Raw genomic sequence first — 46069 nt, 5'->3', positions numbered from 1 at the left:
GTAGATGCCGCCGGATTCCGCCATGTTGGTGGCCAGTTTCAACCGTTGGCGCTCGCCACCGGAGAGTGTGGTCAGTGGCTGGCCCAGGGTGATGTAGCCCAGTCCCACGTCATCCAGGCGCACCAGGATCTTGTGGGCTGCGGGAATCCGGGCCTCCTCCGATCCCTCCACGGAACCTGAGAAGAACTCCCGGGCCTGTGCCACGGACATGCCCAGGACCTCACTGACGTTCTTGGTCCCCAGCGTGTACTCCAACACGGCCGGCTGGAATCTCTTGCCTTCGCAGTCCTCACATTCGGTGGCCACACCGGCCATCATGGCCAGGTCCGTGTAGATCACCCCGGCGCCCTTGCAGGTGGGACATGCCCCTTCAGAGTTGGCGCTGAACAGGGCGGGCTTGACCCCGTTGGCTTTGGCGAAGGCCTTGCGGATGGGCTCCAGCAGACCCGTGTACGTGGCCGGGTTGGACCGCCGGGATCCCTTGATGGCGGTCTGGTCAATGGCGATCACCTGGGTGTCACCCGCGGCGTCGTTCAAGAATCCGTGGATCAGCGAACTCTTGCCGGATCCTGCAACACCGGTGACCACGGTGAGCACACCCAGGGGAACGTCCACGTCCACGCCGCGCAGGTTGTGCCGGTCAGCGCCCCGGATCTCAACCGCCCCCGTGGAAGTGCGCACCGATTCCTTCAACTGCACCCGGTCCCCCAGGTGCCGCCCGGTCAGGGTGTCGCTGGAGCGCAGCCCCTCCACGGAGCCTTCATACATCAGCTCACCACCGGCGGTTCCGGCCCGCGGCCCCAGGTCCACCACGTGATCGGCAATCAGGATGGTCTCCGGTTTGTGCTCCACCACCAGCACCGTGTTGCCCTTGTCCCGCAGCTGCAGCAGCAACTCGTTCATCCGCTGGATGTCATGCGGGTGCAGCCCCACGGTGGGCTCGTCGAACACGTAGGTCACATCCGTCAAGGGGGAGCCCAGATGCCGAATCATCTTGGTCCGCTGCGCCTCACCCCCGGACAACGACGACGACGACCGTTCCAACGCCAAGTACCCCAACCCGATCTGCACGAATGAATCCAACAGCTCGGTCAAGGAGGTCAGCAGCGGAGCCACGGAGGTGTCCCGGATGCCGCGGACCCATTCAGCCAGGTCACTGATCTGCATGGCACAGGCATCCGCAATGGAGATGCCGTTGATGGTGGAGGAACGCGCGGCCTGGTTCAGGCGGGTGCCCTGGCAGTCCGGGCAGGCCGTGAACGTGATGGCCCGGTCCACGAACGCGCGGATGTGGGACTGCAGGGACTCCCGCTCCTTGGAGAGCATGGACTTCTGGATCCGCGGGATCACGCCCTCATAGGTCAGGTTGATGCCTTCCACCTTGATCTTGGTGGGTTCCCGGTAGAGCAGGTCGTGGAACTCCTGGTCGGTGAACTGCCCAATGGGCTTGCCCATGTCGAAGTAGCCGGAGCCACCGTAGATCCGCCCGTACCAGCCGTCCATCGAATAGCCGGGGACAATCAGGCCGCCGTCGTTCAACGATTTTTGGGCGTCGTAAATTGCGGTGAAGTCGAAGTCGGAGACTCGCCCCAGGCCCTCACAGGTGGGGCACATGCCACCCGTGATGCTGAACTCCCGGCGCTCCTTGACCTCTTTTCCGCCCTTGGTCACGGTCACGGCACCCTTGCCGCTGACGGTGGCCACGTTGAAGGAAAAGGCCTTGGCGGAGCCGATGTGCGGGGTGCCCAGCCGGGAGAAGAGGATGCGCAACATGGCATTGGCATCCGTCACGGTGCCCACGGTGGAGCGGACGTTGGCGCCCATACGCTCCTGATCCACAATGATCGCCGTGGTCAGCCCCTCCAGGAGGTCCACGTCCGGGCGGGCCAGGGTGGGCATGAAGCCTTGGACAAAGCTGCTGTAGGTCTCGTTGATCAACCGCTGGGACTCCGCGGCAATGGTGCCGAACACCAGGGAGCTCTTGCCTGAGCCAGAAACTCCGGTGAACACGGTCAGGCGGCGCTTGGGGATGGCGACGTCAATACCTTTGAGGTTGTTCTCCCGAGCTCCCTTGACCCGGATGTACTCGTGGCTGTCCGCGGAGCCGGCCGAGGCGGCCGTGGTCTGCGTGTTCACAGTGGGGCTCAATCAAGTCTCCGTTCGTCACAACCGGGGCCCGCGGTGGTTCGTCACCTTGCTGACACAGATCGTCCCTAAGCTTCCGGCTCACACACTGTAGTTGGCGCCGGACGTTTTCATGACCGGTCAATCACACATCAGGAGGCACGGTGAGCACCTCGAGCGGCAGCACCGCGGGCCCGCAGCCCACATCCCCCGCCGGCCACGACCCCGCCGAGCACGACCGCGGTTTCAAAAAGGTCCTGGGCGGACTGGACGCCATTGTCCTGGGCTTTGGAGCCATGATCGGCTTTGGCTGGGTGATCCTCACCGGGGGTTGGATCAACGACGCCGGAACGTGGGGTGCCGTTCTGGCCATGCTGGCCGGTGGCGGGATCATGGCCGTGGTGGGCCTGGTCTATGGGGAGCTGGTGGCCTCCATGCCGGCAGCCGGTGGTGAGCACAACTACCTGATGCGTGGCATGGGTGCCCGGTGGGCCTTTGTGGGTTCCTGGGCCATCACGGTCGGCTACATCACCATCGTGGCCTTCGAGGCCGTGGCCGTCCCGCGCACCGTGGGCTACATCCTGCCCGGGGCCCTGGACCAGGTGAAGCTGTGGTCCGTGGCAGGTTCAGACGTCTATCTGGTCTGGGCCCTGGTGGGCACCGCGTGTGCGGTGATCATCACGGGCATCAACATCCTGGGCGTCAAACAAGCCTCCGTGGTGCAGACCTTTGTGGTGCTGTTCCTGCTGATCATCGGGGCCATGATGGTGGTGGGGGCCTTCACCGGTGGTTCAGCTTCCAACATGGAACCCGCATTCACGGGAGGGCTCGGCGGATTTTTCCTGGTGCTGGTGGTGGTGCCGTTCCTGTTCGTGGGCTTTGACGTGATCCCGCAGGTCTCCGAGGAAATGAACATTCCTGCCAAGAAGCTGGGCGGGACGATCGTGATCTCGGTGATGATGGCAGCTGCCTGGTACGTGATTGTTGTGCTGGCCACCTCGGCCTCTCTTCCGGCGGACCAACTGGTCGTGGCAGACATTGCCGTGGCTGATGCCATCGGTGCAGTGTTCCACTCCCAGGTTTTCGCCAACCTGCTGCTGGCAGGTGGTCTGGCCGGAATCCTGACCTCCTGGAACTCCTTGCTCATGGGTGCCAGCCGACTTCTGTGGGCACTCGGTGCCTCCCGCATGATCCCCACGTGGTTCGCCCGCATCCACCCCCGATTCGGAACCCCGGTGAACGCTTTGTTGTTCGTGGGCGTGATCTCTGCGGTGGCCCCGTTCTTCGGCGCGCAAATGCTGGGCTGGCTGGTGGATTCCGGGTCACCGTCGATTGTGATCGCCTACCTGATGGTCTCCATCGTGTTCGTGATTCTGCGCCGCCGCGAACCTGAGATGCCGCGTCCGTTCCGGATCGGTGGACGTGGACCCGGGGGGTTGGTGATCGGTGCACTGTCCATCGTTTTGACTGCCGCGTTGCTGTCCCTCTACATCCCCGGGATGCCGGCCTCCTTGACCCTGCCGCCATACATCGTGTTCGCCCTGTGGTGGGTGTTGGGAGCCGTCTTCCTGTTCCGCATCCCGCGCGGCATCGGCCCCGGCCCGGATGCGGAAGAACGGTTGGTTGCCGCCAAACAGCGCTGACCCGCACCCCACCCACGCCGAGCGGCGACTTGTGCCGCCCATGAGCGCTCATGGGCGGCCCAACTCACTGCTGGACGGAGGTCAGCGGAACAAGTCGCGGCCCAGCGGCACGGAGTACTCCCGCGCCGTGCACTGAAGGCCAACTCCTCGGACCGTGAGGCCTGGTGCCGAGGCGGGCCGGGATGCCTACTATGAGCTGAACGTGCCGGGCATCACCGTGCCCGCCCATCCCCCAGGCTGCCGATGGAGACAGCCATGCAAAGGAGCCCCACATGGCTGAACACGCTGTTCTGGCAACCGGCAAGTCGTCCGTGACCGCCGAGCGCATTCAGGAGGTCCTGGATCGCACGCCCAAGGGTTTGCTGATCAACGGCCAGTGGAGGGAGGCATCGGACGGTGGGTCGTTCGACGTCGAAAATCCCGCCACCGGCGAGGTGCTGGCAACCCTGGCCTCCGCCACCCCGGAGGACGCTCAGGCTGCCATGGACGCTGCCGCGCAGGCGCAGGCCGACTGGGCCCGTACGGCCCCGCGCGAGCGCGCGGAAATCCTGCGCAGGGCCTTCGACCTGGTCCAGGAACGCCGGGATGATCTGGCGCTGCTGATGACGCTGGAGATGGGCAAGCCCCTGGCCGAGGCCAACGGCGAGGTCACCTACGGCGGCGAGTTCCTGCGGTGGTTCTCCGAGGAGGCCGTGCGGCATTACGGGCGCAATGCCTCCACCCCGGAGGGCAATCTGCAGATGGTGGTCCGGCACAAGCCTGTGGGGCCGTGCTATCTGATCACGCCGTGGAACTTCCCGCTGGCCATGGCCACCCGCAAGGTGGCCCCTGCTGTGGCGGCCGGTTGCACCATGGTGCTCAAATCCGCCAAGTTGACCCCGCTGACCTCCCAGTACTTTGCGCAGATCATGCTGGATGCGGGTCTGCCGGACGGGGTGCTCAACGTAGTGGCATCCACGTCCGCATCAGCGGTCTCCAAGCCGATCATGTCCGATCCGCGCCTGCGCAAGATCTCCTTCACGGGCTCCACCCCGGTGGGCAAACAACTGATGAAGGACGCTGCGGACAGCGTGCTGCGCACCTCCATGGAGCTGGGTGGCAACGGGCCGCTGCTGGTGTTCCAGGATGCGGACCTGGACAAGGCCGTGGCCGGCGCCGTGGCCGCCAAGATGCGCAACATGGGTGAGGCCTGCACCGCAGCCAACCGGATCCTGGTGGAGGAATCCGTGGCGGAGGAGTTCACCTCACGGTTGGCGCAGAAGCTGTCCGAGCTGGCAGTGGGGGATGGCACCCTGGAGGACTCCACAGTGGGTCCCCTGGTGGACGCCAACGCCTTGGAATCCGTGACGGCCTTTGTGGACGACGCCGTGGCCAAGGGCGCCCGCGTGGTCACCGGTGGCCATCGGGTGGGTGAGAAGGGTTACTTCTACGCCCCCACCGTGCTGGCTGATGTCCCGGAAGATGCCCGGGTTTCCTGCGAGGAGATCTTTGGCCCCGTGGCACCGGTGATCACCTTCACGGACGAGGACGACGCCGTGCGGATCGCCAACACCACCGAGCACGGCCTGGCCTCCTACGTGTTCACGGAGGACTACAAGCGTGCCTACCGGGTGGCGGACCGGATCGAATTCGGTTTGCTGGGTCTGAACCTGGGCGTGATCTCCAATGCGGCAGCACCGTTCGGCGGCGTCAAGCAGTCCGGCATCGGCCGGGAGGGTGGCTCCGAAGGCATCGAGGAATACAGCATCGTGCAGTACATCGGCGTGGAGAACCACTGGGGCTGACAGCCGCACCCGTTTGTCAGGGAAATGACCGATTCCGCTCACGGAATTTGGCCATTTCCCTGTCAAACGCGAGTGGATCCACCCGTGAGACCATGATCACAACATCGCAGCTTCATCCCAGGAAGGACCCCCAATGACTGAGATCCAGTACCGGCTCCCGCAGAAGCGTGAGATCGTCACCGACTTCCCGGGGCCCAAATCCCAGAAGTTGGCTGAGCGCCGGTCATCAGTCATCGCAGCCGGAGTGGTCTCCTCCGTTCCGGTGTACGCAGCGGATGTGGACGGCGGCGTCGTCGTGGACGTGGACGGCAACTCCCTGATCGACTTCGGTTCCGGAATTGCGGTGACCACCGTGGGAGGCTCCGCACCCAAGGTGGTGGAAAACGTCCAGCAGGCCGTGGAGCGCTTCACCCACACGTGCTTCATGGTGACCCCCTATGAGGGTTATTTGGAGCTGGCCGAGCGCCTTGCTGAGATCACACCCGGGGACCACGCCAAGAAGGTGGCGCTGTTCAACTCGGGGGCTGAAGCCGTGGAGAACGCGGTCAAGATCGCGCGTGTGGCAACGGGCCGGGACGCCATTGTGGTGTTTGACCACGCCTATCACGGGCGCACCAACGTGACCATGGCCATGACGGCCAAAAACATGCCGTACAAGAACGGCTTTGGCCCGTTCGCCCCGGAGATCTACCGGGTTCCCGTCTCCTATCCGTTCCGCGACCCGCAGGGCATGGACGGCACTGAGGCCGCCCAGCGCGCTCTGGAGATGGTGGACAAGCAGGTGGGGGCTGAGAACGTGGCGGCCGTGGTGATTGAACCGATCCTGGGTGAGGGCGGGTTCATTGTCCCGGCGGACGGTTTCCTGCCGACTCTGGCGGATTGGTGCCAGTCCAACGGCGCTCTTTTCGTGGCGGACGAGGTCCAGTCCGGCGTGGCCCGCACCGGCGAGTGGTTTGCCGTGGATCACGACGGTGTGGTGCCGGATTTGATGACCATTGCCAAGGGTGTGGCCGGTGGCATGCCGCTGTCCGCCGTGGTGGGACGGGCCGAGCTGCTGGACGCCGTGCACGGCGGTGGCCTGGGCGGCACTTACGGCGGCAACCCAGTGGCGTGCGCTGCCGCCATCGGCGCCCTGGACACCATTGAGGACTGGGATCTGAAGTCCCGGGCCAAGCACATTGAAGCCGTCATCCACGCATCCCTTGACTCCCTGGTGGAGAGTACGGACGTGGTGGGTGAAATCCGCGGGCGCGGGGCCATGATCGCCCTGGAATTCGTGAAGCCCGGCGGGAAGCAACCCCATCCGGAACTGGCCAAGGCCGTGGCCACCGAATGTCTCCAACAGGGTCTGATCATCCTGACCTGCGGCACGTACGGGAACATCGTCCGACTTCTGCCGCCGCTGACCATCACGGACGATCTTCTGTGTGAGGGCTTGGAGGTCTTCTCAGATGCAATCGTCAAACACGAACAATCACATTGATCTCACCGATGCCGTAGCCCTGCGTGACGCCCTGCGCCACGGTCACGTTTCTGCCGTGGAGGTCATGGAGGCGGTGCGGCAGCGGGCGGTCGCCGTCGAAAACCCCGACGCGGGGCCTCCCCTGGGTGCCTTTGTGCACGTTGCTGCGGCGGAGGACCTGGCCGAGCAGGCCCGGAAAGCAGACGGTCGTGATGATTGGGATCGCGGGCGTTGGCATGCCCTGCCCATGGCGTTGAAGGACCTCCAAGAGGTCAAGGGGCTGCCCACCACCCAGGGCTCGCGCGTCCTGGCCCCTGACGGCCCCGATTCTGCACCGGTTGCGGAGGCGGACGACGACGCCGCCGCCCTCCACCGCGCCCACGGCGCCCTGATGTTCGCCAAGACTCAGGTCCCGGAGTTCGGACTCAACTGCTACTCCGAGAACCTGGTGGGTCCACCGTCCCGCAACCCGTACGACCTCGAATGCGGTTCCGGTGGCTCCTCGGGTGGTCAGGCCGCTGCTGTTGCCGCAGGCGCGTTGCCGGTGGCGGTGGGTTCCGACGGCGGCGGGTCCATCCGTATTCCCGCTGCCGCATGCGGGCTGGTCGGATTGAAGCCTTCCCGCGGTGCGGTGCCGTGTGGCGATGCCATGAGTGACCATGCCCAGCTGACGGTGCAGGGTCCGATCGCACGGACCCCGGCAGAAGCCGCCATGGTGCTGGACGGCCTGACGGCACACGCCCCTGTGCTGCCCGGTGAGAACTGGCTGTACCGGCCGGTGGGTGCACCGCATGCCGTGCGAATGCGGGATCCGTGGCGCAATGCAGGCCTTGACGACGTGCGCGATCCCCTTCCCGGGGAGTTCCGCACCGCGGTTGAGGGCACCTCACCGGCGCTGAATGCCGTTCTGCGGGTACCGGCCGGTCGGTTCCCGTGGGGGCAACGGCCACTGCGCGTGGGTGTGTCCACGGCATCGGCCTTTGAGTCGGCTTTCCCCACGACGGTCTCCCCTGAAGCTCATTCCGCCCTGACTGCGGGCATTGACGCCTTGCACGAGGCAGGGCACAAGGTGGAGGAGGCGGATCTGCGCTTTGACCCCCGCTACCCGGAGGCGTTCTTTGCCCTGTGGACCACGTCCCTGGGGCTGGCTCCGCTGACCGCCGAGCAGGAGGACCGACTCACGGGCTTGGCCAAGCACTACCGTCGTGCCGCGCTGAACCGTCCCGCCACGGAACTGGCGTTGGCCATCCGTACCCTGCGTGAGATCGAGAAGGCCACGCTGCGCGCCTGGGATTCGTACGACGTCATCCTGACCCCCGCGTTGGCCCAGACCCCACGGCCCTTGGGTTGGTGGTGGGAGGACCATGACCCCACCGATCCGGCCTCCGCCGAGCAGGATTACCAACGGCAGTGTCAGTACACGCCCTTCACATCACTGATCAACGTGATCGGGCTGCCGGCGGTTGTTCTGCCCACCACGTGGGAGCGCTCCGAATTCAGCGATTCCCGTGTGCCCATGGGGGTTCAGCTCATCGGCCGCCCCGGCGGTGACATCGGGCTGCTGGCGCTGGCTGAGCAGATGCGGTCTCGGTTGACGCTCTAGCCTGGGACCAGTCCGTCAGCCTGTGGCGAAGAGGTGACCTGCGGGGCGTCGTCGTCGTGGTTGCACGCCACCCCCGTGTGTCACGATCGGCACAGAGGGTCGGGCACCGGCCCGCCACTGACTCAAGGAGTGAATCCGTGATTTTCATTGTTGTGAAGTTCCCCGTGAAGCCCGAATACGTGGACCAGTGGCCTGAGTTGGTGCGCGAGTTCACGGACGCCACACGCGCCGAGCCCGGCAACAAGTGGTTCGACTGGTCCCGCTCCTTGGAGGACCCCTACGAATTCGTCCTGGTGGAGGCCTTTGACGACGACGCCGCCGGCGACCACGTCAACTCCCCGCACTTTGAGAAGATGACGCGCGATTTCCCGCAGTACCTGCGTGCCACCCCCAACATCATTTCCCGTCAGATGGAGGGCGATGACTGGGACGAGATGGGCGAACTGCAGGTGGGCTGAGCCATGGGCTCAGCCCGGACGGTGGGCCAGGACCTCCGGAGCCTGGCCCACCCGCCGGGCAAAATCAGGACATCCCGCACGCCGTAGTGCCTCGTCAAGTGGCAGAGAGTTGACTTTCCGACCCCAGTATTGGGCCTGACGGTCGACAACAGCCAAGAACGCAGATGGCGCAGAGTTGGCCACCAGCGTGAAGAATGCATCCGGATGGATGACTTCATAAGGTTCGTCGCCAGTAGCGATGTCTTCAGGGTCATTGGATGTCAGGATGAAGTCAGCGCGCCCAGAGTGAGCTACAGCGTGGAGGTGATAGTCACCCTGATCCGCGCCAGTGAAGCTCAATCCCGCTGGGAAGTCTTCAAGAATTTCATCCACGTTCTCACGGATCAGCTTCACCCGGTTGGCAGTTACAGCGCCTGCAACCAGGGGTCGCTTGTTCCGGTAGGAGGAGATGGCTTCACTGATGGCGTCCTCAGTGGTGAAAGCCATGTACATACCGCCGGTGTGGTTGCGCAGGAGAAATACCCAGTCGGTCAGGGTTCGACTGAAGAATGTGTTGGCATCCACCAAGACCCGTTGGGTCACCGTTTGATCCTCACGGTGACCCAACGGGCAAGACTGTCAGTCAGTGAAGTCTTCGCCGAACTCATCATCGAAGGCACGCAGCTCATTGAAGGCAGTACGCTGCCGGGCAGCAATCTCAGCCTTCTTGGCCAACACAACCTCACGCCGAAATCGAGTGTGGCTACCCACTCTGTAGGAGTCGATCTCCCCGTCGCGTACCCACTTCATCAATGTGGGACGGGAAACGCTCAGGAGGTCGGCCGCAACAGTGCTCGTGAGCTCTTCAGGCAGTTGCCCCATGCTGACGGAACCCTGCTGGATCAACGCACGAACCGCGTCCCCCAGGAGAGTTTCCAGCTTGGTCGGCAGTTCACGCTCGGTTCCGTCCGGGAAACGCAGAACCAGCACGGCATCCTTGACGTCAGGCAGCGCAATGGTCTCTTGCGCTTCACGCATGGTCTGGTCATCCACTTGAATCCGGGCGGCAGGAAGCAACTCGGTGCTCATATCCACTCCATTCATACCGGCGATGCAACATCACCGTGAACGTCACGGTAACGTAGTTGCACTTATAAGTGCAACCCATAGTGTGGGTGGGCTGACCCATGATCATCCACCGGTTGAACCGATAGTTTGGTGCCCATGACCCACAAAGTTCTGATCGACTGTGACCCCGGAGTGGACGATGCCCTGGCGCTGATGCTGGCCCACGGCAGCCCGGAGCTCGATGTCCTGGCAGTGACCACGTGTGGCGGCAATCAGACCTTGGAGAAGGTCACCCGTAACGCGTTGAGCCTTCCCGATGAGTTGGGGAAGGACTGGATCCCTGTGGCCGCCGGTGCGCAACGCCCCCTGGTGCGCGAACCGTTGACTGCCGGACACGTGCACGGTGACACCGGCCTGGGCCTGGTGGAGCTGCCGGACCCCCAACATGCCCTGGATGAACGTCACGCCGTGGAGGTCATCGCCCAGACCGTGCTGACCCATGCCCCGGGGGAGGTCACCATCATCGCCACCGGGCCGCTGACCAACCTGGCTCTGGCCATCCGGCAGTACCCGGAGATTGTTGAGCGCGTCCATGAGGTGGTGTTGATGGGCGGCGGCGTGACCACCGGCAACCTGACACCGGTGGCAGAGTTCAACATTGCCGTGGACCCGGAGGCTGCCCGGGCGGTGTTCACCGCGGGCTGGCCGGTGACCATGGTGGGCCTGGACACCACCCATCAGGCGTTGGCCACCCCGGAGGTTGAGGCTCAGTTCGCAGCCTTGGGCACCCGACTGGGCCAGATCGCGGTGGAGCTGATCCGTAGCTACCGGGACGCCTACAAGCACAACCAGGCCTTCGAGAACCCGCCGTGCCACGACCCCGTGGCTGTGGCCCGCGTGATCGCACCCGAGTTGGTCTCAGTTCGGCGGGCCCCGGTGGACGTGGAGCTCCGCGGCGAACTGACCACGGGACAGACCGTCGTGGACCTGCGCGGCTCGGCCCCCGAGGACTGCGCGACGGCGGTGGCCACCGGGCTCGACCACGGCGGGTTCTGGGCTCTGGTGGTGGACGCGGTCCGCAACCTGGGTGCACCCACACCTCACGGAAAGCAGGCCTGACATGCAGATCCACACCGGTTCCGTGTGCGTGGTGGGTTCCTTGAACGCGGACCTGGTGGTCCGCACGCAGCGTCATCCCCGGCCCGGCGAAACCCTGACCGGCGGACCCTTGGCCATTGCACCCGGAGGAAAGTCCGCCAACCAGGCCGTTGCAGCGGCACGGCTGGGTGCAGATGTTCGTCTGGTGGGGGCCGTTGGCGACGACGCCCACGGTCACCTTCTGCTGGAATCCCTTACCCAGGACGGCGTTGCCACCGACCACATTCGGCAGTTGCCGGAAACTCCCACGGGGACCGCCGTGATCACGGTTTCCGCGGACGGTGAGAACACCATTGTGATCTCACCGGGTGCCAACGGTGAACTGCGTCCGGAGGACATCCCCACCTCCGCCCTGGCCGACGCCGGAGCCCTTGGCCTGACCTTTGAGATCCCCGGGGACACGGTGATCGCCGCCGCCCAACGGGCGCACGCACTCGGTGTTCCTGTCTTCTTGAACCCGTCGCCCTTCCGGATTCCGGAGCCGGACCTGTTGGCGGCCACCGATGTCCTGGTGGTCAACGAACACGAACGCCTCCAGGTCTTGGAGGCTTTTGACACCTCGGCGGGCGCGTCGTGGGAGGACCGTGGCTCCGCCCTGCGGGCGGTCACGGGAGTGCCGTCCCTGGTGGTGACGCTGGGCGCGCGCGGCGCCGTCGTCGTCGAATCGGCAGCGGGAAACGGTGGCGCCACGGACGACGCCACCCCCACGGTCACGGAAGTACCCGGCGTGGAAGTGCATGCGGTGGACACCACCGGATGCGGAGATGCCGTGCTGGGTGCCCTGCTGGCGACGACCTCCGGCGGAATGCCCCTGGTGGAGGCCACAGAGGTGGCCATGACGGTGGCAGCCCACGCCGCAACCGCGCCCGGTGCCCAACCGTCATATCCCACGACGTCGGAGCTTGGCCTCGACTCGTCATCGCGATGAGGACTCCGTAACGCACCACCGCACCTTGGGGGACAACTGGGCGTTCCAGAGCTCGGGAGTGACCCCCTGACTTAGGATGTGTGAAACCGGCAGCCGACGTGACCGTCCTGAAGTCTCCGGGATTCCGACAGGATCTACCGCACAAGGAATTCAATGAACCTCGAATCACAATTCTCCGGGCATTGGAACATCGATCCCGCACACAGCCGGATCGGCTTTTCAACTCGTCACGCCATGGTCACGAAGGTCCGAGGGGCGTTCAACGACGTTCAGGGCTTCGCGGAGATCGACCCGCATGACCTGACCAGGTCAACCGTCGAGGTCAAATTGCGAGTCGAGAGCATCGACACCCGGGATGCCAACAGGGACGCCCACCTCAAGTCGGAGGACTTTTTCCACGCGGAGGACCATCCCTACATCACCTTCGCGTCATCGGCGATCGACGAGGTGGACGAAGGGCAGTTCATCGTCTCCGGGGATCTCACGATTCGCGACATCACCCGGCCCATCACCATCCCGTTGGAACTCACGGGCATCGACACCGACCCTTTCGGGCAAACGAGAGCCGGCCTCGAGGGCAGTCGCCGCATCGACCGCAAGGACTGGGGCGTGCAATGGAACACTCCACTGGATTCCGGTGGTGTCCTGGTCAGTGACAAAGTCACCCTCGAGTTCGAGTTGTCCTTGATCAAGGACCAAGAGGCACCCGCGGAGACCGGCAACCAAACCTCCTGACCACGGCAGCGGTCCCCCATGCAACACGGGGCGTAATCACATGAGGGACAGTGACTCCCCACCCGCTGCGGTCCTACGCTTGGATCATGGCTAATCGCGCGGGCACTGTGGCCCTTCCCGAAGACCTTGTCGACATCGTCGAACTCCTGGAGGCCTACACCTCACGGGAACCGGATCTGAGCAATCCGGACCAGCGTGTGGCGTTCGGAACCTCGGGGCACCGCGGGTCGTCTCTCAAGACGTCCTTCAACGACGCCCACATCGCCGCGATCACCCAGGCGATCGTCGAGTACCGCGCGTCCCAGGGCACCACCGGCCCGTTGTTCATGGGCAAGGACACGCACGCACTGTCCGACGTCGCGCAGGACACGGCGTTGCAGGTCCTGGCGGCCCACGGCGTTGACGTGCTGCTGGATTCCCGCGACGGTTACACGCCCACCCCGGCGCTGTCCCACGCGATCCTGAAGTACAACGCGGGACGGGATACCGACCTGGCGGACGGCATCGTGATCACGCCATCCCACAACCCGCCGGCGGACGGCGGTTTCAAGTACAACCCGACCCACGGTGGCCCCGCTGATTCGGATGCCACAGGGTGGATCGCTGACCGCGCCAATGAGCTGCTGGAGGCCGGCAACACCCAGGTCAAGCGCGTTTCCCTGGAGGAGGCCCGCGCAGCTGAAACCACCGGCACGTTCGACTTCCTGGACTCCTACGTCTCCGAGTTGCCGGAGATCATTGACCTGGATGCCATCCGCGAGTCCAACCTGCACATCGGTGCCGACCCCATGGGATCTGCCTCCGTGGAGTACTGGAAGGAAATCGCCTCCAGGTACGAGCTCAACATGGAGATCGTCAACCCGGAGATCGACCCCCAATGGGCCTTCATGACGCTGGACTGGGATGAAAAGATCCGCATGGACTGCTCCTCCCCCAACGCCATGGCCTCCTTGATCGGCAACCGCGACAAATACGACATCGCCACCGGCAACGACGCCGACACCGACCGCCACGGCATTGTGACCCCTGATGCCGGGTTGATGAACCCCAACCACTACCTTGCAGTGGCCATCGACTACCTCTACTCCCACCGCGACGGGTGGAGCCAGGATGCCGGGATCGGCAAGACCTTGGTGTCCTCGTCCATCATCGACCGGGTTGCCGAGTCCTTGGGACGCAAGCTGGTGGAGGTCCCTGTGGGCTTCAAGTACTTCGTTCCCGGTCTGCTGGAAGGTTCGATCGGTTTTGGTGGCGAGGAGTCCGCAGGTGCTTCCTTCCTGCGCCGTGACGGCTCCGTGTGGTCCACGGACAAGGACGGCATCATCCTTGCCCTGTTGGCTGCAGAGATCACAGCGGTCACGGGCAAGACGCCGTCGCAGCGTTACGCCGAGTTGACTGAGAAGTTTGGCGCCCCCGTGTACCAGCGCATTGACGCACCGGCCAACCGGGAGCAGAAGGCTGCATTGAAGAAGCTCTCCCCGGAGCAGGTCACGGCTGAAACCCTGGCTGGGGACCCCATCACCGCCAAGCTCACGGAGGCACCGGGCAACGGTGAGGCCATCGGCGGGTTGAAGGTCACCACGGACAACGCCTGGTTCGCCGCCCGGCCCTCTGGGACTGAGGACGTCTACAAGATCTATGCCGAGTCGTTCATTGGGGAAGATCACTTGAAGCGCGTCCAGGAGGAAGCCAAGGCCTTGGTGGACTCGGTCATTTCCTGACCCTTACTTCCCCCCTCCCCCCTGCCCCGCCGAGTAGACCTTTTGATCGCCCCTGAGCGCTGAGCAGCGATCAAACGGCCTACTCGGCGGTGAAAGGGAGCTTGTAGCTAACTAAACAGCTTCTGGAGAGGTAGTGATAGCAGTTGCTATCATGAGGCCATGGATGAGGGTTCTCTTCGTGAGGCAGTCGAAGCCGCTGATGAACAAGTCCGCAGCGGCCGCCAGCTGCTGACCGAATCCGTACGTGCAGCCCACAGGTCTGGCATGTCTCAACGCCAAATCGCGGCCGTCAGCAATCGAAGCCAACCTGAGATCGCACGCCTGCTTCGGTTCCGCGGGACGTCTTTCAAAGCCAAGCTGCTACGCAGTCACCGGGCGGAACTCCTTGCTCTGTTACGGGAGTACGGACTGACCAACGTTCGCGTCTTCGGGTCCTTGGCCACCGGCACGGAAACCGGTGACTCTGACATTGACCTCTTGGTCACCCCGAGTCGCCCCATGGGCCTCCTGGAGCAGGCCCGGGCAGAGGTGGCGGCCGCGGACCTCCTGGGCGTGACCGTGGACCTGGCCATGGATGATTCCATCCGTGATGACCTGCAAGAACGCATCGACGCAGAAGCCATCCAACTGTGAGTCGCACAGTCCGGGAACTCATCACAGAAGCTCTCACGCACTTGGACAAGGTCCAGACCTACGCCCTGTCAGATCTAGACCAAGACCTCGTCATCGACGCCATAGCGTTGCGCATCGCGTCGTGCATCGATTCACCGCCCCGAGCCAGTATCCGGCGAGCAGGCCTTTTGATCGCCCCTGAGTGCTGAGGGGCGATCAAAAGGCCTACTCGGCGGGGGAACTCGGGATCACGTCACCTGCGAGAGGATTCCCGCTCACGATGGGAAGTCATGGCCCCATCGAGAGCCCATACAGCGCCGTAGAGCACGCCGGCGATCGGCCAGATCAACCAGGAGATTCCCCAGGCGTCCCAGATGAAGCTCCAAGCCAGGAGGATGACCACCACCACGGGCCAGTACACGGCCGTGATCACTCGGATGACGGGGTTGCTGGGTTCGTCGTCGTCGTCGATTTCCGGATCCGCCAACAAAGTTTCTGCAACGCCCTCCGTCCAGTTGGTCAGCGTCGCAATCACCAGACCAATGGCCACCATGCACAAGGTGAGGATCACCCCGAACAACACCAGCGAGCCGTTGTCTTCACCCAACAGACTGAACAGCAAAACGGGCACCGGGGACAAAACCCACAAGCCGACCGAGATCATCCGAGCCCGGATCACCCCTGCGCGATTGTCGTCCCAGAGTTCGTGAGCGACGGCGTCGCTACGGGACGTGCGGGTGAACTCGCCGGATTCGATGTCGTAGAACTCCTCCAGCATGGCGCCACGCCGGACCTGAAGCAGCAATCCCATGGTCACGATCACCAGCAGTGTCACCACCCCAGCGGCAAGCGCCCCGTTGGGCAGACCGTCCGCGCCGGAACGGTCGAACACCGCGATCAGCCCCAGGAGAGGTACCGGGCTGAGCACGAACAGGGCCGTGGAGACGGCCCTGATCAAGGCGGAGCCGCGGACCGCCTCTGCGTAACGGCGGGCGCGTTCGGGCTGAAGGGTGGGAAACGTGCTGTGCGAACGAGTGTTGGGTACCGCACCGAGTTCAGCATCGATGCCGAGTGCCGGCGCCACTTCATCCAGGGAGCCGAATTCGGCAATGACCTGCCCGACTGCCTCCGGCTCCGGAACCCCTTGGCCAAGGAGGTCGTTGAACTTGTCTTCCATCATGTCCCGCAGCTCCAGACGAGCCCGCTGCATGTTGGTGGAGTTGGGGTACGGGGCGAACAGAGTGTCCAGAGGTACGCCTAAGTGCGATTTTGAACACACGGGGATTGCCTAATTCCCACCCAGGGTTGCCATCACGAACCAGCAAGCACCTCCGTCAGCAGAAACCAAACAGATCAGTTCGTGTGAAGAAATGTGACGCAACGGGAAGATCCACGGCTGTGCGTTGTTACGTTCAGCAGACCGAAGACATCAGCGGTCCGCTGCCCACCAACGAAAGGCAGCTGGAATCCCGACCACCAACTTTCAGGAGGACCACCATGTCCCTGTTCCTTGTTGAACTCGCCCCCTCCAACACGGAGAAGTCGGCTGTGACCGAGCTGCTGGAAACCGTTTCCCAGGCCCTGTCCGCCACCGGTGCCGAGCTGATCGAATCCCAGGTCACCGCAGGTCATGAGCGCGTTTTCGTGATCCTGGAGGCCACCTCCCAAGACGGCATCTTCAACTCCGTCAAGGACGCTGTGGGAGAGATCGACGTCGACGGCCCGCACGAGGTCCGCCTGGTGGGTGCCGAGCTGGAGGACATCAAGAACCTCAAGAAGTCGGCCGAGTACCTGGTGGAGTGGGACATCCCCGCAGAGATCACCATGGACCAGTACCTGACCCGCAAGAAGGCCAACGCCCCCAAGTACGCGGAGGTCCCCGAGGTCCAGTTCCTACGCACCTACGTGCGTGAGGACACCGCCAAGTGCCTGTGCTTCTACGACGCCCCGGATGAGGACGCCGTGGTGCGCGCCCGCGAGGCCGTCTCCACCCCGATTGACCGGATGCACAAGCTGGACGCCTGAGCCGCAAGCCCACCGTCTGCCCCGTTCTGCGGGACAGCACACGTCAATGATCGGACGCCCCGCCTCATCACTGAGCGGGGCGTCTGACGTGGATCCGAACGTCAGGAGATTTCATGAGCACCGACTCCCTTTTCGCCGTCGCACCCTTGGTGGACTACCCGCAGCGCGAGCAGGTGATTACTGCCGCCGCGGCCAATGCCAAGGCCGTTGACGTCAACGATGAATCCCCGTTTGCCGTCCTGCGTTCCCTGGGCCAGGAGGGGTTGTTGACCCTTGGCCTGGACGGTTCCTTGGCACAGCAGGCGGCTGTGGTCCACGATCTCGCCACCGAATGCACCGCCACCGCGTTCTCCCTGTGGGCCCACCGATCCAGCGTCGAGTACCTTCACGCCACCGGCCACGATCTGCCGCAGGGCATGGTGGACGGATCACAGCCCGGCTCCACGGCCATGGCCCCGGCCTTCAAGGCCTCCGCCGGGATCGGAGAGATCCCGGTGACCCTCACCCGCGCAGGTGACGGTTGGGTTCTCAACGGCGTGATCCCGTGGGCCTCCAACCTCTACCCGGAAGGTTGGGTGGTGCTCCCCGCTGTGCGCACCAACGACGACGGCGTTACCCAGCCCGTCATTGTGCTCACCCGCACGGCTGCGGAGGGAATCTCCGTTCGGCCGCTGCAGGACCTGATGGCGCTGGACTCCACGGCATCGGGAATCCTGAAGTTCCAGGACTCTCCCGTGGCTGATGACGCTGTGCTGACTGATGACGTCCCCACGTTCCTGGCAACTGTGCGTGGCCCGTTCCTGTTGCTGCAGGCCGCCTTCTGCGTGGGCCTGTCCGGTGCTGCCCTGGAGTCTGCGGATGCCGCCCTGACCGGGGTCTCAGAGGTTTTCCGGCCCGAGCGTGACGCCGTGATGGCCGAATACCAACGTGTGCGCTCCACTCTGTTGACCTATGTGGGGACCCCGCGCGACCTGCCGTTCAAGGATGTTCTCCAGCTGCGGTTGGACGCGGCCGTCCTGACCGGTGAGGCAACGCGCCTGGAGTCCAAGGTGGTGGGCGGCAAGGGCTATGCCTTGCGCTCGGCCACGGCACGGCGCGCCCGTGAGGCTGCGTTCCTGCCCGTCCAGTCCCCCACCGAATCTCATCTGCGTCACGTCCTGGCTCAGCTGGCCAGCCAGGAAACAGGCGCATGAGCACCCACACGGAACCCACCCGTTCAGGCGGTACTGCCTCCGCGGCCCTGCGGGTCACGGAGGTCTCGAAGACCTACCCGGGCTCATCCACCCCGGCGCTGGACAACGTCTCCATGACCTTGCGCGCCGGCGAGCTGTTGGCCGTGTTGGGCCCGTCGGGGTCGGGCAAGTCCACGCTGCTGCGCGCCATCGCAGGCCTGGAGTCCCTGGACTCAGGCTCCGTGGAAGCACAACCGGCCCACGACCGAGTCGCCGTCGTTTTCCAGTCCCCCGGGCTGTTCCCGTGGCTGAGCGTGCGGGAGAACGTGGCCCTGGGCGGACGGTACAAGCGCAACCGGGACCGGTTCGATCACGACGCCGTGGAGGACCTCCTGGGCGTTCTGGGGCTTGCGGGCCTGGCGGATGTTCCGGTCACGGAGCTCTCCGGCGGTCAGGCGCAGCGCGTTGCAGTGGGGCGGGCCCTGGCGGTGCGCCCCGACGTCGTGCTGTTGGACGAGCCCTTCTCCGCCCTGGATCCGGCCACCCGCGAGGACCTGCAGGTCTGGTTGCGCAACGTGGCCCGTGAGCTGAATCTGACCATCTTCCTGGTGACCCACGATGTTGCCGAGGCGGTGGCCCTGGGCGACCGGATCGGGTTCTTTGGCGGGCCGCAAGGCTTCAGCCGGGAATGGGTTCCAGCTCGTGACGGCACCACGGTGGAGGAAATCGTGGCCTACTACCGCGGTGGCGGGGACGTTCCGGGGAGTTGGGTCATTTGAGCGGGGTCCCACACAATCGCAGTGGCGCACCCCTGAACCGTCGTCAGTTGCTGACCGCTGGAGCCACCGCGGCCGGTCTGGGTGGCCTGGCCTGGGGCGCCGGAGCCGTGTATGCAGGCAACCGGCAATCGGCCAGGGACACCACCGATGCCGATGCCCCCGTGCGCATCGGATATTTGCCCATCACGGATGCCACCCCGCTCCTGGTGGGGCACGGCAACGGGTACTACGCAGATGCCGGGGTCACGGTGGCCAAACCCACCATGTTCCGCAGCTGGTCATCCCTGTCAGAGGCCTTTGTGTCCGGGCAGGTGGAGGCCATTCACATGCTGATGCCCATGGCCCTCTACATGCGCTACGGATTGCAAGCGGATGTGCGGATCACGGCCTGGAACCACACCAACGGTTCCGCCCTGACCACCGGCCCGGAGATCACCTCCATCCAAGATTTGGCCGGGCGTTCCGTGGCGATCCCCGCGTGGTGGTCCGTGCACAACGTGGTGATCCAGAAGATGTTGCGCGCCGGTGGCCTGACCCCGGTCATGCGGGAGGCACCCTCCCGCGAGCGCAACACGGTGACCCTGCTGCCCATGGCCCCGGCAGACATGCTGCCTGCGTTGAACAACGGGGTGATCGGGGGCTACACCGTGGCGGATCCGTTCAATGCGGCGGCGGAAGCTCGGGAGGTGGGGCACATCCACCGATTCACGGGCGATGTGTGGGAGAACCACGTGTGCTGCGTGACCATGATGCGCGGTGAACTGCTGCGCAACCGCCCCACCGTGGCCTCCGGGTTCATGGACGGGCTGGTCCGGGCACAGGCCTGGTCCCGGGAGAACCGGCCGGAGGCTGCCGCCCTGTTAGCCGCCAACTACCTGCCCCAGCCGCCCAAGGTGATCCAGAAGGCCCTGACCCGCTCCCAGGAGCAGCACGCGGACACCATTGCCCACCCGGACTGGCACGGTGAGCGGATCGATTTCCGCCCCTGGCCGTATGAATCCACCACCGAACTTCTGGTCCGCTCCATGAAGGAGACCGTGGTGGATGCCCCCACGGACTTCCTCTCCGGCCTGGACCCGGCCCAAGCCCACCGGGAGCTGGTGGATGACTCCCTGGTGAAGGACAGCATTGATCGGCTGGGTGGCATGGAGATCTTTGGCATGACCAGCACGCAACGCTCGGAGGAGTTCTCCGCATGAACACCGCAGATTCTGGATCCCGAACATGGATCACACCTGCCGGCTCGGGTTCACATCACGAATCCGAGCACTCACCATCCACGGACCTGGATGCCGCCGGCGGCTCACGTCAGCACCGCCCGGGTTCCCGCCGGGGCCACCGCCGCCAACCGTTGGCCCCGCGGCTGATCTGGGGTGCGTTCGGGCTGCTGGTCACCGTGGCCGTGTGGTGGATCTTCACCCACGCCGCTGGTGGCGCCAACTCCATGCTGGCCGCCTTCCAACCGGAACGGCTGCCTGCTGCACTGGGGTCCCTGTGGGAACGCGGGGTGATCCTTCAGGACGCCTCCACCTCCCTGTGGCGCCTGTTGTGCGGGCTGGCTCTTGCCGTGGTGATCGGCGTCCCGCTGGGTCTGATGATCGGTTTCTCCAAGCCCTTCAAGTGGGCCTCCACTCCCCCGGTGCAGTTCCTGCGCATGGTCTCCCCGCTGTCCTGGGCACCCGTTGCGGTGGCCTTGTTCGGCGTGGGGCACGCGCCGGTGATCTTCCTGGTGGCAGCCGCCGCGGTGTGGCCCATCACCATGAACACCGCCGCCGGCGTGGCAGCGCTTGACCCTCTGCACATGCGCGTGGCCCGGACCCTGGGGGCCACCCCGTGGGAGCAGGTCCGCACCGTGGTGCTGCCCAGCATCCGCCCGTACGTGATGACCGGCGTGCGCCTTGCCCTGGGCATCGCGTGGGTGGTGATCGTCCCGGCCGAAATGTTGGGCGTGTCCTCCGGTCTGGGTTACGAAATCCTCAATGCCCGCGACCGCCTGGCCTACGACGAGATGCTGGTGGTCATCATCGTGATCGGGCTGATCGGCATCGCGCTGGACGCCCTGGCGCAATGGTTGCTGCGCGACCGTCGTCGTTGATCCCTGCCGAACCCTCACCGCACTCGCCCATCACGCCCTGATGAGCGAGTGACGTGAGGGTTCGGTGCGCGCACACGGCTGGGACTACGCTGTCTCTGGTCCGCCAACGCACCGCCGGGCCGCTCACCCTCGTCCTCCAGGAGCAGCCCCATGCCCACCTCCACGGCCTCACCCGCCCCCGGTTCACCGCATCAGCAACCCCCTACGACGCCGCAGCGCCAGTCCTCGCTGGCCCGTCGCCTGGGTCTGGGGTGGTCTTTGCACGGTGACGGCCACAACGTGTCCCAGGGTTCCGTTGTGCGTCCGGATGAACGGCTGAGCTGGCCCCGGACCATCGGAATCGGTGCCCAGCACGTGGTGGCCATGTTCGGTGCCACGTTCCTGGTGCCGCTGATCACGGGCTTCCCTCCGTCCACCACGCTGTTCTTCTCCGGGATCGGCACCATCCTGTTCCTGGTGATCACGGCCGGGCGGGTGCCGTCCTACCTGGGCTCGTCCTTTGCCTTCATCGCCCCGATCGCTGCCGCCATGGGCCAGTACGGACCCGGCGGTGCGCTCGGCGGGATCGTGATGGCCGGCGCCGCATTGTTCCTGATCGGCCTGCTGGTGCAGTTCGTGGGAACCGGCTGGCTGCAGGCGCTCATGCCGCCGCTGGTCACGGGCACCATCGTGGCGTTGATCGGCTTCAACCTGGCACCGGCGGCCAAGGACAACTTCATGCTGGCCCCGGTCACCGCCCTGATCACCCTGGCCACCATCATCCTGGTCTCCGTGCTCTTCCGCGGGATCCTGGGACGACTGTCCATCCTGGTGGGTGTGGTGGTCGGCTACCTGACGGCCGTGGTGCGCGGCGAGGTGGACTTTGCCCCCATCCGCGCAGCCTGGGAGTCCGACGGTCTGGTGGGGCTGCCGCAGTTCCACGCACCCGAGTTCCATCTGTCCCTGATCGGATTGTTCGTGCCGGTGATCCTGGTGCTGGTGGCGGAGAACATCGGGCATGTGAAGTCCGTGGCCCTGATGACTGGCGATGACCTGGACCCCGTCATGGGCCGCGCCATCATGGCCGATGGCCTTGCCACCGTGCTGGCCGGCTCCGGCGGTGGATCGGGCACCACCACATACGCGGAGAACATCGGCGTCATGGCCGCCACCAAGGTCTACTCCACGGCCGCATACTGGGTGGCCGCCGTGGTGGCCCTGCTGCTGTCCTTCATGCCCGTGTTCGGTGCTGCCGTGGCCTCCGTGCCCGCCGGTGTGCTGGGCGGTGCCGCCACGGTGCTCTACGGCATGATCGGGATGTTGGGCATCCGCATCTGGGTGCAGAACCGCGTGGACTTCTCCAACCCGGTCAACCTGACCACCGCCGCCATTGCCATGATCATCGGCATTGCGGATTACACCTGGGACGCGTTCGGCATCCAGTTTGCGGGCATCGCGTTGGGGACTGCTGCCACGTTGGTCATCTTCCACGGCATGCGCGGTCTGGCGCTGTGGCGCGGCACGGCCGGTGGAGTCGACCCCATCACCCCGGACTACACCCCGGTTCCCAAGGAGCACACCGGCCCCATGGGTTGAGCTTCCGCAGTTTGTCCCGACTGAGCAGCGACTTCCGCCGCTGGTCCAGCCCCCATCCGACGCCCGGCCCCAGCCGAACAGCGACTTCTGCCGGTCATCGGCTCCCCCTCCCTGCCGAGAAGTGTTTTGTGCTGCCCATCAACTCTGATGGGCAGCACAATTCGCTTCTCGGCAGGGTGCAGCGGAGGAACTCACTTCTCGGCGAAAGGGGCCGGAGGACGTCGACTCTCAGGGGCGGGTTCGCAGTGAACGTGATGTCTTCAGCACCGAACGGATGTGATCAACATCCACCTCAGCCGCGGTGGCCGGCTGCCAAGCGGGGTCGTCTTCCTTGTCGATCAGAGTGCACCGCACGCCTTCGTTGAAGTCCGGGGCCGCGATGGTGTCTGCGCCCAACGCCAGCTCACGTTCCAGGCACTCTGTGACCGATTCTGAGGCTGCTCCCACATCCAACAGTTCCCAGGTCCGCACCAGGGACGACGGCGAAGCCCCCGCGAGGTCCTCCCCCGCTGCCGCCATGACTTCTTCCAAGGTGTCTGCCCCGTAGACCGCTTCGATCTGGTCCCAGCGTTCGGGAAGCGTGGCGTGGGCGACGTCGTCGTCGTTGGTGGCCGCGAACTGCGCCACCGCAGCCTCCACGCCGTCGGTGATGGCAGCCGCCCGGAAGGCTTCCAAGCGGTCGGAGGGCACCAGGTGGTCGGCCAGGCCGATGGCCACGGCGTCGGCACCGGTGATCCGCTGACCTCCCAGGCCCATCCACCGGCCCACCGCCAGGGAGGGGCCCCTACCGAGCAAGCTGACGCGCGGCAGGAACCAGGAGGCGCCGATGTCCGGGAAGAAGCCGATGGCGCATTCCGGCATGGCCATCACGGTGTTCTCCGTGACCACACGGTGGCTGCCGTGCACCGAAAGTCCCATGCCACCGCCCATGGTGTAGCCCTCCATCAGGGCGATGTACGGCTTGGGGTAGGTGGCAATCAGGTTGTTGAGCGTGTATTCATCCGTGAAAGCGGCCATGCCGGCCTCAACGTTGCCGTCCACCACGGCTTGACGGATCTGGCGGATGTCGCCACCTGCGCAGAACGCCCGGGGGGCACTGGCGTGAATCAGCACCTGCTCCACCTGAGGATCATCAGACCAGCCCCACAGGGTCTCCAGCAGGTCCCGGTACATCTGGGCGGTCAGGGCGTTCAGGGCCTTGGGCCGATCCAGAGTGATGACCCCGGTGCCGTTGCGGACCTCCGTGCGGACGTACTGTTCAGGATCTGCGGCAACTGTGCTCTGCGTCATGGTTCCAAGCCTGTCACACGCCGTGGAGGTTGGGGTATGCCTCAGCAGGGAGATTCGCTCATGGGGTCCTTCTGGCCGTGGGAACCCGACGGCCATAGGCCACCCACCACGTCCAGGGCCACATCCGCCCGGTCCGTAACCAGGCCGTCGTACCCCATCTCCATCAGGGACTGCATGTCCTTGGGGCTGTTGACGGTCCACACGTGGACGTCCTTGCCATGACGGTGCGCGGCATTCAGAAAACGCTGCGTGGCCAGGCGGGTCCGCCCCAATCGGCGCCCGATCTTGGGGATTTTTTTGACCTTGGGCAGGATCCACCCCAGGTACATGGGCATCTGGATGGAGTCGAACGGCGGAACCCATTGCGCCAACACACGGTGCACCACAGGCCAGGCAGCCGGAACGGTGTTGAAGACCACCATGGTCGCCACAAAACCCGTTGTTCCCGCTGATGTGCTCAGTGGCCGGACCCCTCGATCGCTCAGCGCCTTCAGGGTGCGCCCACGACGAGCATCCGAGAAGGAGGCAATGCGGACCCGGCCTGCCGCATCCATCTCCGCCAGCAGATCTGCCAGCGCCGTCACGGAAGCCTCGTCCTTGACGTCTATGTTCACCTGCATGGTGGGCAGTGCCTCCAGGACCTCGCGCAGCGTGGGCACGGGGCTCTCTCCAGCCACACGGAGGTCAGCCAGGTCCTTGTGTCGGACGTCGTTGACCTGCCCAGCACCTTGGGTGACACGGTCCAACGTGGTGTCATGAAAGGCCAGCACCACACCGTCACAGGTGGTGTTGACATCGGTTTCGATCCACACGCACCCAAGGTCGTGGGCGGCTTGGAAAGCAGGCATGGTGTTCTCCGCGCCGTTGGGCGCGAATCCACGGTGGGCCAGCACCTTGTGGGTGTTGGTGACCGATCGCCTGGATCCGGGTTCAGCAGTCATGGGGTGAGCTTAATGCCCCGGGTTACCCATGCGTAACTTAAGCCTCTTGATGACGCATGCTCAACGGGGTTCGGGTGCTCTTCACCGCGCTTGGCGCAGCTGCTCACGCCGGGCCAGGAACTGCTCGATCACCTGGGCCACACCGTCCTCCTCGAAGGCAGGTGCCGTACGCTCCACAGCTTCGACGACGGCGGGAGCACCCGAGGCCAACGCGAATCCATAACCGGCCCAGGTCAACATCTCCAGGTCATTGGTCATGTCACCAAAGGCCATGACTTGATGGCTCTCCACACCGAGTTCCGCGCAGACCGACTTCAACGTCTCCGCCTTGCTCAGACCCAAACGGGACATCTCAGCCAAGGGTGAGCTGGGCACCGAGTGGGTCACGGACATGTGCGGTGCCGCATGCTCTCTGACCTGCTGAACGAACTGGGCGGGATCATGGTCATCACGCTTGGCCAGGAACTTGACCACGGCATCATCCGGGCGCAGCAGGGATTCAAAAGGCCCCACGGTGACTTTGTCCGAACCCGTGCGATCCGTGGGAATCCACCCGGGTTCTGCCACCACACCGCGCAGGGTTTCAGCACTGAAGTAGACCCCGGGAATCGCCTCCCGCAGTTGCCCGGCCACCCGCAGGGCAATGTGACCGTCAAAGGTGTTGGCTGCCAAAACTTTGTCTGCGGCCAGGTCATAGACCATGGCCCCGTTGGCGCAGATCACGGTGCCCACGGAGCTGACCAACGGACTGACCTGCTCACTGAGCGGATGCAGCCACCGGGAGGGCCGGCCCGTGACAAAAACCACCGGAACCCCCGCCTCCTCCAACGCGGTGAGCGCACGGAGGGAGCGGGGGCGGAACCGGAAGTCCTCCCCTATCAACGTCCCGTCAAGATCGCTGGCCACCAGGCAAACGTCTTGAACCAACCGTTGGGGGTCGGCACCCAGGAGATTGCTCAGTCCTCAGTCTCCTCATGCGTACCGGTCAACATGGCGCGTCCAATGCCGTGGAAGAACAGGTTGAAGTTCACCACCGCAGGGCTTGCGCCCTCCACATCCAAGTGGTCCGTGTCCACTGCGGTCACGCAGAAGATGTAGCGGTGGGCACCATGACCTGGCGGGGGTGCCGCACCCTCGAAGGCATCCGAACCGCCGTCGGTCCGGTGGGTGGTGGCCCCTTGAGGCGGCTGTGCTGCGGCACCGGTGTCCAAGCTGGTCACATCCGCGGGAATGTTGGACACGCACCAGTGCCAGTACCCGGACGGGGTGGGAGCATCAGGGTCAAAACAGGTCACCACATAGGACTTGGTGCCTTCAGGTGCCCCGGACCAGGACAGCTGCGGTGAGGTGTCCGATCCACCCAGGCTTTCGGTCACCTGTGCTGTGGGCAGCGGCTGACCGTCCGTGATGTCCTCTGAAGTCAGCGTGAATGTGGGCAGTTCCGGGAGATCGGCGTAGGGATCGCGGTTGAGCACAGTTCCTCCTTGAGCTTGCTCGACTGTGGTCGCCTGACATCTTGCGCGCCACCAGGCGTGAACGCCTGTCCCTTTACGCTACCCAAGCTTTGCCCAGGATGCCCATGCTGCAATCCCGCATGAACACCTGAGAATGCCGGAGCTGTCCCGATGTGCTTGTCCGTCCGTGAGGTCGCAGCGGCCTCTACCCTCACAGATCCCATGGATTCAGCAGGCTGACTCCCGTGCGTTGGAAGTCCTTGGTGTTGCGGGTGACCAGTGTGAGGCGGTGCTCCAGAGCGGTTGCGCCCATGAGGGCATCCATCTCTGGCATCGGATCGGGCATGGCTGAGGACGTTGGTGTCCAGCAGGTACTTCACAGATCGATTGCCCGTTCGGGGTCGATGCGGCGCTCAGGCAGGTCGAGTTCGATGTTGCGGTCCTGCCCCCTCCAGAGACGGTCACCCATTGGTTCCTGTCTGCCCGAAAGTCGATCGAACTCCGCGGCGGTGAGCAACACGTGCGAGGGTCGCCCGTGATCCGTGATGGTGACCGGCCCGTTCTCGGCAGCCCGTTTGGCGGCGGAGACGTCCCGATTGAAGTCGCGACTGGTGATGGTGGTGTTCACGAGCATCCTCCCGCGGGTACGAATTGTACCTACAGTAGGCAGCATAACGGGTGAACCCGCAGCGCATCCGGTCCAAGGATCAGTCAGTGGGCTGCTCCAAGGCATCCAGCTCGTCGCGGCGCGGCAGATCCGCACCAGCGCGGGAGACCGTGATGGCGGCAGCATCCGCCGAACGCCGCAGGATGGCTTCCACATCCGTGGCTGGCAGCGCGTTGATCCGCTCCCCAGCACCGGCTCCGTCCAGGCCACGGTCCGTGAACTGGCTGATGAGTGCTGCCATGAAGGTGTCCCCGGCACCCACGGTGTCCACCACATCGGTCTTGCGGGCGGGAACTTCCACGCCCTCGGCTCCTGTGGATTCAGTGATGGCCCACGGGCCCAGTTCACCGCGGGTGACCACCACCATCTTGGCGCCCAGACGGTGCCAGGCTCGAGCCGATTCCTGCAGGGTGGAGGTGGGGTAGAGCCACTGCAGGTCCTCGTCAGAGGCTTTGACCACGTCCGCACGGGAGGCCAGGTGCTCGGCGCGGGCGCGCACCGCTTCCACGTCCGTGGTGATCTGCGGGCGGCAGTTGGGGTCATAGGTGACCAGGATCTGACCTGAGGCGGCTTCCACGGCCTTGACCACGTTTTCCGCACCGGGTTCCACAACGGTGGCAATCGAACCCACGTGCAGGGCGCTGGACTCGGTGACCATGGCCTCCAACTCCGCCTGCTCCACGGGGAACTCCCATGTCATCTGGAAGTTGTAGTCAGCCGCACCGTTTTCCCCGATCACGGCTTCTGCCACGGAGGTGGCCGAGTCGTGGGTGGGCAGCGGAAGTTCAATGCCCTCAGCACCCAGGTGCTGTGCCAGGAGTTGGCCGTCGTCGTCGTTGCCCCAGGCGCCCAGGAAACGGACGGGATGCCCCAGCCTGGCCAGGCCGAGGGCAACGTTCATGGGGCTGCCGCCGGGGTGCCGCACGGGCTCCCGATCCGGGCGCGAAACAACGTCAATGAGGGCTTCCCCGATCACAGTCAGCATGCCCAAACACTAACACCGGGGACCTGCGCCACAGGCGGGGATGACGCTGGTTGACGGGCCCCGCACCCAGGCGTTCTCAGCCCATCCACCAAGCCTCAACGGCGCGCTTCAGACCGTAAAGATCCTCCACGTGCACCATCTCCCGGGCTGAGTGCATGGACAGCAACCCCACGCCCACATCCACGGTCCGCACACCCAGCCTGGTGGCGGTGATGGGACCGATGGTTGACCCACACGGCACCGTGTTGTTGGACACGAATTCCTGCGTGGCCACACCTGCCGCCTGGCAGGCCAGCTTCCACTGCGCGGCACCTTCAGCATCCGTGGTGTAGCGCTGGTTGGCGTTGATCTTCAGCAGCGGACCGCCGCCGGGGACGGGCTTGTTGGCGGGGTCGTGATGGCCTGGATAGTTGGGGTGCACCAGGTGCCCGGCATCTGAGGACAAGCACCACGACGACGCCCACGCCACCTGCCGCTGCTCATCCGACCAGCCCAGCCCTGCACCGATCCGGGTCAGCACATCGCCCAGCAGCGGCCCACCGGCACCCGAGCGGGTCTGGGATCCGATTTCCTCGTGATCAAAAGCCGCCAACACGGTGATGGTGGGGGCAGATTCCAAATCCTCCACGTGCTCGGTCACAACGCTCACGCTTGCATGAACGGAGGTCAGATTGTCCAGCCGGCCGGAGGCCAGGAACTCACCGTGGGCACCGAACCGTTGGGCTGGCTGGGTGTCTGCCAGCACGACGTCCCACCCCAGGATCTCCTGCGCGGCCACCGCTGGCCCTTCAGCGTGCGCTCCGAGATGCGCCAGGACGTCCCCTGGCTGGGGACCGCAGCCCCACACCGGTTGTGTGTGCTGCTGCGGATCCAGCGTGAGCCCCTGGTTGGCACTGCGATCCAGGTGAATGGCCAACTGCGGAATGCGCGCCACCGGCCCGGTGGACACCAGACGAGTCTCCACACCCGAATCCGTGCGCACCGTGATCCGCCCCGCCATGCACAGATCCCGGTCCAGCCACGAGTTCAGCAGCGGCCCGCCATAAACCTCCACACCGGCCTGCCACCACGTGTGCGCACCCGTGCTCGGCTGGGGCTTGAGCTTGAACGACGGCGAGTCCGTGTGTGCCCCCAGGATCCTGAATCCCACCGGGGTGTTGTCCAGGTGGGCGGGAAGCACCCAGGCAACCAGAGCGCCGTCGCGAATCACGTAACAGCGTCTGCCGGTGGTGGATTCGGGGTCGGCAGCGGGCCAGGGCTGGGTTTCGGACAACTGCGTGAAGCCGGCTTGCTCCAGGCGTCGGGCGGCCTCCGCCACGGCGTGGTAGGAACTCGGCGCAGCCTGGACGAACTTCCCCAGGTCCTCAGCGTGGGCGACCGCCTGTGCTGACGGCCCTGAACCTGACGTGGACACGCCCGAGTCCGGTGTTGATTCGGCGCGACGTTGGGTCACAGCTGTTCTCCTTGTTGCGTGCCGCTGGTTGCCTGCTGTCCACCGGATGCCGGCTCAGCACGGGCCATCCACACCACCGGATGGGCGTGAACGGGCGGATCCGAGCCTGGGATCAGCTCTGTCTCCGGTGCGGCGTAGGCGATGAGTCCATCGGCGGGCACAAGGCGCAGGCTGCCGTCCTGGTTGATCTGATGGGGCTGCGCGTAGGCCATGGATGCAGGGATCACCACGGGCACCAGATTCGCGGACTGGGGAGCAGAATTCCCGGGCAACTGGTGGGCTGCACTGGAAGGCTGGCCTGTATTGGATGGCTGGCCTGTGGCAAATCGCGGGGATGCTGTGAACTGGTGGCCACCCGGCATCTGCGGGTACCCCTGACCGACCGCCCCCTGTGTCTGCGGTGCCACACCGAACGGGCCGAACTGAGCGGCCTGGGCAGCGTAGGCGGCACGCACCTGGTGGTGCCAGGCGTCCTGATCCTTCTTGGGCCACACCACAGCCCTGCGGGTCACTGCGATCCGTCCGCGCTTGATCAGCAGCAGCACGATCAGCGCGTACACGGTTTCAATCACAAAAATCACACCGAAGCCGAACACTCCCACGGAGGCATCCTCCGCCGTGGCCGGCTGAACGGGCCACGCAACTGCCAGCAGGGTGACCACCATGTTGTTGACCACGTGCAGGCTGATGGCAGCTTCCAAGCCACCTGTTCGCCAGGTCAGGAAGCCGGTGATGACGGCCATCCACAGCACGGAGAGCTGGCCCCAGACGTCGTACATGTGCCCCAGCATGAACAGCGGTGCCGGCAGCAGGATGGCCCACGCGGGGTTCTTCAACCACCGGCCAATCGACTGAGCCAGGTAACCGCGGAACACCACTTCCTCCGCGGTGCACTGAATGGGCACCACCAGAAAGGCGAACACCAGGGTCAACCACCACAGGGGGTGGCGTTCGGCCAGAACGACGTCGGCAGCAGGATCCCCTGAGGTGAGAGCCATCTGCAGAAGGGTGGCAGCACCGTAGATCACCACAAACACGGCGGTGGCCAGACCCATGGTCAACAGCAGCCACTTCCACCGGATTCTGCCGGTCACGGACCAGATCAACCCCACGGGCCTGGGACGCAGAAGCCATCTGGTCAGCAGCGCAATGGGCAGCCAGATGGCCACGGAGCCGAACAGGAACAGCAACAACCAGGGGTTGGTCATGTCCATCTGGGCCATGTCCCCGGTGCTCAGGTCCGTGAGGAAGTTCTGACCCCCCACAACAACGGCAATCAGAGCTCCCACGATGAAGAACGCGATGGAGGCAACCACAACACCCACCAGCAGGGCGCCGCCTTCAGCCAGCGGTGACCACCTGCGGTGCTTGGGGTCAGACAGCGCCAAACGGTGATAGGCAAGGTCCCGGTACTGCGCCCCCGTGGGCAAACCGGTCTGCGGGTTCAACGGCGGCAGTTGCGGGACACCCACCGGGGCCGCGCCGGGACCGGCACCCCACGACTGTGATGGCGCTGTGGCTTGTGGAAACGGCCCGGTCTGGAGAGTCATGCCTTCACCGTATCCAAGACCGGGGACACCAAGAATCCACCTTAGGAACGATTACCTGGCAAAAACTCGCACAAAAGCACTGAGCAATTGGGACGGGACCTCCACCTTTGGGCCGTCCGTGACCTGCTGTTTGACTGCCTCGGCATCCTCCACCCGGAAGTAGCCGTGGTGTTTGTAGGCCTCAATCCGGCTGATCAGGGCGGGAGCATCTAGCTCAGGGTGGAACTGTGTGGCGTAGGCACTGGGCCCCACGCGGAACATCTGTGCCGGGCAGTTGATGCCTGTGGCCAGCAGGACTGCTCCTGGCGGGAGGTCCCGGATGGCCTCTTTGTGACCCACATAGGCGTGAAAAGTCCGCGGAAGATCAGCCAGCAGGGGGTCCTGGGCGCCGTCGTCGGTCACGGTGACCTCAATTGCGCCCACGTCCTCACCGTAGGTGCCGTCCACCACCCCGCCCTGGTGCACGCCCAGCGTGCCGACTCCGTAGCAGGCTCCGAAGAACGGGATCTGCTGCGCCATGACCCGGTCCAAAAGTTCACCCAGGGAAAGCTCCACCCGAACCTGAGTGGCAGTTTTCTCCGCCTGCGGATGGGAGGTGTTGAACGGTGAGCCGCCCACAAAAACACCGGAATACCGGCTCAGGTCCACTGCAGCCAGTTCGCGAGTGGCTTCCTCACCTTGTTCCAGACGGATCTGGTGGAGCTGGTCCGGATCCAGTCCGGAGAACCGGCAGAACGTCTCGTGTTCCTCCGCAGCAATCACGTCTTCGGGCCGCGTGGAGACCAGCAGGAAAGGCAGCATGCTCACACTGTAGTGCCGCCGCCGTGCACTTCAGACCAGCCGGTCAGAGCTCAGATGCCTCAGGGGTGGTGAGCCGGATGCGCTGTGCGCCGGTGTACACATTGGCCACGTCCCCGCGGTTGAAACCCACCAGGGTCAGCCCGGTCCGGTCCGCCACGTCAACGGCCAACGCAGAGGGTGCTGAGACTGCAGACATCACGGGGATTCCCGCCATCACGGCCTTCTGCACCAGTTCAAAGGACGCCCGGGCAGAGACCTGCAGCACCGTGGCTTCAAGCGGCAGAAGGTTGTGCTCCAGGGCCCACCCCACCACTTTGTCCACGGCGTTGTGACGGCCCACGTCCTCCCGCACACACAGCAGTTCCGGCTCGCGGGGTGCCGCGCCGTCGTCGTCGGCCTGGGGAGGGATCCGGAAAAGGGCAGCGGCGTGCACACCACCGGTTGAGGAGAACAGGCGCTGCTGCGAGCGCAGCGCGGCAGGCAGCCCCAGCACCGTGGGCAGCTCCACCACCAACGGATCGGTCAGGGGCTCGTACGGGGAAACCTTGAGCACCCCGTCAATGGAGGCCGTCCCGCACACCCCGCACGACGACGACGTGTAGACCTCCCGCCGTTTGGTCTCCGCCCTGGCTGCCACGGCCGGGTCCAGGCGGACGTCCACCACGTTGTAGTCCCGTGTGCCCTCGGCATTGATCCCGGAGCGGTAGTCCATGCGCAGGATTTCCGACTGCCGGGTGATGATCCCCTCCGAGACCAGGAACCCCGCGGCCATGTGGAAGTCATGGCCCGGGGTTCGCATGGTCACGGCAAAGGACTGCCCGTTGAGCCTGATTTCCAGGGGCTCCTCACCCACCAGGGTGTCAGCGCGAGCCTCAGCCCGCAGCTGCCCTGATGCGTCCGTGCGGATCCGCTGGATGCGGCGCCGCTGGGTGGAGCGAGTCATCGCAGGCCACCCGGGGTGAGGATCACTTACCGCCCTTGAGGATGTCGAATGCGGCATCCTGCGCGGCCTGACCGGTGGGTGCGGTCACGGCTGCCTGGGCGGCACGGGCAATCTGGTCATCAGTGGCCTGGCCCAACTGCACGCCCACGGCGGCAAGAGCAGGAGCGGCTGCAGACAGAGACGTCACGCCGAGTCCCACCAACACGCAGGCCAGCAGCGGGTCCGCAGCGGCCTCGCCGCACACACCCACAGGCTTGCCGGCACGCTGCCCGGCCTCTGCAGCCATCTTGATGAGCTTGAGCACTGCCGGCTGCCAGGGGTCGGTCAGTTCGGAGAGCTGGGATGCCATGCGGTCAGCTGCCATGGCGTACTGCGTGAGGTCATTGGTGCCGATGGAGAAGAACTCCACGTGCTCCAGCAGTTCATCTCCCATGAGTGCTGCGGAGGGAACCTCGATCATCACACCGGGGATCAGACCGCGGTCACGGCACATCTCCCCGTACCACTTGGCCTCATCCACTGTGGCGATCATGGGTGCCATGACCCAGGGCTCGGCCCCGGTGCCCTTGGCGGCAACCGCCACCGCATCGAGTTGGCGTTCCAGAACACCGGGCTGCTCAAAAGCAATGCGCACACCGCGCACACCCAGGGACGGGTTGGGCTCATCCGGCATGGTGGCAAATGCCAACGGCTTGTCCGAACCCGCATCCAGGGTCCGCACCACAACCTTCTGCTCCGGGAAGGCCCCAAAGACCTCGCGATAGATCCCGGCCTGGGTTTCCACGGAGGGCTCGGACTGGGCGGAGAGGAAGCACAGTTCGGTGCGGAACAACCCCACACCTTCGGGCAGGCCCGTACCGGCAGCGGCGCGGGCGCCTGCACCGTCCTGCACGTTGGCCAGTAGCTGCACACGCGTTCCATCGGCCGTGACAGCGGGTCCGGACCAGGCACGGATCTTGGTCTGCATCTGCGCGGACTCATCCGCACGCTCCTTGGCCTTTGCGGGGTCCGGGGTGGTTTCAATCTCCCCGCGCTCACCGTCCAACAGGATCAAAGCGCCGTCCTGAACACCTTCCAGTCCTGCACCCACACCCACCACACACGGGATGCCGAACTGGCGGGCAATGATGGCGGTGTGGCTGGTCTTGCCGCCCAGCTGGGTGGCGATGCCGCGCACGAACTCCGGGTCGAGCCCTGCGGTGTCTGCCGGGGCAAGGTCATCGGCCAGCAGGATCACGGGCTCATCCGGGCTGGGCACACCGGGCTCGGGCTCACCGCGCAGTTCGGCCACCACGCGGTCACGGATGTCCTTGAGGTCGGTGGTGCGCTCAGCCATGAGGCCACCGATTTTCTCGAACTTGGCAACAAACGTGTCCGTTGCACGCACCGTGGCAACCACAGCGTTGACACCGGCCTCAACGTGCTTGTTCACGGCACGGCGCCAGCCCTTGTCCGTGACCAAGGATGCGGTGGCTTCCAACACCTCAGCGGCGTGACCCTCAGCCTCCTCCGCGCGGCCCTGCAGTCGGCCCGAAACGGTTGCCGCGGCGGTATCGAACTGCTCCTTCTGCTCCGCACGGTCCGCCTCAGGGACCTCTGGGCCGTCCGTGGGCAATTGCGGGCGTGGCCTGGCCCAAAGGGCGGGGCTGGCGGCGATGCCGGCAACCACTCCGATGCCCTGGAGGGTGGCGCCTCCAGCCGGTGCAGCAGTTTCTCGCGACTCTGACGGCTGGCCGTCAGCAGACTCACCATTGGTGGCGGCCGGGTCGAAACGGGCATCAACAGGCATGGGGTGCGCTCCTCGTCCTTGAGATCTCCTGCACACATGAAAGTGGCGGAATTCCCAGGATACGTGGCGCGTGGAACCCACGACAACATGGGTTGACAAGCAACAAATTCGGGCATAATCATTCATATATGGGCGTAACAGAGATCACGCAGGGTGCTGACGGTCAGTTCCGTGGCGCCGGATCCGCCGGGGGATCACAGAATCTTCCCTCCGGCGTCGAACCCCCTGTGTCCACGCCCGATTCCAAGCGTTCCGGTGACTCACCAGCCCCCACCATGTACGCGGAGGAGCGGCGCCAGGCGATTGTTCGCATGGCATCCGCTCGCGGGCGAGTGGCGGTGACCGATCTGGCCGCCACCTTTGCGGTGGCCCCTGAAACAATTCGCCGGGACCTGGACGTGCTTGTCCGATCTGGTTTGGTTGACCGCGTGCACGGCGGGGCCATTCCCCGATCCTCCTTCGGCACCGCCGAATCCACCGCCCGGGAGCGGCGCACCACCCGCGGGGAGGCCAAGGCCGCCATTGCCCGCGCAGCCATGGCGTATCTGCCGGAGGCCCACGGGAGCATCATCCTGGACGGTGGCACCACCACCGGTGCCCTGGCCGCGGAGATCACCTTGCGCGCGGAACAGGACCCGTCCACCGGACCACTGACCGTCATCACGGACTCAGTGCGCACGGGGCTGGAGTTGTCCACCACTCACAACCTGTCCGTACACCTCCTGGGTGGTGTGATCCGTGAGGTCACGGAGACCGTGGTGGGTGCAACCGCGTTGACCATGCTGGGCCGGGTTGCCGCGGATGTTGCTTTCCTGGGCACCAACGGGTTGTCTGCCGCCTACGGACTGACCACCCCGGATGTTGAGGAAGCCGCCGTGAAACGCCTGATGGCCACGCGTTCCCAGCGCTGTGTCCTGCTGGCTGACTCCTCCAAGTTCGACTCCGACTTCTTGTGCACTTTTGCGGAACTGGACCAGATAGACGTGCTGATCACAGATGCCCAGCCCCCCACCCGACTTGCCCAGGCCCTTGCCCAGAATGAAATCGAGGTTGTGATCGCATGATCATCACATTCACCGCCAATCCGAGCATTGACCGCACCGCTGATCTCTCCACCGTCCTGGAACGCGGCGGGGTCAACCGTGTGGTTGCCGTTCATGACGGGCCCGGCGGCAAGGGAATCAACGTGTCCCGTGCTCTCACCCTGGCAGGTACGGCCACCACTGCGGTTTTCCCGGCGCCTGCAGGTGACCCCCTGGTTCAGGCCGTGAAGGAAGCAGAAGTTCCCTTTTCCCTGGTGGAGCGTGACGTCCGCGCCCGCACCAACCTGACCGTCACGGAACCGGACGGGACCACCACCAAGATCAACGAGCCCGGCGCACCTTTGGATGCAGACGCCCAACGCACGTGCTTGGATGCCTTGCTGGCTGCCGCCAAGCCGGGTGACTGGGTGGCACTGTGCGGCTCCCTTCCTCCCGGCCCGTCAGAGGACTGGTACGCCCAGATGGTGGCGGAACTCAAGCAGGCGGGTGTGCGAATCGCCGTCGACACCTCCGATGCCCCGTTGATCGCGCTGGCCGCGGATCTGGACACCGCAGCCCCTGACCTGCTCAAGCCCAACGGCCTGGAGCTGGGGCAGTTGGTGGGGGCTGATGGCCCCGCCATTGAGGCCGCCGCCGAAAACGGCGACTTCCTTCCTGCGGCCCAGGCCGCGCGCAAACTCGTGGAGGGCGGCGTCACCGCCGTGTTGGCCACGCTCGGCGCTGCCGGGGCGGTACTGGTCACCGCTGACGGCGCCTGGGTGGGCAATCCCCCACCCATCACTCCGGTGTCCACCGTGGGCGCCGGGGACTCCTCCCTGGCCGGTTTGTTGCTGGCCTTCACCCAGAACTTGGATCCCGCCGAATGCCTGCGGCACGCCGTGGCCTACGGCTCCGGCGCCACCGCCCTTGCCGGCACCGGTGTTCCCAGTCCCGATCAGGTCGACCTCGACCGAACCTCCGTCACCGAGCTCACGCTCGACTGACACCCACCTGTCCGATCCCTTCACACAGCAAGGATTCACCCATGTCAGAGCTACCTCTGATCGTCCCAGAGCTGGTCGTCCTCGATCAGAACCTGGGCGCTCACAAGAATGATGTGATCACGCAACTCTCCGGCGTCGTGGCTGCCGCAGGCCGCGCTGATTCCGCTGACGGCCTGGCCTCCGACGCCCTGGCTCGCGAGGGCCAGTCCCCCACCGGTCAGCCCGGTGGCATCGGCATCCCGCACTGCCGCTCCGCACACGTGAAGACCACGTCCCTGGGTTTCGCCCGTTTGGCAGAGCCAGTTGATTTTGGCGCCAAGGACGGCCCCGCGGACCTGATCTTCCTGATTGCCGCCGCGGATGGCGAAGGCAAGGAGCACCTCAAGTTGCTCTCCAAGCTGGCCCGCGCCATGGCCCGCAAGACCTTCCTGAGCTCCCTGCGGGAAGCCCAGACCGCTGAGGAAGTCGTGGCGATCGTGGAGGAGGTCCTGGCTCCCAAGCAGACCCAGACCTCCAACGACGCCGCAGCATCCGCCGGCAACGCAGGCTCCGGTTCCAGCGGCGCAACTGCCGCTGGTGCCACTGCAGCCGGTGCTGCTGGTGCAGGTGCCGCCGGCGCGGGTACGGGTGCCGGTGAGGGTGGTGCCAAGCGCCGCCTGGTGGCCGTGACCTCCTGCCCCACGGGCATTGCCCACACCTACATGGCCGCGGAGGCCCTGGAGCAGAAGGCCCAGGAAATGGGCCACGAGCTGGTGGTGGAGACCCAGGGTTCCTCCGGTGGCACCAACCTCACCCAGGAGCAGATCGACTCCGCTGACGCCGTGGTCTTTGCCGTGGGTGTGGGCGTGCGTGACCGCGAGCGTTTTGCCGGCAAGCCCGGTGTGGAAGCCGGCGTGAACGTTGGTGTTTCCGATCCGGAGGGTCTGATCAACCGCGCACTGGCGGCAGCGGATGACCCCAATGGTCACCGTATTGCCGGTGGTGCCGGGTCCGGTGCCGGTGAGTCCTCGGGCTCCTCGGAGGGGCAGTCCTGGGGCCGTCGCATCCAGCAGGCGCTGATGACCGGTGTGTCCTACATGATCCCGTTCGTGGCCGCCGGCGGTCTGTTGATCGCTCTGGGCTTTGCCATGGGTGGCGCCGAGCGTGTGGCCGAGGTGGCACCGGATGTGGTTGCCCAGAACACGTTGTTCAACCTGCCTGCTGATGGCGGTTTGATGCTCTACCTGGGTGCGGTGTTCTTCACCATCGGTGGGCTCGCCATGAACTTCCTGGTACCGGCCCTGTCCGGCTACATCGCTTACGCGCTGGCCGGCCGTCCCGGCATTGCCCCGGGCTTTGTGGGCGGTGCCATCGCCGTCGCCGTGGGCGCGGGCTTCATCGGCGGTTTGGTCACGGGTCTTGTGGCCGGTCTGATCGCCATGTGGATCGCCTCCATCAAGGTTCCGCGCTGGCTGGCGGGCCTCATGCCCGTGGTCATCATCCCGCTGGTCACCACCACCCTGGTCGGCCTGCTCATGTACCTGCTGCTGGGCAAGCCGTTGGCCTCCCTCATGACCTGGCTGCAGGACGGCCTGAACTCCATGACCGGCACCTCCGCCATTCTCCTGGGCGTCATCCTGGGCCTCATGATGTGCTTCGACCTGGGCGGCCCCGTCAACAAGGCTGCGTACCTGTTCGCCACGGCCGGTCTGGCCCAGGGCACCGATGCCGCGATGAGCATCATGGCCACCGTCATGGCTACCGGCATGGTTCCCCCGTTGGCCATGGCCCTGTCCACCACGGTCCGCGGCAAGCTGTACTCGGAGGCCGAGCGTGAGAACGGGCGCACCGCGTGGTTGTTGGGTGCCTCCTTCATCTCCGAAGGTGCCATCCCGTTCGCTGCAGCCGACCCGCTGCGCGTGATCCCGTCCATGATGGCCGGCGGCGCCGTGACCGGTGCTCTCACGATGGCCTTGAACGTCACCCTCAACGCCCCGCACGGCGGCATCTTTGTGGTGCCGGCCATGGGCAACCCGTGGGGCTTCCTGATCGCCCTGGTGGCCGGTGTGCTGGTTTCCGCACTGATCGTGACCTTGCTCAAGACTCAGCGTCAGAAGTCCCTGATGGCTGCTGCTCAGCGTGAGGCTCAGACGGAGAACGCTCCCCGCGCAGCATCCGTGAACGCCTGATGTCCTGAGTTTCCTGGCACGCAGGCACCGAACCCTCACGCCACTACGCCATCACCCGTTGATGGCGTAGTGGCGTGAGGGTTCGTTCACATCCAGGACCGTTACAGGCACACTTCGGCCACAACTCGTGGCTGGCCCCTGAGACCTGACAGACTGTTGCCAGGGCTCGGCGGATGTGGCTGTAGTCTCAGCTGCACCATCGGGCCACCCCGAAAGCATCGATCCTGTAGGAGGAAGCATGCCCAGCAAGAAGGTTTCCGTCGGTTCCGCCGTCGGCCTGCACGCACGTCCCGCCGCCATCATCGCCGAGGCTGCTGGTGAGTTCGACGACGAGATCTTGATCGGCCTGGTCAACGATCCCGATGAAGAGCCCGCAGACGCCTCCTCCTCCCTGCTGATCATGGCTCTGGGCGCGGAGAAGGGCACCGAGGTTGAGGTCAGCTCCGAGAACGCTGAGGCCGTGGAGAAGATCGCCGCCCTGATCGAGAAGGATCTGGACGCCGAGTGATCTGCTGATCCGCACCACCGATTCAACTGCCCCGGAAGTGTGATCTTCCGGGGCAGTTTCATGTCCACGGCACGTCCCTTTTTGAGAATGATTCTCATTTGTGCGTACGGTGTGCCCATGCTGACGCCTTCACGCACCCTGCAGATCACCGCCGGACTTGCTGCCACCGCACTGCTTCTCTCCGCCTGCGGCACGCCACAGAACACCTCCGTTGCGTCGTCGTCGCCCGCGGTCACGCCCACCGAACAACGCCAGGAGGTCACCTCCCTGACACCGCGGGTGGTCATGACCTACGACGGCGGCATCATGACTCTGGATGGCCACACCGGCCAGGTGATCGCAGAAACCCAGGCCCCCGGATTCCTGCGCCTGAGCCGCCTGGGAGATGGCAGGCATGTGGCGGTCTCCTCCGGGGACAAGTTCACGGTTTTTGACACAGGCCCGATTGCTGAAGCCCACGGGGACCATTCCCACTACTACACAACACAGCCCACGCTGACCGACGTCGAACTCCAGGCACCTGAGGCCGGGCACGTGGTGACCAATGGTGGGCGCACCGCGCTGTTTGCCGATGGCACCGGGGCCGTGAGCATGGCCGAAACCAACCAGGTGCTGGCCGACCTGCGGGACGGGGACCTGGAGACCACAAGGACGCAAGACCCCCACCACGGCGTGGCCGTTCCCCTGAAGGACAACAAGCCACTGATCACGCAGGGAACCTCAGAGCAACGCACCACCGTTCAGGTCCTGGATGCCCACGGTGAGGTGATGGCAAAAACTCATGACTGCCCCGGAGTTCACGGGGAGGCCGTGGCTGAACCCACGGAGACCGACGACGTCGTGACTCTGGGCTGTGAGAACGGGCCAGTGATCTACCGTGACGGCGCATTCCACAAGGTTGCCGTTGCGGAGAGCTACCAACGATCAGGCAACCAATTCGGGACCACGGGCTCTGCCGTGGTGCTGGCCGACTACAAAGTGGACCCGGATGCCGAGCTGGAACGACCCACCAGGATCGGCCTGATCAAAACTCGCACCGATTCCGTGCAGACCGTGGATCTGGGCTCCGCGTACTGGTTCCGGTCCATGGCCCGCGGCCCGCGCGGTGAGGCGTTGGTGCTGACCTACAACGGGGAGCTGAACATCCTGGACCAGCATTCCGGTGAGGTCCTGCACCGGGTTGCGGTGGTCGACCCGTGGGAGGAGAACGACGAGTGGCAACAGCCCGGCCCGGCCGTGCAGGTCTCAGGTGATCACGCCTACGTCACGGATGCTGCGCGGCAGAAGCTACACGTGGTGGAGATCGCCTCCGGCACGGTCATGGACTCGTTCGAGCTGCCGCACACGCCCAATGAGTTCGTGGTGGTCAGTGGGCGGACTCGGTGAGGTTGGCACCGCGGCGTCGTCGTGACTGGAGAATCACGGCCCCGCACCAGAGCAGCAGGAGGAGGAAGAGCATCACGTACGGGAAGATCCAGATGGTTTCGGATGCGTGCAGGTCGATCCCCAACCGCTCGGTCATGAACAACCCGCGCATGGGTCCGATGTACGCACCGATCAGCCAGATCCAGGCCAACACCCCCGCAATGATCCGGGTGGCCCCGCGAAACACCTGCGGGAAGGCCTCCAACCACAAGGCCAGGGCGATCACCGGGTAGTAGACCTGGTGATGGGACCAGGAAATCGGTGACATGAACAGCATCACCAAGGCGTTGACGGAGATCGCAGAGAGGATCATGCCGCGGCGCGTCATGTAGATCAATGCCACCGCAACCAGGGCGATCATGATCAGCACCAGCGGGTAGCGGATGGGATCCACCAGATCCGCAGGAATGCCGTTCTTGATGAGCAGACCGGTGATGGCGGTGTTGTCGATGTACTTGATGGAACCCACGCGGTCGGAGGATGAGACCGAATCAGTCCAGAACTGGATGGAGTCGTTGTAGAGCACCATGAACCCCAGCGCCACGGTTGCCACAAAGGTCACGCCCATGGACAGGATCGCCCGGAAATTCTTCTGCATCAGGAAAATCAGGCCGAAAGCCAGCGGCGTGAGTTTGATGCCGGCTGCAATGCCGATCAGCACACCACGCGGAATGGAAGCCGTGACACGCTCAATCCAGGATCCTGTGCCATCCGTGCGACGCACCAGGTCCAGGAAGATCAATCCGAACAGCAGGATGTTGACCTGCCCCAAGGAGATGGTGCGGATGTACGGGCCGCTGAAGAGGATCGCCGCCAGCACCAGGGCAAACATGGCGCGGCTGCCCAGGTAGTTGGTCAGCGGAATGGGGCGGCCCTTGCGGATCGCGTAAGACACCAACGCGCCGGCCAAAGGAACCGCCACCACAAGATCGGCCACCAGCAGCAGGTAGCGGGTGACGTCAAAAGGAATCCACGCCAGCAGACCGAACAGCAACGCCGCAAAAGGCGGGTAGGTGAACGGCAGGGTGTCGTTGCCCCAGGGGACCGGGAATGCAAGATCGTAGAGCGGTTCCTGGCGGATGTTGGGGTTGGCAACCCACTGCGCACCCATGTTGTAGACCATCAGGTCCAGGGAGCCCCACGCCACCTGGAGTACAGACCACACCAGCACCAGTGCCAGGAACACATAGGCCAGGACCTGCGCCCACATGGGTCCAGTGCCCGGGGCGTGAGGGACCAGCCAGCGGTGGGAGTACGCGGACTCTGACTGGTGGGAACGGACGGATGCGGACACGCGCGCCTCCTGGGGTTGCGCGCACCGGTGTTGCGCGTGAACGGCCTGGGAATGCTGACAGACCCGGGTCCGGGTCCTGAACAGCGTACCCGCGGCCCCGTTTGACGGCCTACGCATTCACGACGACGACGCCCATGTGATCCGTCACGCTGGCCCCCATGTGCCCATAACGATTTGTTGATGAACCTGGCCACAGGGTCACCAGCTGACTAGGGTGAACACCAAAGAATGCATTGCCTCTGCGATTGTGAGGTGAAATCACCATGGACTCACCGCAAGAACCCCGATACCCACTACCCAAGCCAATATCTGCCAAAGACCGCCTGTGGCCCTTTTGGGCCTCGCTCCTGGGGCTCATGATCTCCATGCCAATTCTGATGGGAGTGATCCCCATTCCCGACTGGGTTGGCAGGTTCAGTTTGGCCGTGATCCTCATGGTCGTGGTCATGTGGGAAGTGCACCGAGTCCATGGTCGCAGCACCAGCGGCCGGGAGGTCCGCCGTTCGATCACTGACAACATGCCCAATGGCGCAAGCCACCAGGAGTGGTCAGGGGCAATCCCAGGCATGAATCTGGCGTCTCTCAAGACTGCCGCTGACGTTTTTGCCCAATCCCCGCAGTTCGCGGTTCATGGATTCGACCCCAATTCCCTGGTGTTGATGCTGCGCCGTCGGTTGGATGGATCCAGCTTTGGTTACGCAATCACTGTTCGGTGCACTCCGAATGCTGACAATGCGCGAGTCACGGTTACCTGCGCTCCCTACAGCTCCGCGAGCTTGTTGATAGGTGTTGCAGCCAAGGAGAATGTGGCCCGGGTAGTGGCAACGCTGCAGGCCCTTGCGGCCCTCACCCAAGAGCCCCTGCCAGCTTCCTCGGCCGGTGCAGTACGGCCATGAGCAAAGGATCAACATTGTCGCGGACGAACGTCACGCCTCCGAGCTCGTGGCGGCGTCGAAGTTGGATTCTTGCGGGCCTTGGGCTCGCCCCCATGGCATACATGGCCGTTGTGATGTTCGGGCCAGACGTCGGTGACTCCCCGTGGTGGCTGGTGTGGGTGGTTTGGCCCGTGTGTCTGCTGGTGCTCGCCATTGGTATCCGCACGTTCCTGAAGAGCCAACGCGCAAACTTTGACCGCTCGGACCCTGTCCTCAAAGACATCAAAGCAATTGACGACGGCGTCCGGTGGACCGGCCGCATCGCTGGACTGACAAGCCACAACATGGAGTCCACCATGAATCACGCAACCTCCCTTTACTCCAGGTTGAAGATTCAGGCAGTTTCCGCAGAACAGCTGCGCGCTGATCTGCAAACCACCTCCGGGTGGACCACACCCGGAACCGACATCACCGTCCGTGGCTTACCGCCCGCGTCCCCGCTCAATGACGACCAACAAGATGACCCGGTGTTCCAAGTCTCCAACACCACGCAATTCGCCAGGATTGACGGCCTGCAAGCGGCCGATGACCTTGCACGACTGGTGTATCTGTTGCGGGAGATCGCACCTCAGCATGCCCCTGTGACGAGCCCTTCAACTGACCCGGGCCTCTGAAGCAAGCACCGGTGACATCTCCCTCCGGCCGTCACAGGCTCCCCGAACCCGCCTACTGGAAATGGCGAACGCTCGTGGTCCGGCACGGGGCCCTGCTCCCCTTCTTGCCCATGGGTTTGGTGGGGATCTTTGGCAGGACCAGCGATCTTCCGTGGTTCGCTTGGCTGCCGTTCTTCCTGGGATTCATGTTCTTGAGTTTCGCCGACCCCAAGTTCTCCCGCAGCACACGGGTGATGGGTGCCCAACGTGACCCCGTTGCTGCAGCCGTGGTCCACGACGACGACTCCAGCTATTGGACCGGCCCCATCCGGGGACTAGGTTCACTCAACCTGGAGGCTGTCCTGACGGAGATCGCAGAGGGGTACCGCCGTTTCAAACTGTTGTCCGTGGCTCCGGACGGGCGCCTGGCCACCATCAGCGTTGATCAGAGCTGGAACAGGTCAAGCTCAGACATCACCGTGCGTGCGTTGGATGACCCGGGTGAGCATCACAGCTCTCATGATCCGATCGTTTATCAGGTGGTCCATGGCGCGGACCTGGGCTCACTGACCAGTGATCCCTTGCGCCAGCAGGACAATCTGATGCGCCTGGTTCGCCTGATGCGGGCTCTGGCCGCGCTTCCGCCCGCCGAATAGCCACCCGAGACCTCCGTAAAAGCCCTTTTCAGCACGATTCTTGGGCTGAAACGGAGGTCTCGGCGCCAGGGGGACGGGGGTTTCAGCGGCGCCGGAGTTTTCGCAGGGCGACTGCCGCACCCACGGCACCAGCCACCGTCAGCGCAGTCCCCCACTTGTCGACAACAGCGCGACCTGACACATCAGCTTCAGCATGATCCAGCCCCGGCAGAGTCTTTCCGTGAGCGGGCTGCGTGAGGGGGCCCGCGGCGTCGTCGTCGGTAAGAGCTGGGGCCGCGGAGGCCAACGTGCGATCTCGCGAGGACCGGTGACCGCCGGGGGCATGCGAGCGCAATTCCACCGGGAGGATCAGGTGATCCGGGTCCACCCACGGCTGAGCGGCAATCTCCTCCGCGCTGCGCCCGCCCCGCAGGCGATCCAACTGGGACTGCGGGGCAGAATCCAGTGGACGAAAACTGTCCAGGACCGGCGAGTACGTGGTCACGAGCACGGTTCCGTCCGACACCCGGAACTGCAGCAGCCGCAGAAAACCGGTTCGGCGCTCGCCATTGGCCTGCCGGTAACCGGCGGGGAAGTTCTCGTCCGGCATGCGCTGGGTCTGGTAGTCGGCCAGCAAACCCGGGGACGGGTAAGCCGCCTGGTCCTCCACCTGCCAGCCCGTGCCGGAAATGTGGCCACTGAGCACCAGCACCACGTTGGAGTTCTGGGTGACAACCTCGCGGTGGACCTTGACGCCGTCGTTGGGACCGTAGGAACCGGGTCCACCAAAAGGGGCGCCGGATCCATCAGGGCGAATCCCCTGGTCAAGATAATAATGCGTGCACACGATCGCATCCCGGTCCGCATGTTCACGCAGCACGGTGTTGGCCCAGGCCGTGTGTTCGTCCCGCACCCCGTAGCCCAGGTGCACAATCACCAAGCGGGTGTCGCCGACCTCCACCAGGTCGTAATGGCAGCTGTTCTCCCCGGCCTTCCACGGCCCGCCGTAGCTGGCCCGCACGGGCAGACTCCCGGCACTGGGCCGCCATTTGCGCGCAGCCAAGGTGCTCCGGATGGGTCCAAAGGCTTTGTTGAACTTCTTCAACTCAGGCGACCCGCGGCCCTCGTCCGAGCCCCAGCGGTTGTCATGGTTGCCGGGCAGGACCCCCACCGGCACGCCGTGGTCCTCGATCATGGAGATCAGCCGTTCAGCTTCCTTGAACTCGCGGGTGGCCGTGGAACGACGGTTCCAGAACCAGCACCAGTTCTCGATCAGGTCCCCGGTGTGGGCCAGGTACACGATCTTGCGTGCAGCGGCGTTCTCCCCCACCCAACGCGCAATGGCATCGTGGGAGGCCTTGAACCGCGCCTGGCGCTCGGGATCGGACGGGTCCGCAGCACCTTCGGCGATGTACTGCGTGTCCGTCAGGTGCACAATCGCAAAGTCGTAGTCGTCCGGGTCTGCAAATCCCACTTCCGCGGGCCGCGCCGGGCCGGTCGCGGGATCATACGCATCCCCATGCACGACGACGGGCGCCTGCCCCTCCTGATTCCTCTTGCCCACGGTCCTGGCTCCTCCCGGTGATGGCTTGATGTGCGTGGCCGGAAACCTGCTCCCGTTGATGGTGGCATCACCCGGTGGGAAAACGGGCTCATCGCAAATGAGAGTGTAGAAGCGGTCTGAACCCTCC

Annotated in this window: 41 protein-coding genes; 24 read left to right on the top strand and 17 right to left on the bottom strand. The window is 64.8% G+C overall.

The window, feature by feature from the left end:
- A partial coding sequence (locus L979_RS03705) for an excinuclease ABC subunit UvrA (RefSeq protein WP_047689333.1) occupies positions 1 to 2136 on the bottom strand: 2136 nt, incomplete at its 3' end.
- A 152-nt stretch (positions 2137 to 2288) separates the two neighbouring features.
- Here L979_RS03705 and L979_RS03700 point away from each other — a divergent pair.
- The 5 genes from L979_RS03700 (at position 2289) to L979_RS03680 (ending at position 9074) form a co-directional block, all read left to right on the top strand.
- On the top strand, positions 2289 to 3767 hold the full coding sequence (locus L979_RS03700; protein ID WP_369792965.1) for an APC family permease: 1479 nt from the start codon (positions 2289 to 2291) through the stop codon (positions 3765 to 3767).
- A 272-nt stretch (positions 3768 to 4039) separates the two neighbouring features.
- Positions 4040 to 5551: an NAD-dependent succinate-semialdehyde dehydrogenase gene (locus L979_RS03695; protein ID WP_052209438.1), complete on the top strand. Its 1512-nt coding sequence runs from the start codon at positions 4040 to 4042 to the stop codon at positions 5549 to 5551.
- A gap of 133 nt (positions 5552 to 5684) precedes the next feature.
- Positions 5685 to 7034, top strand: a complete 1350-nt coding sequence (gene gabT, locus L979_RS03690) for a 4-aminobutyrate--2-oxoglutarate transaminase (protein WP_047689331.1) — start codon at positions 5685 to 5687, stop codon at positions 7032 to 7034.
- Complete coding sequence (locus L979_RS03685) at positions 7003 to 8616, top strand: amidase (protein ID WP_052209437.1); 1614 nt, start codon at positions 7003 to 7005, stop codon at positions 8614 to 8616. The genes gabT and L979_RS03685 overlap by 32 nt, the downstream gene beginning before the upstream one ends.
- A gap of 137 nt (positions 8617 to 8753) precedes the next feature.
- Positions 8754 to 9074, top strand: a complete 321-nt coding sequence (locus tag L979_RS03680; protein ID WP_047689330.1) for a putative quinol monooxygenase — start codon at positions 8754 to 8756, stop codon at positions 9072 to 9074.
- Positions 9075 to 9083: 9 nt separating this feature from the next.
- On the opposite strand, the gene L979_RS03675 is transcribed toward L979_RS03680, so the two are convergent.
- Entirely contained in the window at positions 9084 to 9656 is a 573-nt protein-coding gene (locus L979_RS03675) for a hypothetical protein (RefSeq protein WP_047689369.1), read from the bottom strand.
- Between the two features lie 36 nt (positions 9657 to 9692).
- The gene (locus tag L979_RS03670; RefSeq protein ID WP_047689328.1) at positions 9693 to 10142 is read right to left on the bottom strand and encodes a helix-turn-helix domain-containing protein; all 450 of its coding nucleotides are present in this window, start codon (positions 10140 to 10142) and stop codon (positions 9693 to 9695) included.
- Positions 10143 to 10277: 135 nt separating this feature from the next.
- Between L979_RS03670 and L979_RS03665 the strand changes: the two genes are divergently transcribed.
- The 5 genes from L979_RS03665 (at position 10278) to L979_RS14340 (ending at position 15296) form a co-directional block, all read left to right on the top strand.
- A complete protein-coding gene (locus L979_RS03665; RefSeq protein ID WP_047689326.1) occupies positions 10278 to 11240 on the top strand; it encodes a nucleoside hydrolase in 963 nt (320 codons plus the stop codon).
- Between the two features lies 1 nt (position 11241).
- Positions 11242 to 12207, top strand: a complete 966-nt coding sequence (locus tag L979_RS03660) for a ribokinase (RefSeq protein WP_047689324.1) — start codon at positions 11242 to 11244, stop codon at positions 12205 to 12207.
- Positions 12208 to 12360: 153 nt separating this feature from the next.
- The gene (locus L979_RS03655) at positions 12361 to 12942 is read left to right on the top strand and encodes a YceI family protein (protein WP_047689322.1); all 582 of its coding nucleotides are present in this window, start codon (positions 12361 to 12363) and stop codon (positions 12940 to 12942) included.
- Positions 12943 to 13028: 86 nt separating this feature from the next.
- Positions 13029 to 14663 (top strand): phosphoglucomutase (alpha-D-glucose-1,6-bisphosphate-dependent), encoded by a 1635-nt coding sequence (gene pgm / locus L979_RS03650; protein WP_047689366.1) that lies wholly within the window; start codon positions 13029 to 13031, stop codon positions 14661 to 14663.
- A 159-nt stretch (positions 14664 to 14822) separates the two neighbouring features.
- On the top strand, positions 14823 to 15296 hold the full coding sequence (locus L979_RS14340) for a nucleotidyltransferase family protein (RefSeq protein ID WP_047689319.1): 474 nt from the start codon (positions 14823 to 14825) through the stop codon (positions 15294 to 15296).
- 232 nt (positions 15297 to 15528) lie between these two features.
- On the opposite strand, the gene L979_RS03635 is transcribed toward L979_RS14340, so the two are convergent.
- A complete protein-coding gene (locus tag L979_RS03635; protein WP_156125366.1) occupies positions 15529 to 16554 on the bottom strand; it encodes a permease prefix domain 1-containing protein in 1026 nt (341 codons plus the stop codon).
- A gap of 218 nt (positions 16555 to 16772) precedes the next feature.
- Between L979_RS03635 and L979_RS03630 the strand changes: the two genes are divergently transcribed.
- The 6 genes from L979_RS03630 (at position 16773) to L979_RS03605 (ending at position 22921) form a co-directional block, all read left to right on the top strand.
- Positions 16773 to 17300 carry a DUF4242 domain-containing protein gene (locus L979_RS03630; protein WP_047689315.1) on the top strand — a complete coding sequence of 176 codons (528 nt, stop codon included), beginning with the start codon at positions 16773 to 16775 and terminating at the stop codon, positions 17298 to 17300.
- Between the two features lie 113 nt (positions 17301 to 17413).
- The gene (locus L979_RS03625) at positions 17414 to 18493 is read left to right on the top strand and encodes an acyl-CoA dehydrogenase family protein (RefSeq protein WP_047689313.1); all 1080 of its coding nucleotides are present in this window, start codon (positions 17414 to 17416) and stop codon (positions 18491 to 18493) included.
- Positions 18490 to 19251, top strand: a complete 762-nt coding sequence (locus L979_RS03620; protein ID WP_052209434.1) for an ABC transporter ATP-binding protein — start codon at positions 18490 to 18492, stop codon at positions 19249 to 19251. The genes L979_RS03625 and L979_RS03620 overlap by 4 nt, the downstream gene beginning before the upstream one ends.
- 47 nt (positions 19252 to 19298) lie before the next feature.
- Positions 19299 to 20450: an ABC transporter substrate-binding protein gene (locus L979_RS03615; protein ID WP_231559379.1), complete on the top strand. Its 1152-nt coding sequence runs from the start codon at positions 19299 to 19301 to the stop codon at positions 20448 to 20450.
- Complete coding sequence (locus L979_RS03610) at positions 20447 to 21346, top strand: ABC transporter permease (RefSeq protein ID WP_197052064.1); 900 nt, start codon at positions 20447 to 20449, stop codon at positions 21344 to 21346. The genes L979_RS03615 and L979_RS03610 overlap by 4 nt, the downstream gene beginning before the upstream one ends.
- A gap of 150 nt (positions 21347 to 21496) precedes the next feature.
- Entirely contained in the window at positions 21497 to 22921 is a 1425-nt protein-coding gene (locus L979_RS03605; protein WP_081993711.1) for a uracil-xanthine permease family protein, read from the top strand.
- Between the two features lie 228 nt (positions 22922 to 23149).
- Here L979_RS03605 and L979_RS03600 read toward each other — a convergent pair whose 3' ends face one another.
- The 11 genes from L979_RS03600 to ptsP form a co-directional block, all read right to left on the bottom strand.
- On the bottom strand, positions 23150 to 24211 hold the full coding sequence (locus L979_RS03600; RefSeq protein WP_047689311.1) for an enoyl-CoA hydratase/isomerase family protein: 1062 nt from the start codon (positions 24209 to 24211) through the stop codon (positions 23150 to 23152).
- A 41-nt stretch (positions 24212 to 24252) separates the two neighbouring features.
- Positions 24253 to 25152 (bottom strand): glycerophosphodiester phosphodiesterase family protein, encoded by a 900-nt coding sequence (locus L979_RS03595; RefSeq protein WP_052209432.1) that lies wholly within the window; start codon positions 25150 to 25152, stop codon positions 24253 to 24255.
- 81 nt (positions 25153 to 25233) lie between these two features.
- Entirely contained in the window at positions 25234 to 26058 is an 825-nt protein-coding gene (locus L979_RS03590) for an HAD family hydrolase (RefSeq protein ID WP_231559378.1), read from the bottom strand.
- A 50-nt stretch (positions 26059 to 26108) separates the two neighbouring features.
- Entirely contained in the window at positions 26109 to 26627 is a 519-nt protein-coding gene (locus tag L979_RS03585; protein ID WP_047689307.1) for a YbhB/YbcL family Raf kinase inhibitor-like protein, read from the bottom strand.
- Between the two features lie 355 nt (positions 26628 to 26982).
- Entirely contained in the window at positions 26983 to 27240 is a 258-nt protein-coding gene (locus L979_RS03575) for a type II toxin-antitoxin system prevent-host-death family antitoxin (protein ID WP_209436369.1), read from the bottom strand.
- Between the two features lie 73 nt (positions 27241 to 27313).
- Entirely contained in the window at positions 27314 to 28258 is a 945-nt protein-coding gene (locus L979_RS03570) for a carbohydrate kinase (protein WP_047689301.1), read from the bottom strand.
- 76 nt (positions 28259 to 28334) lie between these two features.
- On the bottom strand, positions 28335 to 29672 hold the full coding sequence (locus L979_RS03565) for a M18 family aminopeptidase (RefSeq protein ID WP_047689348.1): 1338 nt from the start codon (positions 29670 to 29672) through the stop codon (positions 28335 to 28337).
- 35 nt (positions 29673 to 29707) lie between these two features.
- Entirely contained in the window at positions 29708 to 31261 is a 1554-nt protein-coding gene (locus L979_RS14335; RefSeq protein WP_052209431.1) for a CPBP family intramembrane glutamic endopeptidase, read from the bottom strand.
- Positions 31262 to 31312: 51 nt separating this feature from the next.
- Positions 31313 to 32062, bottom strand: coding sequence for a glutamine amidotransferase (locus L979_RS03555; RefSeq protein ID WP_047689298.1), 750 nt, complete (start codon positions 32060 to 32062; stop codon positions 31313 to 31315).
- A 43-nt stretch (positions 32063 to 32105) separates the two neighbouring features.
- A complete protein-coding gene (gene fdhD, locus L979_RS03550) occupies positions 32106 to 33005 on the bottom strand; it encodes a formate dehydrogenase accessory sulfurtransferase FdhD (RefSeq protein ID WP_047689295.1) in 900 nt (299 codons plus the stop codon).
- A 22-nt stretch (positions 33006 to 33027) separates the two neighbouring features.
- A complete protein-coding gene (gene ptsP / locus L979_RS03545) occupies positions 33028 to 34794 on the bottom strand; it encodes a phosphoenolpyruvate--protein phosphotransferase (protein ID WP_081993709.1) in 1767 nt (588 codons plus the stop codon).
- 128 nt (positions 34795 to 34922) lie between these two features.
- Between ptsP and L979_RS03540 the strand changes: the two genes are divergently transcribed.
- From L979_RS03540 to L979_RS03520, 5 genes are all read left to right on the top strand, one after another.
- On the top strand, positions 34923 to 35858 hold the full coding sequence (locus L979_RS03540) for a DeoR/GlpR family DNA-binding transcription regulator (RefSeq protein WP_197052063.1): 936 nt from the start codon (positions 34923 to 34925) through the stop codon (positions 35856 to 35858).
- Positions 35855 to 36820 carry a 1-phosphofructokinase family hexose kinase gene (locus L979_RS03535; protein ID WP_047689293.1) on the top strand — a complete coding sequence of 322 codons (966 nt, stop codon included), beginning with the start codon at positions 35855 to 35857 and terminating at the stop codon, positions 36818 to 36820. Before L979_RS03540 ends, L979_RS03535 begins: the two co-directional genes overlap by 4 nt.
- A 41-nt stretch (positions 36821 to 36861) precedes the next feature.
- Positions 36862 to 38988: a fructose-specific PTS transporter subunit EIIC gene (locus L979_RS03530; RefSeq protein WP_047689291.1), complete on the top strand. Its 2127-nt coding sequence runs from the start codon at positions 36862 to 36864 to the stop codon at positions 38986 to 38988.
- Between the two features lie 238 nt (positions 38989 to 39226).
- Complete coding sequence (locus L979_RS03525; RefSeq protein ID WP_047689288.1) at positions 39227 to 39496, top strand: HPr family phosphocarrier protein; 270 nt, start codon at positions 39227 to 39229, stop codon at positions 39494 to 39496.
- 117 nt (positions 39497 to 39613) lie between these two features.
- Positions 39614 to 40882: a hypothetical protein gene (locus tag L979_RS03520; protein WP_197052062.1), complete on the top strand. Its 1269-nt coding sequence runs from the start codon at positions 39614 to 39616 to the stop codon at positions 40880 to 40882.
- Here L979_RS03520 and L979_RS03515 read toward each other — a convergent pair.
- Entirely contained in the window at positions 40863 to 42215 is a 1353-nt protein-coding gene (locus L979_RS03515; protein ID WP_052209430.1) for a glycosyltransferase 87 family protein, read from the bottom strand. The genes L979_RS03520 and L979_RS03515 overlap by 20 nt on opposite strands.
- Positions 42216 to 42580: 365 nt before the next feature.
- Between L979_RS03515 and L979_RS16635 the strand changes: the two genes are divergently transcribed.
- From L979_RS16635 to L979_RS03500, 3 genes are all read left to right on the top strand, one after another.
- Complete coding sequence (locus L979_RS16635) at positions 42581 to 43111, top strand: hypothetical protein (RefSeq protein WP_047689285.1); 531 nt, start codon at positions 42581 to 42583, stop codon at positions 43109 to 43111.
- Positions 43112 to 43203: 92 nt separating this feature from the next.
- Entirely contained in the window at positions 43204 to 43764 is a 561-nt protein-coding gene (locus L979_RS03505; RefSeq protein ID WP_047689283.1) for a hypothetical protein, read from the top strand.
- An 11-nt stretch (positions 43765 to 43775) separates the two neighbouring features.
- Positions 43776 to 44399, top strand: coding sequence for a hypothetical protein (locus L979_RS03500; protein ID WP_156125362.1), 624 nt, complete (start codon positions 43776 to 43778; stop codon positions 44397 to 44399).
- An 82-nt stretch (positions 44400 to 44481) separates the two neighbouring features.
- On the opposite strand, the gene L979_RS03495 is transcribed toward L979_RS03500, so the two are convergent.
- Complete coding sequence (locus L979_RS03495) at positions 44482 to 45942, bottom strand: metallophosphoesterase (protein ID WP_197052061.1); 1461 nt, start codon at positions 45940 to 45942, stop codon at positions 44482 to 44484.
- Between the last annotated feature and the right edge of the window lie 127 nt (positions 45943 to 46069).

This window comes from Kocuria sp. ZOR0020 (assembly GCF_000800955.1).
Taxonomy (GTDB): Bacteria; Actinomycetota; Actinomycetes; order Actinomycetales; family Micrococcaceae; genus Kocuria; species Kocuria subflava.
Note: the sequence above shows the minus strand (reverse complement) of the source record. Positions and strands in the feature narration are given on the sequence as shown.

Bases quoted from the DNA above. Each gene is read 5' to 3' on its own strand.
- L979_RS03525 (WP_047689288.1), top strand. From the start codon at position 39,227: ATGCCCAGCAAGAAGGTTTCCGTCGGTTCCGCCGTCGGCCTGCACGCA.
- L979_RS03605 (WP_081993711.1), top strand. From the start codon at position 21,497: ATGCCCACCTCCACGGCCTCACCCGCCCCCGGTTCACCGCATCAGCAA.
- L979_RS03670 (WP_047689328.1), bottom strand. From the start codon at position 10,142: ATGAGCACCGAGTTGCTTCCTGCCGCCCGGATTCAAGTGGATGACCAG.
- L979_RS03520 (WP_197052062.1), top strand. From the start codon at position 39,614: ATGCTGACGCCTTCACGCACCCTGCAGATCACCGCCGGACTTGCTGCC.
- L979_RS03620 (WP_052209434.1), top strand. From the start codon at position 18,490: ATGAGCACCCACACGGAACCCACCCGTTCAGGCGGTACTGCCTCCGCG.
- L979_RS03625 (WP_047689313.1), top strand. From the start codon at position 17,414: ATGAGCACCGACTCCCTTTTCGCCGTCGCACCCTTGGTGGACTACCCG.
- L979_RS03505 (WP_047689283.1), top strand. From the start codon at position 43,204: ATGGCATACATGGCCGTTGTGATGTTCGGGCCAGACGTCGGTGACTCC.
- L979_RS03600 (WP_047689311.1), bottom strand. From the start codon at position 24,211: ATGACGCAGAGCACAGTTGCCGCAGATCCTGAACAGTACGTCCGCACG.
- L979_RS03570 (WP_047689301.1), bottom strand. From the start codon at position 28,258: ATGCTGACTGTGATCGGGGAAGCCCTCATTGACGTTGTTTCGCGCCCG.
- L979_RS03595 (WP_052209432.1), bottom strand. From the start codon at position 25,152: ATGACTGCTGAACCCGGATCCAGGCGATCGGTCACCAACACCCACAAG.
- L979_RS03665 (WP_047689326.1), top strand. From the start codon at position 10,278: ATGACCCACAAAGTTCTGATCGACTGTGACCCCGGAGTGGACGATGCC.
- L979_RS03695 (WP_052209438.1), top strand. From the start codon at position 4,040: ATGGCTGAACACGCTGTTCTGGCAACCGGCAAGTCGTCCGTGACCGCC.
- L979_RS16635 (WP_047689285.1), top strand. From the start codon at position 42,581: ATGCCAATTCTGATGGGAGTGATCCCCATTCCCGACTGGGTTGGCAGG.
- L979_RS03660 (WP_047689324.1), top strand. From the start codon at position 11,242: ATGCAGATCCACACCGGTTCCGTGTGCGTGGTGGGTTCCTTGAACGCG.
- L979_RS03530 (WP_047689291.1), top strand. From the start codon at position 36,862: ATGTCAGAGCTACCTCTGATCGTCCCAGAGCTGGTCGTCCTCGATCAG.
- L979_RS03555 (WP_047689298.1), bottom strand. From the start codon at position 32,062: ATGCTGCCTTTCCTGCTGGTCTCCACGCGGCCCGAAGACGTGATTGCT.
- L979_RS03630 (WP_047689315.1), top strand. From the start codon at position 16,773: ATGTCCCTGTTCCTTGTTGAACTCGCCCCCTCCAACACGGAGAAGTCG.
- fdhD (WP_047689295.1), bottom strand. From the start codon at position 33,005: ATGACTCGCTCCACCCAGCGGCGCCGCATCCAGCGGATCCGCACGGAC.
- L979_RS14335 (WP_052209431.1), bottom strand. From the start codon at position 31,261: ATGACTCTCCAGACCGGGCCGTTTCCACAAGCCACAGCGCCATCACAG.
- ptsP (WP_081993709.1), bottom strand. From the start codon at position 34,794: ATGCCTGTTGATGCCCGTTTCGACCCGGCCGCCACCAATGGTGAGTCT.
- L979_RS03540 (WP_197052063.1), top strand. From the start codon at position 34,923: ATGGGCGTAACAGAGATCACGCAGGGTGCTGACGGTCAGTTCCGTGGC.
- gabT (WP_047689331.1), top strand. From the start codon at position 5,685: ATGACTGAGATCCAGTACCGGCTCCCGCAGAAGCGTGAGATCGTCACC.
- L979_RS03655 (WP_047689322.1), top strand. From the start codon at position 12,361: ATGAACCTCGAATCACAATTCTCCGGGCATTGGAACATCGATCCCGCA.
- L979_RS14340 (WP_047689319.1), top strand. From the start codon at position 14,823: ATGGATGAGGGTTCTCTTCGTGAGGCAGTCGAAGCCGCTGATGAACAA.
- pgm (WP_047689366.1), top strand. From the start codon at position 13,029: ATGGCTAATCGCGCGGGCACTGTGGCCCTTCCCGAAGACCTTGTCGAC.
- L979_RS03610 (WP_197052064.1), top strand. From the start codon at position 20,447: ATGAACACCGCAGATTCTGGATCCCGAACATGGATCACACCTGCCGGC.
- L979_RS03575 (WP_209436369.1), bottom strand. From the start codon at position 27,240: ATGCTCGTGAACACCACCATCACCAGTCGCGACTTCAATCGGGACGTC.
- L979_RS03535 (WP_047689293.1), top strand. From the start codon at position 35,855: ATGATCATCACATTCACCGCCAATCCGAGCATTGACCGCACCGCTGAT.
- L979_RS03685 (WP_052209437.1), top strand. From the start codon at position 7,003: ATGCAATCGTCAAACACGAACAATCACATTGATCTCACCGATGCCGTA.